Origin of the sequence: Algoriphagus confluentis (genome assembly GCF_036245625.1) — a bacterium.
In the GTDB taxonomy this organism is placed as follows: Bacteria; Bacteroidota; Bacteroidia; order Cytophagales; family Cyclobacteriaceae; genus Algoriphagus; species Algoriphagus confluentis.
Genome location: NZ_BTPD01000006.1, coordinates 288,358 through 346,028 on the forward strand (window position 1 = coordinate 288,358; position 57,671 = coordinate 346,028).

Genomic DNA, 57,671 nt, shown 5'->3' on the forward strand with positions numbered 1-57,671 from the left:
TAAACTTCCCAACTGCCGGAGTCATGACGCTTGAAGGGACTGCCTCTGCCATTGAAAGCTTTTTGAATGCCCCATCTTCCATTCAGTACACCAATGCTCCCGGAGTAACAGGAAATAATGCGGCAACATTAAGCATATCTGCCAATGACAATGGCAATACAGGTATCGGTGGCGGAGTTCCTGTTTCCTTCGGAACGATCAGGATTGATGTGGTGCCAGTACCTGTCCTTACTTCGGTCTTCGTGCCTGCCAATGGAATTTATGGGGCAGGGCAGAATTTGGATTTTACAGTTAACATCTCAGAGGCAGTGGTTGTCAATACTTTAGGTGGAATTCCTAGCCTCAGTTTGACCATTGGAAGTACGGGTAGAGCAGCCAATTACCTTTCGGGTTCAGGTTCTTCTGCACTTGTTTTCAGATACACGGTACAGCCGGGAGACTTGGATTTGGATGGTATTGAGATAGGAACTCTCGCCTCAAATGGTGGAAGTATCCAAAGTGTCTCAGGGGTAGATGCGAATTTGACATTAAACGGCGTGGGATCCACTGCCGGGGTTTTGGTTAACGCAATAGCGCCTTCAGGATATAGTGTATCCATCGATCAAGATCCTATCAACAACACCAATGCCGCAAATGTGAGCTTTACTTTTGCTGGAGCAATTCTCGGGGCAACCTATACGTATGAGTTTGAGAGCTCTGGAGGAGGGGCTCCTGTTTCCGGTTCGGGTACTATCGCCTCGGCAAACGACCAAATTACCGGTATAAGTCTGCTTGGTTTGGAAGACGGAACAATCACCCTTACAGTTAATTTGGTAGATCAAGTTGGAAATGTAGGGGCTGATGTTTCAGATTCGAAAATAAAGGATACCACCGCGCCTGTGCTGGATCTGGCCAATCTGCAGAATAGTATTGCTCAGTGTAGCGTGAGCAGCCTGACTCCTCCTACAGCTACCGATAATATAGTTGGAACGGTCATTGGGACCACTTCTGTAAACTTGCCTTTAACCACTCAAGGAACTATAGTGGTTACCTGGATTTTTGACGACGGGAATGGGAATACGAGTACGCAAGTCCAGAACGTAACCATTGACGATACGACTCCGCCGGTTCCTGATGTATTGAGCTTGCCAAATATTACAGCCCAATGTGAAGTGACATCCTTGACTCCTCCTACAGCTACCGATAATTGTGGGGGTCCTATCCTGATTACAAATAATGCAACTCTTCCAATTACAACCCAAGGCACCACGGTAATAACCTGGTCCTATGACGATGGTAATGGAAATATTACGTTCCAGAATCAGAATGTGATTATTGATGACATCACTGCGCCGACTCCTGTTTTGGTGTCATTGCCTGATATCACGGCCCAATGTGAGGTGACGACTCTCACTCCACCGACGGCTACGGATAATTGCGGAGGTCCTGTGACAATTACAAATAATGCCACTTTACCTATTACGTCTCAAGGCACTACTGTGGTTACCTGGTCCTATGATGATGGCAATGGAAACATTACTTTCCAAAACCAAAATATTGTCATCCAAGACAATACGAACCCAATAATTCGGGCTAAAGCCGGGATAACCCTCAAGGTAGATGCATTTGGTACGGTGGAATTGACACCTGCCATGATTGATGAAGGGTCGACGGACAATTGTGGGATTTTATCACAGACATTCAATAAAACATCATTTACCAAAGCCGATGAAGGGTTGAATTTTGTGATCTATACTGTGACAGACGTGAATGGCAATTCTTCTCAGGTCGGTATTACTGTGATCGTTGAGGTGGTGCCGAAAATTCTCACCATTACAGTGAATCCTGGACAGACCAAGGTCTATGGTACTTCTGATCCGGTATTTAGATACACCGCAAGCGGCTTTGAGGCAGGGGATAACGAATCCATATTGACCGGTGCTTTGGCAAGAGTAGCTGGTTCGGGAGTAGGCACCTATGCCATCAATCTGGGCACACTGGATGCAGGGCCTAATTATACCATCAATTTTGTGGGTGCGGACTTTGAAATTACTCCTGCCACTTTAAATGTCACCGTCCCGGGGGGACTGGTAAAAAGATATGGCGATCCTGACCGATTTTTAAGCTTTTTTGTATCTGGTTTTACAAATGGGGACCCGAGTTCGATTGTTACAGGGTCTTTAAGCAGAGCTCCTGGGGAAGATGTTGGATTCTATCCAATCAACCTTGGCACTGTAAGTGCAGGACCTAATTATATCATCAACTTCAGAGGGGAGGATTTCGAGATTATTCCTGCTCCATTGAGTATCACAGCCAATCCAGGACAATCCAAAGTTTATGGCGAGGCAGAACCTACATTCACCTATACTGTATCAGGCTTAAAAAATGCTGACACGGAATCGGTAGTTACAGGAAGCTTGACTCGAGTGGCAGGTGAGGACGTTGGCTTATATGGAATCCAATTGGGCACCATCGCAGCGGGCAAAAACTATACGATAAACTTCACAGGGGCGAACTTTGCGATAACCGAGAAGACCTTAGATATCACGGTGGATGCCGGTCAGAGTAAACTGTTTGGTGCGGCTGATCCCATATTTACTTATCAAGCGAGTGGCTTTGAAAACGGCGATGATGAAGGTATCCTAACCGGAGCATTGTCAAGAGATCCCGGTGAAAATACAGGAACTTATGCCATCAATCTAGGTGACTTAAGTGCAGGACCAAACTATACCATCAATTTTATTCCTGCTGATTTTGAAATCAAAAAAAGCATTCTTCAGATCACTGGATCATTTAGCGCCAATAGTAAAGTTTATGATGGCACAAGGTCTGCATCATTTATCATAGCCAGTTTGAATTTGGTTGGTATAGATGCATCCGCACCTAATGTTTTTATAAATGATATAACCACTGAATTTGTGGATAAAAATGTTGGCGTTGGAAAAGAGGTCAGAATCACTTCTGTCAACCTGGGGGGTGCAAATGCATCATCTTATGAAATTGATTATTCCGGTTCGCCTACTTCCACAGCTTCCATTTCACCTAGGGATCTTGTGGTTACTGGATTATCTGCAAACGATAAAGTGTATGATGGGACAACTCAGGCTACTTTATCGGGTACTCCTACAGTTATAGCTATTGGCTCTGATGACGTATCAGTGATCGGTACACCTGTAGCCAATTTTACACAGGATAATGTAGGCTTGGCAATTCCAGTAACTGTTACTGGGCTAGCCTTGGATGGTGATGATAAGGATAATTATGAGATCGTACTACCTGCAGGCTTGGAGGCAGATATCACTCAGGCAACTCTCTCAATTACCGCAAACCCGAATCAAAGTAAGGTGTTTGGATCCCCTGATCCAGTGTTTAGTTATACTGCATCCGGGTTTATTGGCGCTGAAGACGAAACAATCCTAACTGGTGCCTTAACTCGGGTACCTGGAGAAAACATAGGTACTTATCCGATCACTATTGGAACCTTAAGTGCGGGATCGAACTACACGATCAACTTCACCGGGGCAGATTTCACGATTGCCGAGAAGACGTTGACCATCACGGTTGATGCCGGTCAAAGTAAAATCTATGGCGAAGCCGATCCGATCTTCACCTATCAGGCAAGTGGTTTTGAAAACGGAGACGATGAAAGTATAATTACTGGAGCTTTGGAAAGAACTCCCGGAGAGAATGTGGGCACCTATGCCATCAATCTGGGTAGCTTGGATGCTGGACCTAACTACACGATCAACTTTATCGGAGCAGACTTTGCGATTACCGCGAAGACGTTGACTATTTCGGTTGATGCCGGTCAAAGTAAAATCTATGGCGAAGCTGATCCAGTATTCAATTATCAGGCAAGTGGCTTTGAAAATGGGGATGATGAGGGCATTCTGACCGGAGCTTTGACAAGAACTGCCGGAGAGAATGTAGGTACTTATTCCATCAATCCGGGTACCCTTTCCGCAGGACCGAATTATACCATCAACTTCACGGGAGCGAATTTTGAGATTACTCCTAGAACATTGAATGTCTCAGCCAATCCTAATCAGGCTAAGGAATTTGGACAGATGGATCCCGTATTCCTTTACACTGCATCCAATTTTGGTAATGGAGATAATGAATCCATATTCACAGGAGCATTGAGCAGAGTTCCAGGCGAAAATGTGGGTACGTACCCGATTACCCTTGGTTCGCTTTCAGCAGGCTCGAATTACCTGATCAATTTCACTTCAGCCAATTTTGAAATTGCAGAGAAGGTCCTGACCATTACTGCAAATGCAGGCCAAAGTAAAGTCTTTGGTCAAGCCGATCCAGTGTTCACCTTTGCGGCTTCCGGTTTTGCTGGAGGAGATGATGAAAGTATTCTAACAGGTGCACTTACAAGAGGTGCAGGAGAAAATGTTGGGTCTTATCCAATTCAATTGGGAAGCCTAAGCGCAGGATCTAATTATTCCATCAATTTTATCCCTGCAAACTTTGCGATCACCCCGGCTACGATCACGGGAATCACCTTTGCGGACGGAACCTTTGTCTTCGACGGCACGGCTAAGTCCTTGGCGATCAAGGGAATCCTTCCTGCAGGAACAAGTGTAGCTTATACCAACAACAGCCGAACCAATGTGGGCACCCAGGAAGTGACGGCTACGATCACGGGCAGCAATTATACTACACTGGTCTTGACTGCTGATCTGTCGATCACCCCGGCTACGATCACGGGAATCACCTTTGCCGACGGCAGCTTTGTCTTCGACGGCACGGCCAAGTCCTTGGCGATCACGGGAACCCTTCCAACAGGAACTTCGGTGGCATATACCAACAACAGCCGAACCAATGTGGGCACCCAGGAAGTGACGGCTACGATCACGGGCAGCAATTACACGACTCTCGTCTTGACTGCTGATCTGACGATCACCCCGGCCACGATCACGGGAATCACCTTTGCAGACGGCAGCTTTGTCTTCGACGGTACAGCCAAGTCCTTGGCGATCACGGGTACTCTTCCAACAGGAACTTCGGTGGCGTATACGAACAACAGCCGAACCAATGTGGGCACCCAGGAAGTGACAGCTACGATCACGGGCAGCAATTATACTACACTGGTCTTGACTGCTGATCTGACGATCACCCCGGCTACGATCACGGGAATCACCTTTGCGGATGGAGCCTTTGTCTTCGACGGTACGGCCAAGTCCTTGGCGATAACGGGTACTCTTCCAACAGGAACTTCGGTGGCGTATACGAATAACAGCCGGACCAATGTGGGCACCCAGGAAGTGACGGCCACGATCACGGGCAGCAATTACACGACTCTCGTCTTGACTGCTGATCTGACGGTCACCCCGGCCACGATCACGGGAATCACCTTTGCAGACGGCAGCTTTGTCTTCGACGGTACGGCCAAGTCCTTGGCGATCACGGGTACTCTTCCAACAGGAACTTCGGTAGCGTATACGAACAACAGCCGGACCAATGTAGGCACCCAGGAAGTGACGGCCACGATCACGGGCAGCAATTACACGACTCTCGTCTTGACTGCTGATCTGACGGTCACCCCGGCCACGATCACGGGAATCACCTTTGCAGACGGCAGCTTTGTCTTCGACGGTACGGCCAAGTCCTTGGCGATAACGGGTACTCTTCCAACAGGAACTTCGGTGGCGTATACGAACAACAGCCGGACCAATGTGGGCACCCAGGAAGTGACGGCTACGATCACGGGCAGCAATTACACGACTCTCGTCTTGACTGCTGATCTGACGATCACCCCGGCCACGATCACGGGAATCACCTTTGCAGACGGCAGCTTTGTCTTCGACGGCACAGCCAAGTCCTTGGCGATAACGGGTACTCTTCCAACAGGAACTTCGGTGGCGTATACGAACAACAGCCGAACCAATGTAGGCACCCATGAAGTGACGGCCACGATCACGGGCAGCAATTATATTACACTGGTCTTGACTGCTGATTTGACAGTTACCCCAAGAACCCTCGAGGTGATTGCAGATTCAGGGCAGAGCAAGGACTTCGGGGATTTGGATCCGGTATTGACCTTTACAGCTTCCAACTTCGGTGAAGGAGATGATGAGAGTCTACTTACAGGAACCCTGAACAGGGCGCCGGGTCAAGCGGTAGGCATCTATCCGATTACCCTGGGCAGCCTAAGTGCAGGAGCAAACTACACAATCAATTTCACTTCGGCAGACTTTGAAATCGTCCGGGTGGACCGGGACGGCGACGGAGTTCCGGATGATGTGGAATTGGAAGAGGGAACCAATCCGGCAGATAAGGATGACTTCCTGGACAGCGATGGGGATGGAGTTCCGGATTTTGTGGAAAATGAGCAAGGAACAGATCCCAACGATCCGGATGATCAGCAAGACGGGGATGGCGACGGAGTACCTGACTTTGTGGAAAACCAACAAGGAACTGATCCAAATGATCCTGCTGACTTCCTGGATACTGACGGAGACGGAATTCCGGACTATCTGGCTGAACGTGCGATTGTGAGCTTCATTGATCAAAGTACAGAAGTGGCTTGGGGAACACCGATAGCCTCGATAGCACTTCCTGCAGAAGTGGTGGCCATCACCGGAAAAGGCGCATTGGTCAATGTAGACGTCACCTGGAATACAAACAACTACAATCCTATCCAATCAGCCACCTACATCCTGTCGGGTACTGTTTCGGAACTTCCTTCTGGACTGAACAATGTCTTTGGTCAGGTTCCACTGTTCAGCATTCAGGTATTGCCCAAGCCGGCTCCTTTGGATATCACACTGAGCAATGATCAGTTTGCGGGAAGTCCCACGGAGTTCTTTATTGAAGTTGGAGCCTTCACGGTGATTGATCCTAGTGACGATGTGCACGAGATCAGGCTGGTACCGGGAGTGGCAGACAATGGGTTCTTTGAAATCATTGATGGAATCCTGTTCTGGAGCAGTGCAGAAGAAGCTGCCGGTGAGACTTCATTCACTGTCCGGGTGGAAGCCATGGACCGGGCCGGAAATGTAATCACCAGGGACTTTGAGATCACCCGAACCCGCAGATCCCTGGAACAGATCGAGGTGCCCAATACCTTCACCCCTAATGGAGATGGGGTCAATGACACCTGGGGTGTTCCAGATCTTCGCTACTTCAGAGGAGCACGGGTTCAGGTATTTGACAGGGGCGGACAGCGGATGTTCTACACCGAAGATCCGGACCAGAAATGGGATGGTACCTTTAATGGAAAAGAAGTGGGCGTAGGCACCTACTTCTGGGTCATTGAAGTAGAGGAAACCGGAGAACTGAGACGCGGAGTACTCAACCTGTTAAGACAATAGCCATGATAAAGGAGATCCTGTTCATTGGGATCTCCTGATTTTTCCATCAAATAAAGACATCAAATATGAATCGCTACATACACAACATCTCAATCGGACTTTTTGTGATCCTGGTAATCAATTCGGCTTCGGTTCAGGCCCAATCCCGAAAGTTTGTCAGCCAGTTTTCCCATTTTCAGGGGTACTTCAATCCAGCGCTCACCGGCTATGAGGGCAGTATGTTCAGAGGGTTTGTCCGCAATCAGTGGGGAGGAATCGAGGGAGCACCGAAGACCTATTTTCTTTCGGCCGAACTGGACTTTGGGGAACTTGCGGGAGAGGAGGATCCGGCTTTGCTGGGCAAGAATGCCTTGTCGGTGAATTTGATGCAGGACAACTTTGGGGCATTCAGGGAAAACGAAGTCACAGTTAATTATGCAGCCAGGGTTCGCCTGACAGAGAACCACAACCTGCGATTGGGGACGGGGGTGAGCTATCAGAGTATCCGGCTGGACGGGAACGCGTTGACTACCGAGGAGCTGAACGATCCGACGATCAGTCAGTATGTCGGTACGTTCAGCAACACCAATGTGATTGATTTAAATATCGGGTTGGCTCTGACTCATGCCAACTATTACGTCTCCTACGGGATTCACCGGGTGAATGGAGGGAATATCCAAAATGGAGATGAGTTCATAGATGGGTATCCTGCCGAGCAGATGATTCAGGCAGGATTTCGGGAGGCACTTACAGAGAATCTGGCAGTGATTGCCAATGGTTTTTTCCGATCAAGAAAGGATCTTCCGGATGTGATGGAGTTGAATCTCAAAGTTTTGATGATGGACAGGCTTTGGGTAGGAGTGGGCCACAGGTTTGACTATGCGACCAATGCACAGGTGGGCTTTTTGGCTGGGAAATTACGGTTGGGCTATGTGTATGAGTTTCCGGTGGCTACGAGCTATCTGTTGCCCGGTGGAGTTCATGAGTTTATGGTCACCTTGAATCTGTTCAGGAACTTTGAAAGGAGAAGGAGTGATGAGGTGATTATGTGGTAGGGCTTTTCATCCTTGAATCGTAAGCATTTAGATCCGGAGGATCTACCGTATCCAACTCCTCTCCGCCGCGGCGGAGGGCTAGGGAGGGGTAAAAAACTGCTATCTAGAATTCGAGATCCCAAACTTGATCCTTGTTTATTGAATCGGTTCCATCTTGCTGGCATTGACCTATGGTTTCCAAATTGAGATTCTGCGCCAACGCTGAGGGAAATGGTTGACCTTTTTACCCCGGGTTGTGGTTCGGCAAGCTCACCAACCTACCCCGGGTTATTAATGGTTTGACCCTTACAGGGTCATTCCCCTTTAAAAACTATACCTCGCCGATAGCAACACAATTCTCGTCTCCTGCTTGGAGCGGAATTCCTGGGAAAAGGTATTGGTTAAGGCATTTCCTGCAAAAACCCGGGTGTCGAACACATCCCTGACACTAAGCGTAAGGTTGCCTTTATCCTTCAAAAAACCTTTTTGCAAACTCATGTCCACAAAATATTGGGATAAATCTCTGCCTTGGGCTTCGATTTCAGGAGCTTCGTAGTTGGCGGCTATTTGAAAATTAAATCCTTTGGGCAGCTTGAAGTCCTGAGTCCACTTTACATTCCATGAAAATCCGGAATTGGTAAACTCTTCGGAAATATTGGACCCGTCCACAACGATCCGGAAGAGGGTAAAACTTCCGTTTGTAGAGTACCATTCATTCACTTCTGAGGTCCCGATCAGCTCCAATCCATAAGATTCCGAGGAAAGCAAATTGTCAGGCTGGGAGTAAGAAATTCCGTCTTCCACGATCGTGATGAAGTCCAACTGTCCACTGACATGCCGGTAGAATAGATTGGTAGTGAGGCTGGACTTTTTGAAATTGGCCAAGTGACCAAACTCAAAAGAATTGATCAACTCGGGCTGCAGATCGGGATTTCCTCTGCGGACATTGAGGCTATCTGTAATATCCGGAAAGGGATTGAGCCTCCATGCAGTAGGCCGATCAATTCTTCGGCTATAAGTGAATTTTAGCGCATGGGTTTCATCCAGATTATAAAGGCCCTGTACGGATGGGAAAAGGTTAAAATAATCCTGGACATTTCTCTCCCCGGTGTTTTCGAGATAGGTGTCCACCCGTGTATATTCTCCCCGCAGTCCGAGAGCATATTCCCACTTGTCTTTAGTTTTCGAATAGACTCCGTATCCTGCATGGATCTGATCCTGATAGATAAATCGGTTGCTGATCAGCGGATCTTCCACAAAGTCCTGGGCGCCTTCCTGAAATCTCAGGTAGCGATAGTCGTTGTCAAATTCCCGAATGGTAGATTTAACTCCCATTTCCAGCTTGCCTGAAGGCAAAGGCCGGATATAATCTACCTGTCCTACAGAAATATTTCTTACCTCGTCGGTAAAGGCCCTTTCCCTTCCGGTTTGGTTTTCAGGGCTGGGATCCAAAGTCCCGTTGAAAATGGAGATATTTTGGGTTTTGAATTGATTTCTGTAGGAATGACTGAGGGTAGCCCTAAGCGTATGGCCTTTTTCCCCAAGATTATGATCAAAAATCAAAGCATTGTCAAATCCATCGTCGGATTCTGTTTCATCATTTCTTCTCACATAGTCAAAGCTTTCTCCTTCCAGACCCGGTCTTTCCAATTCTGCAAACAAGGTATTGGTCTGTCGGTCCATACTGGATTGAACTACTCCTTCATAGCTGATTACACTGTTCCCAAAGTAATAATCTGCCCCCAAATTGAAATTATGCCCGGCATTTCTTCTGCTATTGTCGGTGCTTTGCCTGAGAGTTTCCTCTTCCTCGAAAAGTATCCGGGTGGAGGTGCGGGTCCCCACATCTTTCCAGTCCCGATAATTGTACCCTGCAAAGGTATTCCAGCGCACACCCCTCCGATTGATTCTCGCTCCCAGATTGGTACGGCTTCTCGTCCCGTAGGTGGCTTCCAATCCCCCGTGGGTCCCCAGTTCTTCCCCTTTTTTCAGAACAATATCGATTACCCCTGCTTCTGCTTCGGCATCGTACCGGGCATTGGGGTTGTTGATGACTCTAATCTCTTCTACTGCACTTGCGGGAAGTTGATCCAGATTTTGGGTCAGAGAGGAGTTTCGGCCATTGATCAGAATATTGGTACCGCTACTTCCCCGGAGAGAAATCGTGCCATCTTCGGCTACCGAGATAGAGGGTGTATTGCGCAGGATATCCAGTAAAGTACCTCCTGTATTGGCAAGGTTGTTTTCAGGGGTTATTGTTATGCCTTCCATGCTCGTTCTCACGGGCATTTTGCTGGTTTCTACGACTACCTCTTCCAGATTTTGGTTTTCACTTTTCAGCTCCAATTCTCCTAAATCCCGATTGGCTTCAACCCTCAATCCAGGAATTTCAAAATCTGAATAACCGATAAAAAAAGCTCTAAGGGTATATGTGCCCGGTTTGATCCTCAAAGAGAATTTTCCCTCTCCATCCGTATCGGAATAGGTGATAGGTTGGGAGGTGCTATCTGTTTCAAAAAGAGCCACTTGGGCAAATTCAATCGGAGTTTTAGAATTTCCATCCAGGAGCTTCCCGGTAAGGGTAAGTTCTTGGGAGAACAGGCTTTGAGAAAAGAAAAAGGCCAAAACGGCGGTAAAAATACGAGCAGCACAAGTCATCGGTAGGTTTATTAGGTGTAGTTTTCAGAACAAGGCTAAGCAAACTTTCTGAATCAAATTTGAAGTTTAGCCGAAATTCACCACTACGTGATGCACTTCATCCCTAGTGGAATAACTGAACCGAAAGCCATAAGTTTTGCAAATCTGTTGCACAATAGCCAGGCCCAAACCCACGGAATCAGGATGGGAGGATTCTTTTTGAAATCGCTCCAGCAAGTCTTCCGTATTTTTGGATAGGGGATGACCTGAATTGATGATTTCCAGTTGCTGATCTCTGAGAATAACCATCATCCAGCCTTTTTGGTGGTTGTGCTTGATGGCGTTGCTGAGCAGATTGGTGATCATCACCTCAGCGATGTAGGGATGCATGGGCACAGTCAGGCCTGATTTGAGGTCGATTTCCAATCGAATTTCACGAAGCTGGATCAGTTCCTGGAGAAAGTCCAGGTTTTTCTGGGTCAGTTCATCCAGTCTCAAGGGCACAGGGGCTTCAAATTCCTCATTTTCCAGCTTGGCAAGCAGGCTCAGGGATTTGATGATGCGTTGGATTTTTTCATTGCTTTGATAGGCAGAATGAATCAGATGGGCCTGTTCTTCGGTGATTTCCTGATTCATCAAATGTTCCAGCTTGCCTCTCACCACGGCAGCTGGGGTTTGGATTTCGTGGGAAATATTTTCTGAAAACTCTTTGATCTGTCGGTAGTCTTTGAGCAGTTTCAAAGACATTTTTTCCAAAAAGCGATTGAGTAACTCAAACTCTTGAATCTTGCTGGGTTCAAAGGATAAGGGTTGATCCTTTTGAAAGGTAAAGGTTTGGATTTTGGCCAGCGTGTGGTGAAATGGAAGGAGGATTCGGTTAGCGATTCTCCGGTAAAAAAATCCAATGGCCAAAAGTTGGGCCAGCAACACCAATCCCATGATGTAGAGGACAGTTTCGGTGATGTCTTCGGCCTCGATCACGGTATTGAAGTAAGAAAACCGATAATGGTTTCCGTTTATTTTCAGGGATTTACTCGCTTTGAGCTGATTTTGGAGTCGATTGACCGGGGCATGAAAGGCCAGGGTATCTCTGATGCTCAATTCTTCTTCTTCCCAAGCCAATGGGATGGGAAGGATTTCCATTTTTTCATTTTCAAGTGCTTTGGGGTCTACCCCTTGACGAACCCGCTCCGCAATGGCATCAATCTGTTCGTTGAGTTCCATGCCGACTTCAAAATCAATTTCTGATTCCAACTTCCAGTAAATAAAAATTCCTCCAAGAAGTAAGGCTCCCAGGGTAAGCAGCAGGTAGATGAAAGTAAGGATATTGAGTAGTCTCATTGGGCGTATTCGTCAAATTTGTAGCCCAGTCCATACACCGTACTGAGATAGTCTTTTCCTCCGGCGGCAGTGATTTTTTTTCGTAGGTTTTTGATATGCTGATAGACAAAGTCAAAATTGGCCAAATTGTCTGTGTAGTCTCCCCAGAGGTGGTTGGCTATGGATTGTTTGCTAAGCACTTTGTTCTTGTTGACCAGAAGAAAAACCAGCAGGTCAAATTCTTTTTTGGTCAAATCCAGCAACGTTTGGTGGACAAATACCTCAAGACTTTGGATCCGGATCAGGATTTCCCCAAAGACCAGTTCGTCCTTTCCCCCCAGCTTAGCCCTCCGGTAGATGGCTCTGAGCCTTGCCAGAAGTTCAGCTAGATGGAAAGGCTTGGGCAGGTAATCATCTGCCCCCAAGTCCAAACCCCTTAGTCGGTCATCCAATGCATTTTTGGCTGAGATAATTAATACAGGCAAAGGAATAGCGTTGGATTTGAGCCATTCCAGCAGCTGCAGCCCATTGCCGTCCGGAAGCATCAGGTCCAGGAGAAGGCAGTCGTAGGCATAGGCCAGCAAGCGGTCTTCTGCTTCAAACCGGCTGGTGACCGCCTCACAGCGCAGGCCTTGTTGTTCAAGGTATTCTACAATATTTTGAGTGAGTTCGGGATTATCTTCGACCAGGAGAATTTTCATCAGGAAAGGGTTGAAAAATGGAATGCTGACATTGTCGGGATTAAAATCAGGGATAACCCTGAAGCAATTTTGAAGCTAAGACAAGCTTTCCAACGGAGAATAGTGGGGGGAAGGTTTGAATGGAGGGAGGGGGGAACAACCGAGAATTGGGCTCCTCCCATTTCCAGTCCATTTTATCAGGTTTTCCCTCCAAAAAGAGAAGGTTTACTTTTTTGCTACCATCCTACCCGTAAAGAAACTCTACGCGTCAACGGTGGGGATAATCGCCTGCGGAAAACAGTCCCCAGTCCCTGGCATCTCCAGGTGAGATTCTAGCTTTACCTTACTTTTTCATAGGTAGGAAAGCGGATATTCATTGAGTTTTTTCAATTAGGTCTATTCGTTTTCAATGGAAGTAAAAAGCTTAGATATGGGATTTTGTAGATTTTGGCTAGTCTAGAGAAAAGCCCATTTCCTTCCAGAATCAATTAATGGGGAGAGCTTCCGCTTGCAAAATTTTTTATATTTTAGTTAATTTGTTTATGGAAATTAGCCGTTCATTTAGATTTTCAATGAGGGGATTGTCTTATTCCCTTGTAAATTATCTGAAAAATGAAAGTTCCTACCCAAATAGCCAACCTATACTTTGAACAGTCCAAAGATTTGATTTGGATGATCGATCCAGAATTGAAGCTGATCTATGCCAATCAAGCTTATTTGGAATTGATGCAAAAAGTAACTGGAAAAGAGAAAAAGCTGAATGAATCGGTTCTCATTGAAGGCTTTGGTTCAGGATATGTTGAAAAGTGGGCTGCATATTATCATAAGGCTCTTTCAGGTGCTCAATTTGAGCTTGAAGAGCACTTTTTGCATCCGGAAAGTCAGGAGATCAGCTACAATCAGGTGGTTTTCAATCCTGTGCTGGAAGAGAATGGTCAGGTAGTCAGTGTAGCCTGTCTATCCAGAGATATCAGTCGAATCGTCAAGCAAAGGTCTGAAGCTCACCAGTTAATGGATTCATCCTTGGATGTTTTTTGTACAATTGATAGCAGTGGGAGATTTGTATTTGTAAGTGAGGCAGCAAGGTCGCATTGGGGATACGCTCCTGAGGAGTTGGTGGGGACTCCTTATGTCCATTTGATTCTGGAGGAAGATATTTCCAAGACCGAAGAAATAGCAGAAGCTATATTAAAGGGTAAGGAGATCAAGTCATTTTCCAATAGATACAAAAAGAAAAACGGTGAACTTGCCTATAATTTTTGGTCTGCTCGATGGGACACTCAGTCCAGAATGATGTATTGTGTTGCCAGGGATGGCAAAGAAAAGATCGAGCAAGAACATCTTCTCCAACTGAGCGAGCAGAGGTTCAGGGATTTGGTCCAGGAGGGCTCAGACTTGATCGCCATTTTGAGTGAGGAGGGGGAATATCTATATGTAAGTCCTACCAGTTTGACCGTTTTGGGAATTCATCCCGATGAGTTTTTGGGAAGAAGTGCTTTTGAATTTATTCATCCGGATGATGTGGAGAGGACCATGGAAAGACTGGTGCAGATAGGGACCTCGAAAAAGGTTCAGGTAGAACCGTTTCGGTTCAAAACGAAAAATCAAGAGTGGAGATGGATTGAAACAGTATTGACCAATATGATGGATAATCCGGCGGTAAGAGGAATCGTAGCCAATTCCCGGGATATTTCAGAGAAAGTAGAGGAGCAACGGCAACTTCACCTATTCAAAAAAGCCATCAATAGTACGACAGACGCCATCATCATGACGGAAGGCGAGCCATTGGATGAGCCGGGTCCAAAAATCATCTATGTCAATCAGGCCTTTACCAAGGTAACCGGATATACTTCCGAAGAAATACTGGGCAAAAACCCAAGAATTCTTCAGGGTCCGGATTCCAATCCCGAGCAGATCAAAGAAATGGGAGAGAAGCTCAGGAATTGGGAGTCTACCGAAGTGACCATGGTCAACTACACCAAGGAAGGTAAGCCGTTTTGGGTCAATTTTGCCATTAGCCCGGTGGGCACAGAGAAGGGCAAACCCAGCCACTGGATATCTGTACAGCGTGACGTCACAGAGCAGAAAATAAAAGATAGAGAACGAGAACTCCTGGCAGAAATCAGCTTGAATTTTCACAATGAAGTAGATTTTGGCATGGCATGCAAAAACCTGTGCAACACCATAGGAAGTTTCGGAAATTTTGATTGGGTGGAATTATGGACAGTAAATCTTGACCGAAGTAAAATATTGTATTTGAGTCATTTTTTTCAATCTGCCGATGACGAGGTGTTCTACCAGATCAGCAATGAAAACCCCCAATTCGCTTTGGGAAAAGGCTTGCCTGGAAAAGTATGGGAGTCCAAGGGGCAGCTATTGTGGGATGCTGTTGTAGTAAAGAATGATTTTATCCGAAAAGAAGCCGCCGAAAAAATCAACCTGCAAACAGTTTTGGGAATTCCATTGATCAACAAGGGAGAGGTAATTGGGGCTTTATTGATTGGAACTAAAGAAAATCACGGCAAACTGGAACAGTACAAGACTCTTTTTTCTCACTTCCATAATTTCATCGGTTCGGAAATCAACCGGAAGCAGCTCGAAAACAACCTCACTCACCTCTATGAATCCGTGCCGGATATGATCTGCATTCTTGATTTTCAGGGTAAATTTTTATGGGTAAATAAGGAAAGCGCTGAGCTATTGGAATATCCCGAGGAAGAGATTCTCTATCATTCCTTCGAAGATTTTGTCTTACCCTCAGAAAGGGAGGAATCCTCCCGGATTTTTTCCTCCTTGGAAAAAGGGAGGGATTCCCTTGCTTTTCAAAATCGCTTTCTGACTAAAAGTAAGGAAATAAGATGGTTGAGCTGGACAGCGAAAGCCAATATGCAGGAGGGGTTAATTTATGCCACTGCGAGAAACATGACCACTGAGAAAAAGCTGCAGGAGCTCAACCGGATTACTTCCCAAATGGCAAGTATTGGAAGTTGGGAAGTGGACTTGCTCAAAGAAAAAATTTTCTGGAGTGAAATGGTTCATCAGCTTCACGAAACTGACCCGGAAACATTCAAGCCTAAGCTTACCGGCAGTATTGATTTTTACCGGGAAGATTTTCGTGCCATGGTGGCTGATTCAGTAAATCTTTGTATAGAAAAAGGGGAGCCTTTTGATTTTGAAGCGGTTCTTGTCAGTGCCAAAAAAAATGAGCGTTGGGTCCGAGCAATTGGCAGTGCTGAATTTATTGAGGGGGAATGTGTGCGGATATTTGGGAGCTTTCAGGATATCCACGAGCGAAAACAGGCAGAATTGCGCCTTCAGTCTCTGGCAGACAATCTTCCAGGTGTGGTATTTCAATATTATGTCTTCCCGGACGGAACGGATGCGCTGAGAAATGTTTCCAAAGGAGCACACAAAGTGTGGGGATACCGTCCTCAGGAGGTGATGGAAGATATCCAACTGGTATGGAATCAGACCAAAGCCGGAGGAGAATACGAAGAGGTTCAAAAAAGTATTTCCGATTCTCTAAATCAAAAAACGACCTGGATTTGTCGCTATAAGAGCATTTCTCCAAGCGGAGAGATGAAGACCTTACTGGGAACAGGAACTCCCAGCTTCCTTACAGATGGTACCGTGGTGTACAATTCGGTGGTGCTGGATATTACCCAAGAGGCAAAAAATGAAGATATGCTCACCCAAGCCACTCTTTTGGCAAAAATAGGTAGCTGGGAAATGAACTTGCTGAATCCAAAAGGGGAAGAACTCATGTACTGGTCTCCCATGACTTACCATATTTTTCAATTGGATCTATCTTTCATTCCTACCTTCAGTAGAGCTATCAACCTCTGTGTAGGAGAAAGCCGAAGAAGGATTCAGGAAAAAATGAACCTCCTGATTGTCAAAGGAATTCCCTTTGATGAAGAGGTGCTGACTTGCAATCCGGATGGAAAACAAAAATGGGTACGCGTAATTGGCGAGTGTGAAAAAATCCGCGACAAACCGGTAAGGGTCTTTGGCAGTTTTCAGGATATTCACAATTCCAAATCATTGGAATTGCAAATTCGTGAAATCCTGGGAAGCATTTCAGATGCCTTTTATGCTCTGGATGCTGAGTGGAGATTTACCTATTTCAACAAAGAAGCAGAACGCCTCCTTAATCAGAAGGAATCCCGGGTATTGGGTCAAATAATCTGGGAACTCTTCCCCGCGGCCAAAGCAACCCAATTAGAAACGGTCTATCAGGAAGTAGTAGCCACCGGCCAATCCCAGTCCTTCGAATACTTCTTCCCGGGAGACGAATGCTGGTATGAAGTAAATGCCTATCCATCCAAAGGAGGCGTGTCGGTTTATTTCAAAAATATCGATGAAAGAAAGCAGGCAGCCGAACAGCTTAAGAAAGCCTATGAGGAAAAAAAGCAGATTTTGGAAAGTATAGGTGACGCCTTCTTTAGCGTAAACAAGGAATGGGTAGTCACCTACTGGAACAAGGAAGCTGAAATACTTTTGGGCAAAAAGCGGGAAGAAATCTTGGGGAAAAACTTGTGGGAGGAATACCCGGACGCCGTCGACAGTGAATTTTATCAGCAATATCAGCTGGCCGTAGCCACAGGCAATACGGTCACCTTTGAGGCCAATTATCCTAAGCTGGGAAAGTGGTTTGAGGTCTCTGCCTATCCCTATGCCAAATCCCTTTCGGTTTATTTCAAAGATGTTACGCTTAGAAAAGAAGCAGATTTGAGGCTATTGAAAGCCAATGAACGATTTGAAAAGGTAACTGAGGCTACCAATGATGCCATATGGGATTGGGATATAGAAGCTGGAACTTATTTCAGGTCAAGTGCCATTGAAAAGTTTTTTGGAAAAGGCACCTTAAAGCATATGGAGGAAAGTGAATTTTGGATGGACAGATTTCATCCTGAAGATCTAAAACCGATTCAGGACAGCATCAATTTCGCCCTCGCGGATCCCGAATGCAACCGCTGGGAAATGGAATACCGGATCCAAAATGAAGATAAGCAGCTGATCTATGTGATTGATCGGGGAGTAATTATCCGTAATGAAGCGGGAAAGCCCGTACGGATGGTTGGAGCTATGACGGACATTACCGAAAGAAAAAAATTTGAACAGCAACTGGTTCTCCTAAACCAGTCACTAAACGAACAAGCTTTGGATTTAAAACGCTCGAATGAAGAGTTGGAGCAATTTGCCTTTGTGGCCTCTCATGACTTGCAGGAACCACTACGGATGATTTCCAGCTTTATGGATCAGCTCCAAAGGAAGTATGGAAACCAAATGGATGAAAAAGCTCTCATGTACATAGGCTTTGCCACGGACGGTGCCAGAAGAATGAAGCAAATTATTTTGGATCTATTGGAGTTTTCAAGAGCAAATCGACCCACGGATGAACTTGAGGAGGTGGATCTCAATGAATTTCTGAAGGAATATCAACTGCTGCGCAGGAAAATAATAAGTGAAACAAATACAAGTATTCAAGCAGATTCTCTACCCACTTTAAAGACACACAAAACCCTGATGGTCCAGATTTTTCATAATCTTCTGGACAACTCCATCAAGTACAAAAAAGAAGGAGTCTCACCGGAAATTAGAATTTCATTCGAGTCGGGGCATTCTGAATGGCAGTTTTCCGTTCAGGATAATGGAATTGGAATTCCTCATCAGTTTCATGAGAAGATTTTCAATATTTTCCAGCGTCTGCATAATCGTGATCAATATCCGGGAAGCGGAATAGGACTCTCTATTGCCAAGCGATGCATCGAATATTTGGGAGGAAGGATTTGGTTGGAATCTCAGCCCGGTGAAGGAACTACATTTTTCTTCACTATTTCAAAAAACATCGTTTAAATGAAAAGAAAATTGGCAAGCCAAGGTTTAGGGCAATTCGATCCTTTGTTTTGCAGGAGGTAGGGGCTTGAATATTTCCTCCTAGGATTGAGGGATGCTTTGCAGCCTTTGTAAATTACAAACACTATGAAAATAGCGCACATTTTATTGGTCGAAGATAACGAAGGAGATATCTTCCTTACCAGGGAGGCCTTTGAAGAAAGCAAAATAAAGACAGAATTAAGCATAGCAAGAAATGGACAGGAAGCTTTGGATTTTCTTTTCCGTCGTGAACCTTTTCAGCAGGCTAGGAGACCTGACCTCATCTTGTTGGATATCAATATTCCTATGTTTAATGGGCATGAGGTGTTGAGAGAAATCAAATTGGATGAGGAGCTAAAGAAGATCCCTGTGATCATGCTGACCACGTCAGGCAATCCTTACGACATCGACAAAGCCTACAGACAACATTGTAACAGCTATGTCACCAAGCCTTTGGATATGGGGGATTTCCTGAGATCCATTCTCAAAATTGAAGAATTCTGGCTTCAGCTTTCCACTTTGCCCAAATAGCCTAAGGGAACCTTTGACCGCTGCCCCTTTCTTTGTTCAAGGCCCATTGAATAGGCTTCTTTTTCCCCTTTGCTTGCTCGGTTTCAAGGATTCATCCCGTTCTGCTGGAATCCGGACAGGTCCATGCTTTTTCCCTGTACTGGTTTCGGGCTCTCGTTTCCAAACGGAGAGGGATGAATAGCGGTGGTGCTTTTGGGGATGCACCTAGCTCAAGAATTAATCCAAGGGGTTAAATTGGACACCTCTCCGGGGATGCCTAGGGATGGGATAGCACAAGCTCTCTAGTCGGGATTCCCTTCCCCATTGGCTTAGGACTTGTTTGGTGAGGATAAAGAATCACGGACTATGGATTTTCCTTTTATTCACAATTCTGGATTTTCAATGCAGAAGGATTGTTGATTGAAAATTGAACCATTGAAAATTGCGCCTTGCCCTGCTTTTAGTAGGTTTGTATGCTTGATCTAGTTGAATTGTCTTCCAAAATCAAAATACTTCACCTCATTAAATCCCTGGGAAGGGGAGGGGCCGAGAAATTAATTCCTGAAACGGCTCTTGTGCATGATCAAGAACGGTTTGAGTTTCATTGTCTTTACTTTTTTTACCAAAAGCAAAACATCGTAGATGAATTGGAGGCAGCCGGCATCCAGGTGCATCTGATTCCTTCTGGCAATTTGGGCTTGTTTTTTCAGGTACAGAAGGTTCGGAAATTTATTCAGGATCAAAAGTTTGACCTCATTCATGCCCACCTTCCCTGGGCAGGTATCTTGGCTCGTTCTGTTGGAAAAAGAATCAGCATCCCTATCGTTTACACAGAGCATAATACCTGGGATCGATACAATAAGGTCTCTTTTTGGGGAAACCGTCTGACCTTCAAAAATCAGGATGTAGCAGTGGCTGTTTCCAACGAAGTGGCGCTATCCATGCAACTGAATTCCATTTGGGATCCATACAAAAGAGGTGGACGCCTCAAGGTAAGGGTGGTTCAAAACGGAGTAAACACCGATACCTTCCAGCGATTTTTTTCCTCCACTGAGGAAGGTGCTTTCTCTTTTGCTCATTGGGAATCAGAAAAGAGACTAGTACAACGATCCAACCCTGACCAGAGACCTTCTGCGGGGTCTGAAAATGCAAGTAGTATTTTCCCTGAGGAAAAGCTATTCCATCTCCGGGCAGAGTTGAAGATACCCAAAGGGGCTCCGATTATCGGCAAAGTGGCCGTCTTTCGATCCCAGAAAAGACTTTGGCTATGGGTGGATTTGGCTATTCGGATTTTAAGAAAATACCCCTCCGCCCACTTTTTACTCGTAGGAGATGGAGAGTGGAGAGGCAGGATTGAGGATCAAATCAAGGAATCCGGACTTCAGAGCAATTTTCACCTGGTCGGAGTTAAAAAAGAGGTGATTCCTTTTCTCAATTTGATGGATATCTATTTAAGCACATCAGAATTTGAAGGCTTACCCATCGCTATGCTGGAAGCTATGGCCTGTGAGGTGCCCGTTGTTGCCACACGAGCAGGAGGAATCGGTGAGGTGATCCAGCATGGTAAACAAGGGTTTTTGACAGAAGTGGACGAGTGGGAACACCTGGAAAAGTACGTGATTCGGCTTTTGGAAGATCCAAAGCTGCATCGTGAGATGGCACAAAATGCAAGAGTACAGGTGATTGACCAATTCAGCATGAAACGGATGGTGGCTCAATTGGAAGAAATCTACGTGCAGGTATTGAAAAATAACACAAAATAAGCGAGGGCTGATTCTGACTTCAATGGATTCCAGAGGATCCTTCTTTTATCTTACCTCACCTGCTAGCCCTGAATTGGAAATCCTCCGGATGTTTTCAGAACTTTCCGGAAATCAGGCAGGAATCAGCCTGTTTTTGACTCTTTTTCCCAATTCCTCCATGCTGAGCGATTCCATGCCATATTTTTCCTGGAGGGTCAAAAAATGAAATAGTAGCTTTTTCAGTTCCAGCATACTCTGTTTGGGGTCATGGCCGAAATTGTGTGGATGCCACCACAAGTGGTATACTTCTCCGTTTTTGGCTGCGTATTCCATTTCTGCGAGAATCCGACTTAGCCGAATGTGGTTGAAAAGCCTGTTTCCCTTGGAAAGCGGACGTAGAATTCTTGAAGCGGGTAGAATTAGGGGTTCTCCAGTAAACTCTTTGATTTCATGTTCAGCATAGGAGGATCTGGATCCTAAGGGAAAAAAGCAGTCAGCCGATCGAAATAGCTTTTTGCTGAAACTCTCATGCTGGGTTTCCTGCCAGAACCAGTTTTTGGGGTTGCCACGGACAAATTCGTAGCCCTCTTCAAGGCAAATCCCCAGATAGAGCTCGTTGATGTGATTTCTTGGAAAAACCAGCGACTTGAGGCTGACGCCAAACTTTTCCCTGGCGATTTTCTGGGTCGCTTGAAGGTCCTGCCGAAATTGCTCCGGGCTTTGTCCTCTCATCAAGGTATAGTAGTGGGCATAGGTGTGAGAGCCCAAATCCTGACCGGGTGTTTGCAGAATCTGATGGATTAATTCAGGAGCAAAATGCACCTCAGGCCTCAAACCGTAGGCCTTCGCCCATGCATATGCAGATAACTTTTTGTCCCGATAGGAGGGAAGAAATTCCGGAGAATAGGATTTCCATTCCTCTTCGTTATCTGCAAAAAGCATCCCTACGGTAGCCCACGTGACGGATATGCCCATTTTTCCGTACAAGTCCAGCATCTCAGGGATGACTTTTCGGGTATTGGAAAAGTATTCTGGATGGTATCGGGTGCCTACTTTGTCAAAAATCCCCCAAAGGAGTTCAAAATCAAGACTGATCGTAAAAGTTCCGGTCATGTAGGTGATGAAATGGTCGCCAAAAGGTAAATAAAGAATCCTTTTTGTTCAAATCATAGGTTGCCTCAACCCCCTGAGTAGGAAGAGTACGTCTCTTCTTGAAGAAAGTCTCTCAAGGGCGCAAATCTTCAGGCAGGGGACGGTCTCATACTTCGTTTCCCTGGCAGCCTGACCCTTCGATTTCGAGATTCTGGTCACCCAAGTGGTCAAGATAACCAGAATCCCACGCAAAGGATAATGACCGGTCGAGTCCTTTTTGTATGTCCGAAGAATAGCTAAGACTCAAGATTGCAAACTCTACTTTTGAGACAGCCTCCAGTGCCTGAGCAATGCTTACAAGGTTTTGCCGGGACCAACTCCCACTCGACACGGGTCAGGGGAGATGAATCCTCTACCCTTGCTCTTTGACTTTGAAACTTGACTTTTGAGAATTCCTTTCTTTCTTCTTGTTGGCAAAAGCTACCATTTTCAGCTCAAGGTTCCGGGGCAGCGCAGGTGTTTTGCCCTAGGTGATTGATGTGTTGCTTCTATTGGGGTCTTCCCTTCCCTCCCTAGCTTTGCTGCTTGGGTCCTGATGGTTACCCTGGGTAAGGGGTTTTCGATCCGGAGCTTTTTGCACAGTTTGCCCCAATTTGCAATTTGACTTATTTAGGTTAGCTACACTTATGGCTGTCCGTATTCAAGTCCTATTCTTTGAACATAGGAGATTGAATTTGCCTCCTATCCATTCCATCCTTCCCATCCACCCCAATGGCCATGCTTTGAATAGGCTAAAAATCCCCTTTCTATGGATGGGTACAAGGGACCAGATACTATGGGCTATAGCCCATTGCCTATCCACCGTCAAAACAACTCCAGATCTCCAAGACTCCAAGCCCAAGGTAGGGAAGCGGGTTGAATTTCGGCCTTCATTTCCCTGAGGGTGACCCAAGGCCCTATGGGAAGAGTAGCCGAGAGCCTTAGGTTTAGGTTGTTTTTTAACAATCCTGACTGGCTTATCCATTTTGCTCCGCTGTGAATTATTGCGGATTTAAGGGCTTGTTTAGCATTTACCAAGACTGCCGCAGAGCTGTCTTCTGAGATAAAAAAATCACAAATCCGGAATTCTTTTCCCCAAGCATTTTCTTTGATGCGGTAGATAAGTAAGTAATTTTTTTCATCTGACACCACTTGGTATTGGAAAATAGGGCAATCTCTGTATCTCCAAAAAATATATCCTTTCCTTGCATGGGTTTTGATTGCTTGGCCGGATTCCTTTTGACTTTCAAATTGCCTGACCAAAAGCTCCACACTGGTCCAGTCGGAGGGGAGGGCTTGTTTCTTGACAGATAAAAAAGAATCGAAACAAAAACCCATCTCCACAGGCAGCCTGTTCCATTTCTCCCAACCCATTTTTAAATACCCCGGGGTACTTTTGGAGTTAGGCGTATTGAAAATCAGATCTATTCCTTCTTTTTTCATCTGCTCAATCAGCTGTCGGGTGAGTTGGGTGAATATCCCTTTGCCTTGAAATTCAGGATGAACCGCCGTATCTACAGCCCGACAGGCTTGAAGGGTTTTTCCTTTCCAGACAAATTCCCAGCGTAAAAAAGCCCGTATACCGATCAGTTGATTTTCATTTTCTGCAAGGAGAATGGGAGATTTTCCAAAGGGATTTTCCACATGCTTCCAAGTCCAAAGCTGGAGGGATTTTGGGATGAAGCTTTCTCCCAAACTTACCCTGAGTAAGTCAATGATTTGGGGAAGATCCTCTTGTGTACCCTTTCGGATTTGCATAGGGCTAATATACTTTTATTGGGCAATTTCTCGAGAGCTATTCGGGATTAAGGAAGAAAAACCTTTTGGATTTTGGAAATAAAAGGACGTCTGGGATCGATGAAAATGAAATGAAAAACCTGAATTCCCAAGTGGAAAAAATCCCAGGCAGGAAATGCCTTCTGCTTTTGATAATTTGCTTATCCTTACCCTTGTGGATTATCAGATTTACATATCTTTGACCGATTGATCAGTCCTATTTCATGAAGCATCTTTCTTTTTTGATTCTCCTTGCCGCCTTGGTGAGTTCCTGTATCAGCAACAAACGCATTACCTATTTACAAAACCTCTCAGACAGCACTGCTATTGACTTGGATGAATTCATTCCTTTCGCAGAAGTAGACTACGAGTATATATTACAACCTTTCGATATAGTACAGATTGATTTTGCAAGTTCAGACCCCACCTTGGTGGAAGGTTTTAGCTTTCAGAACAGTGGTGGGAATATGGGTGGAATGCGAATGGGAGGAGCTGGAGGAGGTCAGGGAAGTGATCCATTATACATGACCGGGTACTCCATAGACAAAGAGGGCATGGTGGATATTCCACGGTTGGGAAAAGTGAAAATTGCAGGAATGAACGAGGAGGACGCGAAAGAAGTGGTACAAATGGCGATCAATGCCTATTTCAAAGATGATGTCTATGTCCGCTTGAGAATTGCAGGGATCCGATATACCACACTGGGAGAATTCAACAGCGTGGGAGTTCAGATTATCTTTAAAAACAGAGCTACTTTGTTTGACGCTTTGGCCAATGCTGGAGAGACTACCCTTTTGGGAAAAAAGAACAAACTTTTTTTGATCCGACAATACGATGGTGGCACCAAAATCCATCAAATCAATCTCAATGACCGGGCCTTGCTAGGAAGTCCCTGGTATTTTATTCAGCCCAATGACATCTTGTATTTGGAACCGATGAAAATCAGGCAAATTGGAACAGCCGACAACCTAACAGCTTCATTGGCATTATTTGGAGGTATATTGGCATCTGTACTTTTAATTTTAAATTTGGTGACGGGGAACCTCTAAGCGATGGAAAAGCTCGACCTGAGTCAGTTGGATAATGAAGAGAAAGCACTGGAGATCCGGTATGTGGTCGCCAAATACATTCGCTTTTGGCCTTGGTATGTGCTTTTTGTTTTCCTTTTTGTCACTGCCACCTATATATTTCATCGCTACACGGTGGATGAGTTTGAAGTTACTGGTTCACTGGTGATTAAAAACAACAGCACACCTGAGGCAAGAATTCTGGACCGGTCAAATATTTTCAATTCAGGAATCAATCTGGAAAATGATATTCTCCGTCTTCGATCCAAAAACTTGGCCAAGGAAGCCTTAAAAAAACTTCATTTTGATGTAGAATATTTCGCCAAAACCAATATCAAGGATATCGAGCTGTACGATCGATCACCTATAAGGGTAGAGGTGGACTGGGATCATCTGCAAGTGACAGATGCTCCCGTGGAGCTGGAAATCCTTTCCGATGAAACTTTCCGGCTCAGACAGGTCTTGGGGGGATTTATGGATTTCAATCGGGTTCAGGCTGCCGGAGATGAATCGGTCTTTGACAAAACGTACACGTTTGGAGAAACCATCGAGACTGCCCGGTCCAAATTCAGAGTGCTTCTGGTCAATCCGGGAAGAATTGGTGATCAGGTAATTTTCCGTTTGGTCAATCCATCTGCCTTGGAGGATCAACTAGCCAAATCCATTCAGGTTAGTACTGTAAATGAATATTCATCGGTATTGAGAATCAGCACCACCACCAAGGTGGTTGAAAAAGGAAGAGATTACATCAATGCCCTGATGCAGGCCTACATCGAATACGATCTCAACGAGAAAAATAAAATTCAGGAAAACTCCATCGACTTTATCGATGAGCAGTTGGGGTATTTGGAAGACTCCATGAAGTCCAAGCAAAGGGAACTCCTCCGGTTTAAGGTGGAGAACAAGCTATTGGATGTATCAGCTGAGTTTTCGAGCATCTTGGGAAAAATCAATGACTTGGATGAGCGAAGTGCCCAGCTGGATTATCAATTGAAGTATTTTGAGGAGATTCGCGACTACATGGAGGCAAAAAGCCGAGATTATGCCGACGTCATTGCGCCATCTGTGATCGGTGTACCTGATCCCTTACTCAATGGGCTTATTCAGAGTTTGGTGACACTTTCTCAAGACAGAAGGAAACTTCTGGCTACGGTAAATGAAAATCATCCCGAGGTCCTGAAGATTGATGTGCAAATGGAAAAAGTCCAGGATGCCCTCTTCGAGAATGTGGTCAATCTTATTGAAAACACCAAAAAGCAGAGAAATTCGCTGATGGCAGAAATCCGGACCTATGATTCCCAATTTGCCACTCTTCCCGAGTCGGAATCAGAATACACTGATATATTCCGGGAGTATCAGTTGAGAGAGAATATTTTTACCTATCTGCTGGAGAAAAGAGTAGAAGCAGGAATTGCCCGGGCAGCCAATGTTTCGGACAATGCAATTTTGGATTTGGCAAAGCAAGGCACTTTGGTTTTTCCTAAAAAGACCCAAAACTATGGTTTGGCAGTTGCATTGGGTTTCTTGTTGCCCTTTGGGTTTATTGTTTTAAGGGAAATGTTTGATGACAGCATTAAGGATCAGCGAGATCTGAAAAAACATTTCATGATACCCCAGCTGGGTGTAATTGGCTACAGCACCAAAGATACCAACAAGGTCGTGCTTGAGCATCCCAAATCAGCCGTTGCAGAATCTTTCCGATCCCTTAGGTCGGCAATAGCCTATTTGGCCTCCGGGAAAAACACCAAAAAAATATTGGTTACCTCCTCTGTGTCCGGGGAGGGAAAGACGTTTACTTCCCTCAATTTGGCCTCAGCCATGGCTTTAGGTTCTAAAAAAACAGTAGTGGTAGGAGCAGACTTAAGAAGACCCAAATTGGCCTCCTATTTTAACCATACCGAAAAGGTAGGTCTTTCTACCTACCTCATAGGCAAAGTAGCTGCAGAGGATATTATTTTTCCTTCTCAGCATCACAACCTCTACTTTGTTCCTTCCGGTGTGATTCCTCCCAATCCTGCCGAATTGCTCCAAACTCCCAAACTCAAAGAGTTTTTGAATTACCTGGAAGAGAGATTTGATATTGTGGTATTTGATACTCCTCCCATGGGATTGGTATCTGAGACCATCGACCTGATGCGCTTGTTTGACATCAACCTTTATGTGGTTCGGCAAAACTATACAGTCAAAGATCACCTGGTCATGATCAATGACCTTTTCAATAACAAGCAGGTGACCAGTGTATATGGTGTATTTAATGGTATCCTTAACTCCGGATATCATTACGAAGGGTATAATTACGGGTATGGTAACACCTACCTCTATTCCCAAAACAACAAGTACATGTACAATTATTACGGAGATGACTTGGAGACCAAACGGAAGAAGATCAAAAAGTCCAAGAAATTTGAGCCACTAAAAGCCATTAAAAAGGCCTTTAGAATTCGATAAAGTATTTCGTGTGAAGTCCAGTAGGTACTAATCACGACTATATCCTGCGGAACATATGAAAACTGCTGTCCTTATCCCTGCCCGTTATTCTTCTACACGCCTTCCTGCCAAATTGGTCCAGGATTTAGGAGGTATTTCGGTGATTCAACGAACCTACCTCAGTACTTTGGCTACTGAAGTGTGCGATGAAGTATGGGTGGTCACGGACCATGAACAGATTAGAGATCAGATTTTGGAACTCGGAGGGAAAGTGTATTTCAGCTTCAAAAAGCATGAAAGTGGTTCGGACCGAATCGCTGAAGCGCTCGAAGTAGTCGATGCCGACCTCTTGCTGAATGTGCAGGGAGACGAACCCTTTCAGGATGGAGAGTCTCTTAAAAACCTCGTCAATGCGTTTGAAAGACCAAAAGTAAAAATGGCAAGTCTGATGTGCAGAATTTCGGAAGACGAATCCTACAACCCCAATACCGTAAAAGTAGTGGTGGACGAAGAGAGCAATGCCATCTATTTTTCCCGTTCTCCTATCCCTTTCAACCGGGAGAAAAAGGAGGATCTGATCTACTGGAAGCACATCGGAGTCTATGCCTATACCCGAGAACTTTTGCAGGAGTTCACTTCCTGGCCTAAAGGACAGTTGGAACAAATAGAGATGCTCGAACAGCTCAGACTGGTGGAGAGAGGGGTCAAAATCAAAATGGTGGAGACCAACCACCAATCCATATCCATCGACACCCAGGAGGATTTGAATCGGGCCAGAAATTTTATCAAAAGTATTTTTTGAAGACAATGAAAAAAAAGGTTACCGGAATAGGAGGGATTTTTTTTAAGGTCAAAGACCCGGATGCGACCAAATCCTGGTATCAAAAGCATTTGGGACTCCATACGGACCGGTATGGTACGGCTTTCGAGTGGAGGTCATCCGATAGTCCACAACAAAAAGGCTTTACCCAATGGTCTCCCATGAATGAGGATACCCAATATTTCAACCCATCTGAAAAAGATTTTATGATCAATTACCGGGTTGAAAACCTGGAAGAACTTCTCCTTGAGCTTAAAAAGGCCGGGGTTAAGATTTTGGATGAAATAGAAGAGTTTGAGTACGGGAAATTTGTCCATATCCTGGACCCGGATGGTCATGCCATAGAATTGTGGGAACCCAATGACCAGATTTACGATGGACTGGTGGAGGGGAGAACCCAAAGCTGATTCAGACTGTTGAAGTGGTCTAAATCACCCAGTCTAACTTTTAATATTTATCAAAAATGGAAATCAAGCACCAATCAGAAGGCAGAAGAGGGAGTTTTTTTCTCCAAATGGAAGGACAGAAAAAAGCAGAAATGGTCTATGTCATGGCAGGACCAAACAAGATGATCATCGAGCACACTGAAGTAGATGAGGATCTTCAAGGGCAGGGAGTAGGTCTTCAATTGTTAAAGCAATTGGTCGACTGGGTAAGGAAGGAGGAGATCAAAGTGATTCCTCTGTGTCCATTTGCCAAAGCTACCTTTGCCCGACATGCAGAGCTCCGAGATGTCCTTAATTGAAGAACATCAAAACCAGTAAAAACAGAAGCGAGAAAAAAGCGAGGAGCGAGCTAATCCAAATTTGGGTTTTCCGCCTTTTTTGTCGAAGGGATTGGAGGTAAGCGATGGATTCGGACAGGGAAGATTCCTCTCCCGCGGTTCTTTTCAAAAAAGTACCTGATGCGATGGATTTGGTCCTGATTTTTCCCAATTTATGGTTGTCTTCAAATGACTGCTTGGCCTGTCGGCTAAATCCAATTCCTCCTGTCATGTTTCCAAACTAATAAATTTTTATGATAAATATACAGCTTGAGCCTACTTTTTCTCTCGAAGACTATCAATGGATTCTGCAAGATTCCGGTTTGGGAAAAAGGAGACCTATGGAAGATTCCAATCATCTTGAGCGAATGCTGAGAGGATCCAATCTGATTGTCACTGCAAGAAGGGATGGAGACTTGGTTGGATTTCTTCGTGGACTCACCGACCATTGCTACCGTTGTTTTATTGCAGATTTGGCAATAGCCAAAGCGTATCAAAGACAGGGTGTTGGCCAAAAACTGCTTGTTTTTACCAGAGATTTAGCTCCTGAGGCCCGCTTGATCCTATTTTCGGCAGAGGATGCGGTTCCATTTTATGAAAAATTGGGGTTCCACCTCCATGAGCGATGCTATCAATTGAAGGCAGGGGAGGAGTTTGAAAGGTAAGAAGGGGGTAAAGTTAAGCTTCACAAATGGCGGGGACCCATAAAACCATCCCATACCTAAAACCCGGAAAAAGTCCGGGAATTCCCGGCATAGCGCCTGTCGGCCGTGAAGGGAGGAGCTATTTGGGTAGTAATTCGTCACGATGCTTTGGAAGCGACAAAGCTATCTTGATTAAAGCCTGGAGAAAGTGATTGGAAGTTTAGGCATCTCATGTCTTGTATTTTGAGTCTTGTGCCTTAAGTCTAATTTCTTGTTTTGGGATTGTTCATGAAACTGAATTAACTTGACTTTTACTTTGACAAAGAAAATAAATCTAATGGCCATGCAAATCCGATTTCTAGCACTTTTCTTATTGATCTCATTTGGAACCTGGGCTCAGGAGGGTGCTTCCGAACCCGCTTCAGGGATACCTAATGCTCAGGTGTTTGAATCCAAGCAATCCGTCACCATTGATGGAAAAGTAGTCAACCTGAATGCAAAAGCCGGGACGATGGAGTTGAGAGATGAAAACAACGAACCGATCGCTCTTTTTGGATTTACCGCTTATTTCAAAGAAAATGGAGGCAAAGACAGACCCATCGTTTTTGCGTACAACGGCGGACCGGGATCCTCTTCCTATTGGCTGCATATGGGGATCATGGGGCCCAAGCGGATTGTCGTAGACGATCCCAAGTACAATCAGGGAGCCCCTTATTCTCTGGTCAATAACGAATTTTCGATTTTGGATGTAGCCGATGTAGTCATGATGGATCCGGTGGGTACGGGTCTTAGTGTGCCCATTGGTAAAGCCTCTGGGAAAGATTTCTGGGGTGTGGATCAAGATATCCGATCGATCAGCCTCTTTATTATGCAGTTTCTCAAGGCCCATGATCGGCTCAATTCTCCCAAATACATTCTTGGAGAAAGCTACGGAACCTTCCGAAATGCCGGGGTGATGAATGATTTATTGGGCAAAGGATATGCACTCAACGGTGTAATTATGGTTTCGGCCGTGTTTGATTTGAGAACTTTATTCTTTGCACCCAATGAAGATCTTCCCTATATCGTCTATTTGCCTACGATGGCAGCCACCAGCTGGTATCATAATAAAGTGGCCGAAAAGGGGACTGACTTGCCATCTTTTGTTCAAAAGGTGAGGGAATTTACCGAAATGGAATATGCCCCGGCCTTATTCAAAGGAAACAGGATATCGGCCTCGGAGAAGTCTGCAATAGCCTCCAAACTACAAGGACTTACAGGAATCAGTGCTGAGGTATGGGAAAGAGCCAATCTCAAAATCACTGCCGATGAATACTATCAGGAATTACTTCGTAAAGAAGGACAGACTGTAGGCCGCTTGGATTCCCGCTATAAGGGGATCAACATCGACCCCATGGCCATGTCCGCATTTACCGACCCTCAGAGTGATGCCATTTCCCCAGCCTATACGATGGGATTTTTGGATTATTTCCATGGTAGCTTAGGTGTGAGCAAGGAGTTGTTGTATGCTACTTCAGCCTATTCCAAGGAAGGCTTCCGGTGGGATTGGAAGCATCAGGGGAATAACTTCTGGGGTGCCGACGCAGCGGTGACTACCCTGCCTGATATGGCAGAAGCGCTGAGCAAAGATCCCTATGTTCAGGTGTTGGTTATGAATGGGTATTACGATCTGGCTACGGTCTTTCATGGGGTGGAGCATTCCATTTCCCGGTTGGAGTTGCCTCAGAGTGCCTTGGACCGGATTGTGATGACTTATTATGAAGCTGGTCATATGATGTACACTCATTTGCCTTCCGCGAAGCTTTTCCGCGAAGATTTGAAAAAATTTATTGAAAATACCCTGAGAAAATAAGGATGAGAAGTTTCCCCAATTCCACATTTTGTTTTGCCCAAGCCCTCCTTTTTGGATGGGCTCTTTTTTATTCTTTCGGTGTCGATGCCCAAAAAAACAGAACTCAATCTGCCAAGGTCCTATACTTTCCTCCCAAAGAGTCTTCCCTTTGGGAAAATCAAGCTCCCGAGGAATTGGGCTGGGATAGAACTGCTTTGAATGAGTTTTTGGACTGGTTGCCTACTCAGGAGACACGGGCGTTTATTATCCTAAAAGACGGCAAAATAGTTGTGGAGGAATATTGGGGAAGCAAACTGACCGGAACAGGGGGAATGGATCAAAATTCCTATTGGTATTGGGCATCAGCTGGCAAAACCCTGACAGCTGCTCTGGTAGGCATAGCTCAGCAGGAAAAACTGTTGAAAATCGGTGATCGGACTCAAAAGTACCTCGGACAGGGCTGGACTTCCATGAACTCCTCCCAAGAGCGCGCGATCAGGATAGAGCATCACCTGAGCCTCACCACAGGGATCAACGATCAAGTAGCCAATCTAAACAACACTTCCCCAGCTTCCTTTACTTACCTGGCCAAGCCAGGTACCCGATGGAGCTACCATAATGGCACCTATACCTTATTGGAAACGGTCGTGGAGAATGCCTCCGGAAAAACCTTTCAGGCTTATTTTGAAGAGAAATTGGGGAAAAGAATAGGAATGAAAGGCTTTTGGCAGCAGACAGGAGACAATAATGTTTTTTACTCCGATGCCCGTTCTTTTGCCCGTTTTGGATTGTTGCTTTTGGCTAATGGCAATTGGAATGGGGAACAAATCTGGTCCGGTTCGTACTTTGATCAGCTTTCCCAAAGCTCCCAAAATCTAAACTTAAGCTATGGATACCTTACTTGGCTTAATGGGAAGGCCTCTCATCTGCTTCCTGGCTCCCAGACAGTTTTTTCCGGAGCCTTGATTCCCTCCGCCCCTGCAGACATGTACCAAGCGATGGGGAAAAACGGGCAGTTTTTGATGATTGTCCCTTCTCAAAACCTGGTGATTGTCCGAATGGGTGGTGCTCCAGGAGACTTGCCTTTACCCTTCTTTCTCATCCGTCAAATGTGGGATAAATTATCCTTGATCATCCCCGATTGATCATTGGAGAATTAGCTTTTTGGTGTGGATTTCTTTGGCCGAATACAGCATAAGAATATACAAGCCCTTAGGAAGTCCGGATAGATCAAATTCTGCCTGAGAGTTTCTTATTTCGTCGGATTGTAGGACGGATTGCCCGTTTAGATTCAAAATGTCCACCTTCATGCCGTCAAGATTTAAGTTTTGGCTTTCCAGGTAAACCTTGCCTTGGGTAGGATTGGGAAATACCTTGATCTGTAAATTGGGATTGTTTTCCCCAATTACACTCACGGCTACTGTCTGATATATAGTGGACAAACCATCAAAATCTACTTGAATCAATCGATAAAAATTTCTCCCAAATTTGGGGTTGATATCTACAAATCGATAGGAGAGGGGTTCTAAAGAGTCTCCAGAACCAGGGACCAGAGAAAGTGTTTCCCACTTTTTCCCGTCAAAAGAACGCTCAAGAAGAAAGTGGGAATTGTTTTTTTCCGTTGCCGTTTGCCATTCGACCAGGATATCCCGATTTTCTGTTTGTCTGGCGGTAAATGAAAGCAATTCTACAGGTAATACCCGGAAAGAACTGCCGATGGAAAACCATCCCAAATTGGATGTCGTGCCGGCTGTGATGGTGCCCGAACTCGCATTTCCACTCACAGCTCCCATCAAATCAACCCAACTGCTTCCATTCCAATAGATACTAACTAATTCAGTATGGTCTATAATCGGAGAAGTTCTGGAACCATCATAGGACAAAGAGATTCCTCGATTGATGCTGCCGACATTTCTTCGGAGGTCCCAATGTTCTGTCCGGTTCATCAGCCCAATAGTGGCATCACGGGCAGTGGTATCGGTAGGAATATCCACCGGGGCGACTTGTAAATATTGGGCAGTATAGATATCCGTTCCTCCACCACCTCGATTGGCCATGGAAATCGGAGCAAAAAACCCTCCATCCCCTGTAGGAAAGGTAAAGGCTTGGTTCCCGATTTTCCGTACAGGCCCATCTACATGGCTAGCATCGGACATACCGGAGGAGGTGGCTCCATTATCAAAGGTAAGGAGGTTGGAAAGTGAAGTGTTGAGAATTCCATTGGAAAAATCTCCAAATACATTCACCAAAAGAGGCACAGCCAAAGTCAAATTTCCCGGGGTATTCATCCTCAGCCGCCTCACTGTGGGAGAAAAGGCTGCGTCACCTTGCCAAACTTGGGCGGTGTTTCCGGTAATCTCCACCGTGCCATTGTTTGAGCCAAAGGTCAATGCACGACTGGATCCTACTGTTGAAATGTTGCCTGAGAAAGTATTCACATGATTGAATGCCGGTTCGATTAATCCGGTAGAGGTGGAGACAAAACTGGCATCCCGCGTGAAGGAATCTCCACTGGTCACTGCCAATCTAAATCTGGACCCGGAGCTGTTGACAAAATTAACCAGGCCAAAGGTGTTGCCTCCTGCCCAGTCGTTTGACCCACCTCCGGTTTTGGTGAAATTTGCAATGCCTCCTACGGTAGAAAAGTTATTGGCGCCGTTTGCATTAATATTGGGTGCTGTGAAGTCCCCGTTATTGGCAAACGTATTGGAGCCTTGAAAACTGATGACAGAGGTGGCTGTCACTCCGAAATCTCCCTGAAAGGAAGAATTGATGGAGTTAAAAGTCGTGACGCCAAAATTCCCATTGGACGCATTCTGAACCTGAGTGAAATTGTTGAATTCCAATAAGTTTCCAATCATAAAATCACTGGTAAGCACACCCCCGGTCTGAAGGGATGAGGTTCCGCCTCCCTCTCCAAACCTAAGTGTGCCGTTTGGTCCACTGTTATTGAGGGTAATTTGCTCAGCGAAGGTGTTTGTACCCCGAAATGCCACTCCCAGAATCCCATTACCTGTATTGGTAAAGAGCGAGGTGGAAGTGAAGGTATCTCCCGTGTTTTGGCCTAATCTGAGTCGGCTGTTGGTAGTGTTAAAGACTTCTAGTCTACCGAAGGTATTCCCACCATTCCAATCGTTATTGGTACCAGATGTAGTTTTGATAAAGCGTATAGTTCCTCCACTTGTGGCAAAGCTGTTTCCTGCTGCTGTCATTTGGATACTCCCGCCTGAGAAAGTTCCATTTCTTGCGAAAACATTGGCTCCATTGAAATTGATCGTGGTGGCTGTCACTCCAAAATCTCCCTGGAATGAGGAGTTGACGGAAGTAAAGGTTGTCACTTGGAAATTGCCATTGGGGAAATTTTGAGTCTGGGAAAAATTATTGAATTCCAGAAGGTTTCCCGTCGTAAATGAGCTTGTCACTACACCGCCATTGCTCAGGGTGGAGGTGCCACCGCCCTCGCCAAATCGTAGGGTCCCTCCTGCACTGGTATTGTTGATGGTGATTTGCTGGGAAAAAGAATTGGTGCCACGGAAAGCAATGCCCAAAATTCCATTGCCATTGTTAGTAAACACTGAGCTGGAATTAAAGGTATCTCCAAGATTTTGGCCAAGGCGAAGCCGGCTATTGGCATTATTGGTGATTTCCAATGTGCCAAACGTAGTGCCTCCATTCCAGTCATTATTGATTCCCGAGGCATTTTTGATAAATCTGGCCACTCCTCCGCTGCTGGCAAAATTGTTTCCGGCTCCAGTCATTTGGATGCTATTCCCAGTGAAATTTCCATTCCTGGCAAATGTATTGGCACCATTGAAGTTGATAGTAGTGGCATTCACCCCAAAATCACCCTGAAACGAGGAATTTATTGAAGTAAAGGTGGTGGAATTGAAGTTTCCATTCGCCACATTTTGTACCTGGATGAAATTGTTGAATTCGAGGATATTCGCAGCACCAAATAGGCTGGTGACGACAGCCCCCGTGCTCAGTAGGGAGGTGCCTCCTCCTTCTCCAAATCGGACCGAACCGGCAGGATTGCTGTTATTGATTTCAATTTGCTGGCCAAAGGTGGTTGAACCACTGTAGGCAATTCCCAAAAAATTTGTGCCGTTGTTGGAAAATATGGATGTCCTCAAAAAGCTGTCACCCAAAGTATTGGCTAGTCTCAGTCTACTGTTTGAATTATTGGTAAAGCTGACAGTTCCAAAGGTATTTCCCCCTTCCCAATCATCATTTCCATTCCCATTTTTCACAAAAGTTGTGCTGCTTAGGAGAGGAATGCTGAATTGATTTAGTCCGTCTGCATCCAGATTGCCACCCGAAATGAATGAGTTGACTCCATTGAAAATATTGTTTCCTAAAAAGATCAGATCGTCTGCAGTAGTCACCGAAAAATCTCCCAAAAAGACCGAATTGGTCACAAAAAAATCATCAACATCAAACACTCCGTTGGCAGTGACTTGTACTTGGGTGAAATTCCGAATATCTAAATTTCCAACTGAAAAAGACCCATTAATTAATCCTCCTACATTCAGCACGGAAGTTCCTCCACCTAATCCAAAACTCAGGGTATTGTTGTTGTTTAAGCTTTCTAAAGTAATGGTTCCATTGAATTCATTAATACCGTTGAAGGCTATTTGTAAATCTCCTGTGGATCCTTTTATGAATTGGCTTGTCGAATTGAATCTATCTCCCAAAGTATTGGCAAGCCTCCAACGGCTGTTGTTATTGTTTCTTATCGTAGTCGGACCATTGAATACATTGCCTCCCTCGGACGTATTGTTGATTCCTCCTGTTTTTATCAAGGTGATCGTGCCGTTGAAAACCGTGTTTTGAAGTGAGTTTAGATTATTTGCAGCCACTGTGCCATTGGAGATTGTCCCACCTGTAGATTGGAAGTTTCTCGTGACCGTCAATTGAAATCCACCGAGGTTGATATTTCCAGCAGAAATCGAAAAGTCCCTCAGGCTGATATTTCCGGGAAGAATGGGCTGATTCGGTGCGGCAGGATTGGAAATAACTACATCAGAGCCTGCTCCGGGGATTGTTCCGGAGCTCCAATTAGACGCAGTATTCCAGTTGGAGCTTGTAATGCCAGTCCAAGTTTGTCCCAGCACAAGCCGTGTGCTAAGGAGAAAAAATATCAAAAACCAGTATGCTTTTATATCTGAGGGTGAAGATGACTTTCGAAAATAACCATTCTCATAAAAAAAAGTTTTTTTTAAATGGTTTTTTTCAGATTAATCCTGAAAAAAGTCTCTCAGGATTTCCAAGTTCAGAGGTTTTTCAATAAACCCTTCCACAATTGCATACTCTTTGGCTTTTTGCCGGTCCTGGAAATCGATGGAGCTTGAGAGGATCAATATTTTATCTTTTCGATTTGGGAAGACCATTTGGTACTTGTCCAAAAACTCCCAGCCATTCATTACAGGCATGTTGATGTCCAGAAGAATGAGGAGAGTATGCTCAGCGGGCTGCTTTCCTAGGGCGTTCAACGCCTCTTCTCCACTTAAAAACTCTAAAATTCGGTCAGAGATCCCGACTTTTCCTAATAAACGCCTGTTGATCAGATTGTTTATAGGGTCATCATCGACTAAAAAGACCGAGTCAAATAGGGGCATTAAAGTAAATTCAAGCAGTTGGTGTGTAAGTCACTCCAAATTACAATTATTCCGTTGTCTTGGACAAAGGGGATGACTGTTTTTTGTCAAATTTTGTATCAATAAAAAAATGAGGCGCCTAAAAAGCGCCTCATTGGATATGTTAAATAAGAATGGATTACATCATTCCACCCATTCCTCCGCCGCCCATTGGTGGCATAGCAGGAGTATCTTCTTTCACGTCAGCTACCACACACTCAGTAGTCAAAAGCAAGGCTGCAATAGAAGCTGCATTTTCCAAAGCCAGTCGAGTTACCTTGGTAGGGTCAATCACACCCGCTTCAAAAAGATCTTCGTATTGATCCGTTCTTGCATTGTAACCAAAGTTGCCTTTGTTTTCTCTGATTTTGTTGATCACTACAGAAGGTTCACCGCCGGCATTGGCCACGATAGTTCTCAAAGGAGACTCGATGGCAGTTCTTACGATGTTGATACCGGTGTCTTGATCTTCGTTGCTTCCTTTCAGGCTGTCAAGAGCAGAAGCAGCGCGTACCAAAGCAACGCCACCACCTACTACTACACCTTCCTGTACAGCAGCACGGGTAGCATGCAAAGCATCATCTACACGGTCTTTTTTCTCTTTCATTTCTACTTCAGTGGCAGCACCGATGTATAGAATAGCTACACCGCCGGAAAGCTTAGCCAATCTTTCCTGAAGCTTTTCTCTGTCGTAGTCAGAAGTGGTTTTTTCGATCTGAGCTTTGATCTCAGCAATTCTGCCTTTGATAGCAGCAGCATCACCCGCACCGTTTACGATGGTTGTGTTGTCCTTGTCGATATTGATCTTTTCAGCTCTACCCAACATGTCGGTGGTAGCATTTTCCAGCTTGAAACCTCTTTCTTCGGAGATGACAGTTCCTCCGGTCAAGATCGCAATGTCTTCCAACATCGCTTTTCTTCTGTCGCCGAACCCAGGAGCTTTTACAGCAGCTACTTTCAAAGCACCTCTGATTTTGTTCACTACCAAGGTAGCCAAAGCTTCTCCGTCTACATCTTCAGCGATGATCAACAAGGGCTTGCCGGACTGAGCTACAGGCTCCAATACAGGAAGCAATTCCTTCATGGAAGAGATCTTTTTGTCGTAAATCAAGATGAACGGATGATCCAATTCAGCTTCCATTTTCTCAGTATTGGTCACGAAATAAGGAGAAAGATATCCTCTGTCAAACTGCATACCTTCTACAGTTTTAACTTCAGTTTCGGTGCCTTTTGCTTCTTCTACAGTGATGACGCCGTCTTTTCCGACTTTGTCCATCGCGTCGGCGATCATTTTTCCGATTTCCTCATCGTTGTTTGCAGAGACGGTAGCTACTTGAGCAATTTCCTTGGAAGTAGAGATGGCTTTGGAGTTATCTTTCAATTGAGCTACCACAGCAGCTACAGCTTTGTCAATTCCTCTTTTGAGGTCCATTGGGTTGGCACCTGCAGCTACGTTTTTGATTCCTACGTTGAAGATGGACTGAGCCAAAACAGTAGCAGTAGTAGTACCGTCACCTGCATTGTCAGCAGTTTTGGAAGCCACTTCTTTCACAAGTTGAGCGCCCATGTTTTCGATTGGCTCTGCCAATTCGATTTCTTTAGCTACGGATACCCCGTCTTTGGTGATGGTAGGGGCACCGAATTTTTTGTCGATGATGACATTTCGGCCTTTAGGGCCCAAAGTTACTTTTACCGCATCTGCCAATGCGTCTACGCCTTTTTTCAATTGATCTCGGGCGTTGGTATCGAAAAACAGTTGTTTAGCCATAATTCTTGATTTTTTCAGTTAATGGTGAAATAAATTAAAGGATTGCGAAAATGTCAGATTCTCTCATGATTAGGAAGTCCTGACCCTCCACGTTGAGTTCGGTACCGGAATACTTTCCGTACAAAACAGTGTCTCCAACTTTTACAGTCAAGGGTTCATCTTTTTTACCGTTTCCTACAGCCACCACGGTACCCTTCTGAGGCTTTTCTTTCGCAGTGTCCGGGATATATAGTCCGGATGCGGTCTTCTCTTCTGCTGCAGCCGGCTGCACTAGAACTCGGTCTGCAAGAGGTTTGATGTTCACTTTTGACATAGTATGAAATGTTTAAGGTTAGATTAAAATGCTATACCCCTCCCTGCACTTCCTATGCCAAGGGTTTTTTTCGAATAAATGCTGACAAATCGACCGCAAAATACCCCCTTGATATCCTCGACATTTTGGAAGAGCTGTCTTCTTTTCTGCCAAATTTTCTCTGATACCTGAAAAAAATGTCAGAAATCCGTATTTTATGTCAAACCATTTCTACCTATTCCAAACCATGAAGACCTTACCAAAGAATTGGATCACCGAAGGACTGATCGATTTTGAGTACAAAAAGTACCAATTGCTCGCCTATTTACAGGCCAATGAAAAAGAGTTTCAGGCAGTCAAAATCTATCCTGCACTCGGAGATTTGATTGCCCACCACCGCACCCTATCCGAAATCCAATCCGGGAAGACTCTATTGAGCAATCTTTTCCCTAAGGCCCTGATCGGAATTGATTTTCAGAAAGCACAGTTGCAATACGAAAAGAAAATCAATGACGGCAAAGTCATGGAGGAAATTGCTCAGATCACTGAGTTTGCTCTGCCTAAACTCAAAAACCAAATAGAAGAGGGAAAGGCAATTTATGACTTCGTGGAGGAGCAAGTCGAGTTTGAACCGGTGGGTATTCTGCCCATTTATACCCGCGAGGGATATATTTTACTCACTCAAGAACGACAAAATGAGGTCCATGCCTTTCGCTACAAGTCCAACTTTCTACAGTTGGCAGGGGAGAAGTTTAGAAGCATCACGCTTTGGCTGGTAGGTGTTTTCCAAAAATCTCTGGTCAACACGTTGGAAAAGATGAAAATGGAACTTATCCGGGAAATCAAGGAGTTACCTAATCCTGCCACTTGGAGGTTCCATAGTCAAAACTGCCTTCCACTGGAAGAGACCCTTCTTCCGGTCGGCAAGCGGCTTTTGCTTAGAAGTGTATCTGAGTAGCCAAAATTGATTATTTCTCCATGATCAACTCTCGGTCCTTTTCTTGGGTGGAAAGGACATTTTTTTGCTCCATTTCCAGCAGTTCGGCTCTTTCTTTCATCTCCCTGTTTTTGATGATTTCATCCCCAGGTTTTCCAAAAAGAACCTGCCAGGCTTCTTTGAAACTTTTTGATTTGCTGAGATCAGAAAAAATGTCTCTCCATTCGTGAAATACCAAATAGATGGGATTGTAGGAAGTCACCGGCTTGGTGATACCGTAATTGGGTCGCTCCGCCTCAGGCATAAAGGTGCCGAACATCCGATCCCAGATAATCAAGGTGGAGCCGTAATTTTTGTCCAGATAGTGGGCATCACTTGCATGATGCACTCTATGGTGAGATGGGGTGGTGAAAATGTATTCGATCACCGGGTGAAGCTTGGTTATGTACTCGGTGTGGATCCAAAACTGATACAACACGGCAATCTGATGGCAGATAAAAAAGACAAATGGGTCAAAGCCCATCAACATCACCGGGACAAAGAACACGATTTTGATATGCTGAGTCCAGCCCAATCTGAAGGATACGGATAGGTTGTATTTGCTTGAGTTGTGATGGGTGATATGGGTGGCCCACCAAAAGCGCTGTTCATGAGCTACTCGGTGTGCCCAATATCGGGCAAAGTCAATTCCAATAAAACAGAGGAGGTAAGACCACCAGGTTGGGGGAATCTGAAAGGGAGAGATGTTGTAGCAAAAGATAGCTACTCCGAAGGTTAGCATTTTGATTGCTGCACTGATTCCCACATTGACCAAGCCTATGGTGGAGGCGGCAAGGAAATCTTTGGTATTGTATGCGTCCCGTTTTTGATAAAGACTAATTCCCCATTCGATGAAGACCAATAAAAACATAACAGGGGCTGCCCATAAGATGACATTGGGCCAATTTTCCAGCTGAAGATCCTCAAGCCGGATTGGTTTCTCTAGCATAAGATTTAATGATTGGTGATTGCTCTTTTAAAAAATAACACTCACTCCGCCTCTTTCCAATAAAAACCGGAACTCCGTATTATTCTGAAAGTTTAAGGTACGAAAAAAGTCTGCCTTTCGGGGCAGACTTAAGATTTTTTATTCAAATGGATTATTTCAGTTCCCTGAGGTACTGTCCTCCTCTACTGCCGGAGCTGGAAGTACACTTTCAGTCTCTCCGAAGGCAGGTGCCACGACTTGCTGTTTCGCATTCTCAATATTTGGGGAAGAAAATTGGTTTGGCTGGCTGCTGGTATGGAACGCAGAAGAAGCCAAGGAAAGCACTAGGATAGCTATCGCCAACACCCAAGTAGATTTTTCCAAAACGTTGCCCGTACGGGTCACGCCCATGATTTGAGAAGCACTGCCTCCAAATGCAGCACCGACTCCTCCTTTTGAATTTTGACCCAAGATGACCAAAATCAGCAATACGGCTAGGATGATGATGATGCTAATCAATAAAGTGAACATATTTTCAGTCAGATTTTTCTTTCAGATTTTCAATTAAGTCCGCAAAGTAAGCCCTTTTCTCCGGAAACTTCAAACTCATTTTTTCATAAATTTCTATCGCTTTGTCTTTTTTGCCTTGTCTGACCAGAAGCTTTGCAAAAGACTCGGTCATTAGGGTTTCGTCCAACTTGGTGCTGGACTCAGCGAGATTTTCCGTGTTTTGGTTGGCTTCAATCTCCCTGATGGTGGCCAGTTTGATGGATTTTTTACTGAACGCCTTGATCAAATCGATCTGTTCTTTGGCTTTATCTGCTACGATTTCTTTTTTCTCCCTCTTCTTGATGGTTTCGATCAACTCGTCCTTGTAAGCCTTTCTTTTTTTGCCTTTTGGTGTTTCGGCAGAGGCTGTGGGGTTTCCTTTCAGTTGATCTCCCAGTTTTTTCAGTGACTCAGTTCTTTGAACAGGGTTCTTGCCAGCTTTTGGCTCTTCCGGAAGAAGGTCTTCCTGAATCAGATTGGCTTTGGGCTCAGCTTTGGACATGGGCTTATCCAAAAGGCTTTTAAGCCAAACTCGGTCTGGACTGGTCAGCGCCGCCATTCCCAAATGACCGGGAGTCACTTCTGAATTTTTGGACAGCTCATACCTGCAAGCCAATATGTGGCTGATCTGGAAGTAGGGGAAATTCTCCTGGATTTTTCTCAACTGGAGGTAATCGGACTTTTCCAGACGATCTGATTTTTGGATAAGGTCAAGAAACTGACTGGCATTCACAGATTTATCGCTTTTTTAATGATCACTATTTACCAGTTGGCGACAGTGGCTGTAAATATATCCTGGATGATGACTTCGAATATTTCTTCTACCAACTGATTTTCTACGTCCAACAAGGTAACGCTTCTTGGGTCATAATCTTGGAAAAAAGTGAAGGTTCTTTTCAGATTTTCCTCCTCATTGGTCACATTGATGTATTCCACGTCCACATTGATGGTCAATCGCATCTGCCCTGCACGATCAGGAAGGTTCGGGTCACCGCTGGATACCGCGTTTTGTGGGGTGAGGGTGTATCTGCTGATTGCCCCCGAAAACTGCAAATCTCCATTGGAGCGTATCAGTTCAAGCTGGGTGTTCCTCTGATAATATTCCTTCAATGCTTCGGTAAATCGCTGCTCCATATTGGCAGGGCCTCCCCCCGAATCATTGAAGAAATTGTCTACCGAAAAAGTCTTGACCAACTCATAGTTGATATTTGTTCCGGTAAAGCTGTATTTGACAGAGCAGGAGGAAAACAGTACGACTATCCCCGCAATCCAGACCAGACTTTTATTCAATTTCATACTGTTTGATTTTACGGTAAAGAGTCCGTTCGGAAATCCCCAAATCTTGCGCTGCATACTTTCTTTTATTGTTATGCTTTTGCAGGGCCTTGATGATCATTTCTTTTTCCTTTTTCTCCAAAGAAAGAGAATTGTCATCTTCCTCATGCAGAATGTCCTCAATTACGTCATCCTCATATTCCACGTTGTCCAAAGAGGAATTTTTTTGGGTTTCCAACACCAAAGGAACGGAATAGGGAGATGGGCTTTCTGATGTTTCGGCCTTGCTAAGCCCACTTTCCAAATCTTCAAAAAGACCTTGATGCTTCTGCATGATGGAAGAATTCAATCCCCCGTTTTGGAAGGATTCCAGAACCAGCTTTTTGAGCTCATTCATGTCCTTTTTCATGTCAAAAAGTACCTTGTAAAGAATATCTCTTTCTGAAAAGTCTCCACTCTCTGAACCTCCCCCATGATTGGGAAGGGTCATGGGCAATCGGCTTCCCTCCTGGGGAAGGTAACGTGAGAGAGTTTGGGCATCTACTTCTCTTTCCTGCTCAAGCAATGAAATTTGCTCGGCAATATTTTTCAGCTGACGGATATTGCCGGGGAAAGGATAGCGCATCAGCACCTGCTGAGCGGCAGGATCGAGGGAAATGGGCTTTACCCGGTATTTTTCTGAGAAATCTGATGTAAACTTTCTGAAAAGCAGGACCACATCTTCTCCTCTTTCTCTCAAGGGTGGAACAAAAATCGGTACTGTGTTCAAGCGATAATAGAGATCTTCCCGGAACTTTCCTTTTTCCACTGCCTTGAGCAAGTTGACATTGGTAGCGGTGATTACCCTCACATTGGTTTTTTGTACTTTGGAAGAACCCACACGGATAAATTCCCCATTTTCCAAAACCCGCAACAGGCGGGCCTGCGTGCCCAGAGGCATTTCACCGATTTCATCCAAGAAAATGGTGCCTCCATCCGTTACTTCAAAGTAGCCTTTTCTGGCTTCATGAGCTCCTGTAAAGGAGCCTTTTTCATGTCCGAAAAGCTCAGAATCGATCGTGCCTTCCGGGATTGCTCCGCAGTTGATTGCAATGAATTTACCGTGCTTTCTGAGGGAAAGGGAATGGATGATTTTGGAAAAACTTTCCTTTCCGGATCCACTTTCACCCGTGATCAGCACCGTCATATCGGTAGGGGCAGCCTGCATTGCTACCTGAATGGCATGGTTCAGAAGGGGGCTGTTTCCGATGATGCCAAAGCGCTGCTTGACACTGTGGATTTCCTGTGGTGTGATCATGCCAATGCAGGATTAATTTCCAATACTTCTCCAAAGAGAGTAGCAGCTGAGCAATCCTTAATTTTCACTTTGACGTAATCCCCAAGTTTCAAGCCAGCGGATGGGACGATTACCACTTTATTTGCAGAGTTTCGTCCCTTCAATTCTTCGGAGGATTTTTTGGAAGTACCTTCGATCAGGATGAGCTGCTCTTTGCCCAGATCCAATTGATTTCTTTCTAGGGAAAGTTGATTTTGCTTTTCTATGATCTCCGCCAATCTGCGCTTTTTCACTTCCAAAGGAATGTCGTCTTCAAACTTTTTGGCAGCCAGAGTCCCCGGACGCTCAGAATAGAAAAACATATAGGAAAAGTCATACTTCACGATATCCATCAAGCTAAGGGTATCCTGATGCTCCTCTTCGGTCTCGGTACAGAACCCTGCAATCATATCGGAAGAAATGCCGCATTCTTCACCCAAAATTTCCCGGATAGCTTTCACTCGGTCCAGGTACCATTCCCTGTCATAGGTTCGGTTCATCAATTCCAAAACCCGGGAATTGCCGGACTGTACGGGGAGATGAATGTACTTGCAGATGTTGTCGTACTTCTTCATGGTGTGAAGTACCTCATCCGTGATGTCTTTGGGATGGGAAGTGGAAAATCGGACTCTAAGCAAAGGACTGACTTGAGCCACCATTTCCAGGAGATGGGCAAAATTGACCACCTGAGTGACCTCACCTTCCTTCTTGTTGAGTCTGGCCTTGTTGTTTTCCTCTGGAGACCATTTATAGGAGTCTACATTTTGACCCAAAAGGGTGACCTCCCGGTATCCCTTGGAAAACAAATCCTGAGCCTCTGCCACGATGGAGTGAGGGTCGCGGCTTCTTTCCCGACCTCGGGTAAATGGCACCACGCAGAAGGAGCACATATTGTCGCAGCCCCGCATGATGGAGATAAATGCAGTGACTCCGTTGGAATTCAAGCGAACGGGAGCGATGTCTGCATAGGTTTCTTCTCTGGAAAGGAAGGTATTGACACCTTTTCTTCCGTCTTCTGCGGCATTGACCAGGTTGGGAAGGTCTCTATAAGCATCAGGTCCTACGACCACGTCCACGATTTTCTCCTCTTCCAGCAATTTTTCTTTCAATCGCTCCGCCATGCACCCCAAGACTCCGATGGTCAACTCGGGTTTGTGTTTTTTGACGGAATTGAAGTGGTTGAGTCGGTTTCGGACGGTTTGCTCGGCTTTTTCACGGATGGAGCAGGTATTCAAAAAGACCACATCGGCCTGATTGAAGTCAGATGTGGTGTCGAAGCCGTTTTCCTTCATGATCGAAGCGACGATCTCTGAATCGGAGAAGTTCATCTGGCAGCCGTAGCTTTCGATGTAGAGTTTTTTGGTTTTGCCGGTATTTTCGTCAGTGGTGGTTTTGTAGTCCACCGCCTGAGCCTCTTCGCCGGTAAGGATATCGATATCTTTGATCAGATTCATGGGATAGTTTTCGCTTTTTGAGCTCGGTCAGAAGTGATTCCAACCGATTTGGGTTTAATCAAGTTGCGAAATTACGAAAATGCGGACAAAATGGCAGGTTTTACAAATGTTAATTATTTGTACTTTCAAAAATACTTTTGCCGAAATTAGGAGTCAGTTGAAACTCCATCTCAATTAGAAATCGTTATTTTTAAGAAAAAAGTGAGTGCTATGGAAAATTCAGTTTTAAAGGAAAAGCTTCATCAAGTCATTGAAAACGGAGATGAACGGCTTTTGGAATTGCTTTATGAGGTTGTAAAAGATTTTGATAAGCAAGAGATCATTTTTCTAGGCGAGCCTTTTTCATCCTCTCAGTTAATTCAAAGAATTATGTTGGCAAAGGCAAGGGTAGACAAGGGGGAATTCATCTCCATGAAGGAATTAGAAAAAGAATCAGAAAATTGGTAGTGTCAAAAAAATGAAAATCAAATGGGATACCAAGGCCGCAGATTCTCTAAAGACGATTTATGATTTTTATAAAAATACCGCTTCAATTGCTGTGGCAATTAAAGTAAAAACCAAAATATTAAAGGAGGTAAAGGATATGGTACATTTTCCTGAAAAACTCCCCAAAGAACCTAATTTGAAAGAGCTTAACGGGGATTTTAGATTCAAATTGGTATGGAGTTATAAGATAATTTTTGAGCTGAGAGATCAGGAAATTTTAATATTGGATATTTTTCACACAAGTAGAAATCCAAAAGACATTAAATCGGAAGATAGATTTATAAGTCGAAAGGTATCCTCAGCTGCTCCCCAAAGTGAACCTGTTCCTCGGTGATATTGAGGTTGGAAATTCCCAAGCCGAGCAGACGGACGGGTTTGGGGATATCCTCCTGTCGCAGCAGTTCCAATCCTATCTGCCAAATCATTTCTTTTTCCGGGTATTGTTCCAGGGTTTTGCTTCTGGTCTGAAGGGTGAAATCTGAGTATTTGAGCTTGAGGGTGACTGTACGGCCTTTGATTCCGCTTTTTTCGATTCTGCGGATTACTTCTTCGAAAATAGGACGGAGGTTTTCCTCCATTTCTGCCAAGGTAATCAGATCTTTTTCGAAGGTATTTTCGGCACTCAGACTTTTCCTCACCCGATGTGGCTGTACTTCCGAAAGGTGAATACCGCGGACGATATTGAAGTAATGCAATCCGGATTTTCCGAATTTTTTGGTCAAAAACTGTAGGGAATACTCCTTGAGATCTTTTCCGGTATGGATTCCCAGTTTTTGCATTTTCTCTGCGGTGACTTTTCCGATTCCAAAGAATTTTCCGATGGGAAGCTTTTCCAGAAAATCGGCTGCCTCCTCTGGCAGGATGACTGCCTGACCGTTGGGTTTGTTGAGGTCAGAGGCGGTTTTTGCTAGGAATTTGTTGTAAGAAACACCTGCTGAAGCATTTAGGCCGGTTTTTTCTTTGATCTTCTCGCGGATTTGTCTGGCAATAAGGATAGCGGATTTGAGCCCTTTTTTATTTTCGGTCACATCCAGAAAAGCTTCATCCAAGGAAAGTGGCTCCACCAAATCCGTGAATTCAAAAAAGATCTCACGAATCTGATGGGAAATCTCCCGATAGCGGTCAAAACGATGCGGTGCAAAAATAAGATGGGGGCACTTTTTAGCCGCTAGGGCAGAGGACATGGCAGAATGGATTCCATATTTTCTGGCTTCATAGCTGGCTGCTGCTACTACCCCTCTTGCCTCGTTTCCTCCCACCACCAAAGGTTTTCCTCTCCATTCGGGATGATCGAGCTGCTCCACTGAGGCATAGAAAGCATCCATGTCTACATGGATGATTTTTCGTACCGGAAGTTTTTCGGGTTCAGCCATTCCTTGATGAGCAGTTTGGGGAATAGACAAAAAAAAGAGGAATTCCGAAGAATCCCTCTTTTCGAATCATTGAGGTAGTTAAAATTAATTTGCGGTCACATTCAGTTCCAAAGAAACTGTGTTGTAGATGAATTGATCTTTTGCTTTGTCCACAGCAGAAGCTTCGTCGCCGTAGGACAATCCCCAGGCAGTTCTGTCGATGTTGAATCCAGCTACTGCAGTTACTGTTCCGTTAGTGATGGTCACAGCAGCAGGGAATTTGATGTTTTTGGTAGTTCCTCTCATGGTCAAGTTACCGCTGATCCAATGAGTTGGGTTGGCAGGAGATAGTTCTGATTCTGCCTTTGGAGTGTTGTCGGTAGCAAACTGCTCGGTATCTGCAATCACATCACCGGCTGCAAACGGTTCAGCACCTGTAATCTCAAATGTGGCAGTAGGATGATTGGCTGCGTCAAAGAAATCAGCAGACTGCAGGTGCCCCCAGAGTTTGCCATAGTTTTCAGATCCTTCTTCCAAATCTTCGATTTTCAAGCCAGTGATGTCAAACGTAAAAGAACCACCAGTGATTTGATCACCGTTTACTGTAAGGGTGCCTGTGGTTGCTGGGATTTTTCCGAAATGCTGTCCTGCAGGTTTGTAACCTCTCCAAGAGATGGTAGAGGTAGGAGCCAAGGTAAGTGTGGTACCTGTAGCTTCCGCTACTTCTTGAGCTTCAGTGGCTTCGACTGTGTCTGATGGTTTACTGCAGGCGAAAGTGATCATTGCTGCAGCAAGGAAAAGACCGAATTGCTTTGTGATTTTCATAGTTGATTGTGAGAAATTGAGTTGCAAATTTATATGTATATACACGAAACTCAAAATCAAAAAAAAAGTTCAGGTTGGATATAATTTTTTATTTTCCTTCGAAAAAAAAAGATCGATGGCTTTGATAATGGAAGTAAACGGCAAACGGCCGGAAATGGGGAACGAGTGCTGGCTGGCACCCAATGCCACGGTAGTGGGGGATGTAGTCATGGGAGACAGGTGTACAGTTTGGTTTAACGCGGTCATTCGGGGTGATGTCCATGAAATCCGGATAGGAAATGATACGAATATCCAAGATGGAGCAGTCATACATTGCACCTATCAGAAAGCACCAACATATATAGGAGATCAGGTATCTATCGCTCATAATGCCATAGTTCATGGTTGTACTATTCACGATCGTGTTCTTATCGGAATGGGAGCGATTGTGATGGATGGGGCTGTAATTCATTCGGATTCAGTGATTGCTGCAGGTGCTGTGGTCCTAGCTGGTACTGTAGTGGAGTCAGGGTCGATATATGCCGGTACTCCTGCCAAAAAAGTAAAAGAAATCGGAGAAAATATGAGGGAGGTAATTCTCAGGACTGCAAAGAATTATCCCATGTACTCGAAATGGTTTGAGGAAGGAAATAAGTAATTGAGGCGATATTCTATATTAGACAGTTATTTCGGCTACGTTTGGGTTCAGAAACAGGGTTTTCAAATTCTTTTTTTTGTAGGGAATGATTTCTTTTTTGCTTAGTGAATTACTAAGAATAAATTAATATTAATTTATTGGTTCAAAGTGTATTTTTCTTTACTTTTAGTTGTTTAATCCCCAGCAGATGAATTCTTTGATCCAAACCTGTTCTCAAACTAGGTACCTGATTGTTTTTGGTGCTCTCGTGATTTGCTTCAACGTCCTCCTTGCTCGATATATGCCCGAAGAGCATGCTTTGGATTTACAGTTTGCCTATAGTCCCACGCAGGCGTATGATTCTTTGGCTCAAATGGAGGAGTCAGAAAGAAACCAATATAGTTGGGCAGTTACCGTCTTTGATATGCCATATCTGCTTGCATATGGCTTGTTTTTTAGTGGAATTCTTTATCGTTTAAGCAGGAAAAATCAGAGTTGGCTGATTCCATTTGCAGTAGCCTTCTTTGATTTGCTGGAGAATATCTCCATTCTTCTTTTACTCCGTGCTTTTCCGGAAAAAAGTACCTGGGTAGCCTTGCTCGCATCCTTCTCCAGTACTTCCAAGTGGATTTTTGTCTTAATTCTTTTTTCTATGATAGGACTTGGGCTGTTTAATCGGCTATTTAAAAGGCAAAAACCGATGGGCAAGGCCATAAAAGCCAAAATATAATTTTATTGGCTTCAAGCTTCGCTTTATTCTCTTTTCTTTATCCCAATTTTTGATTAGTATTTCAATTCGGTTTAGGGACAGGCCAAATCGATTAGTTTGATGATTTTATGAAAGAAGAATATTTTAAATGGTACTCTCCCTATGTCAACCGTGATGTGGAGATGCTGGTATTTGGACATGCGGGCTATCCCATCGTCTTGTTTCCCACATCCATGGGTACCTTCCACGAAAACAGGGATATGGGCCTCATTGGGGCAGCTCATTGGTTTATTGAGCAGGGACTAGTTCAGATTTACTGTCCGGACAGCAACGACAAACAGAGTTTTTATAACAAAGGAATCCACCCCCATCAACGGATACAAAATCATGTGGGATATGACAAAATGATTTGTCATGAACTGGTCGAACGGATTCGCCTCAATACTTCTGTGGCCAAAGTGGCGGTAGCAGGATGCAGTTTTGGGGGCTATCATGCTGCCAATTTTGCTTTCAGACATCCCGGCTATGTCAGTCACATGTTCAGCATGAGCGGAGCGTTTGATATCCGAAGTTTTATGGATGGATATCATCACGATGACATCTTCTACAATAGTCCGCTCGAGTACCTCCCAGGTCTGCAGGACCACGAGCTTTGGAATATGGGCATCATCCTGGGTACGTCCAACTGGGACATTTGCTTTGATGCCAATCTTAAGCTGCATGAAGCCCTTAAGCAAAAAAATGTCAACCATTGGCTGGATGTGAGGCAGGACAGGCATCACGATTGGCCGATTTGGAAGGAAATGTTTCCTCACTACTTATCCACTATCAAATTTGATTAACAAAATTATTCTTTACCACTACTAACCAAGCGAAAACATGAAGAAAATCGGGATACTTTTCGGGATGGAAGACACCTTTCCACAGGCATTTGTGCAGCGGGTCAATGAAAAAGCAGAAAAGGGGATAATAGCCGAACCGGTTCGAATCGATAAGGTCGTTCAAAACGAGCTTACCGATTATGCGGTAATCATTGACCGGATTTCACAGGATGTCCCCTTCTACCGAGCCTACCTGAAAAACGCAGCCCTTACCGGTACTGCAGTCATCAACAATCCCTTTTGGTGGAGCGCGGATGATAAGTTTTTCAACAACTGTCTCGCCGATCAATTGGGAGTACCCTTGCCCAAAACCGTGATTCTGCCTTCCGCAGAACACCCTACGGATACCACGAGTAAGTCTTTCCGAAATCTAGCCGCTCCCTTGGATTGGGAGGGGATTTTCAGCTATATCGGATTCCCGGCCTATATGAAGCCCTACGCAGGAGGAGGTTGGAAAAACGTGTACCGACTGGAAAACAAGGAAGAGTTTTTCAGAAAGCATCCTGAGACTGGGCAGCTTGTTATGCTCCTTCAGGAGGAGATCGTCTTTGATGAATATTTTCGGGTCTATTGTTTGGGAGGAAAGGCCGTCCGAATAATGGAATATGAACCGCGAAACCCACATCATCTGCGCTATGTAGTCGACAAAGCTCCTGCTTCAAAAAAACTATTGAGTACCGTGAAGGATTACACCATTCGACTTTGTCAGGGGTTGGGTTATGACTTCAATACGGTGGAGTTTGCTGTTCGGGATGGAATTCCTTATGCGATAGATTTTGGAAATCCCGCTCCGGATGCAGATGTCAACTCGGTGGGTCAGGCCAATTTTGACTGGGTGGTGGAAGAAGCAGCCAAAATGGCTATTGCCTACGCCAAAGCTCAGAAGCCTGGGAAAATGAACCTGACTTGGGGTACTTTTATGAAAAATTCGGTGGAATCGGCCAAGAGATTTTAATTCCTGCAAGCTATGGCAACTTCAATCAAAAAGCTACCCAAGTTTACCTTGGGAGTCGAAGAAGAATACATGATCTTGGACCCCAAAACCCGGGATCTCCGCTCTCACATGTCCAAAATCGTAGATGGAGGTAAAATCACTCTCAGAGAGCAGGTAAAAGCAGAGATGCATCAGTCCGTAGTGGAAGTAGGTACCAATATTTGTCAAAATGTGCAGGAAGCCCGAAAGGAGGTTGCTTTCCTTCGCAACAAGATATCCGAACTTGCTACTGCGCAGGGATTGGTGGTGGGTGCTTCGAGCACCCATCCCTTTGCCAAATGGCAAGATCAGGAGATTACCGATGACCCCCGATATCATAACATTGTTAATGAACTCAAGGATATTGCCCGGTCCAATCTGATCTTTGGACTTCATGTGCATGTAGGCATAGAGAGCAGAGATACTGCCTTGCAGCTGATGAATCAAGCCTGCTATTTTCTTCCCCACATCTATGCGCTCACTACCAACTCTCCTTTTTGGGAAGGCAGAAATACTGGTTTTAAGGCCTTTAGGGCAAAGGTTTTTGCGAAATTTCCAAGAACAGGCCTTCCGGAATATTTTGATTCCGTTCAGGCCTACGACAATTTTTTGGAGATTCTAGTCAAGACCAACTGCATCGACAACCCCAAAAAAATCTGGTGGGATCTTCGCATGCATCCCTTCTTCAGCACGATAGAGTTTAGAATCTGCGACATGTGCCTCACCGTGGATGAGACTATCTGCGTGGTGGCGATCATTCAGGCAGTAGTAGCGAAGCTTTATAAGCTACTGATGAGCAATACCTCTTTTAATATTTATCGGATCGCCTTGATTCGGGAAAATAAATTCCGGGCAGCAAGAAATGGAATTGAAGGTCTGTTGATTGATTTTGGAAAAAAAACCGAGGTGCCCACCCAGGAGCTGATTATGGAGCTGCTGGACTTCATTGATGATGTGGTGGATGAGCTGGGTAGCCGGGAAGAGGTCAATTATGTCCATAAAATCCTGGAAAAGGGTACCGGTGCCGATCAGCAGCTTGCTGTCTTTGAAAAAACGGGAAGTTTGGAAGCGGTAGTGGATTTTATTACCTCCAAGTTTACAGAAGGGATTTAAGGGATTGCGTACCTTTGGGCAGAAACTAATCCAATCAACGTGGGAAAGAGAAAAGTACAGCTGGCCATTCTGGATATGTATGACGGAGAGCCCAATCAGGGAATGCGCTGTATCCATGATATCTTGTCCAGGTTTTCGGAACAGATAGCCTGGAAGGAGTTTGATGTAAGAGGGAAGGCCCAACTTCCAGAAATTCAGGATTTTGACCTGTATATTTCCACAGGAGGCCCAGGAAATCCCCTGGAAGGGAATGGGGACTGGGATTTGAAATACTATGATTTTCTGGACCAAATCTGGATTTGGAATCAGAATCATTCCCGCAAAAAACATCTTCTGCTTATTTGCCATTCTTTTCAGATGGCTTGCAAACACTTTGGCTTAGGAGAAGTCACCAAAAGAAAATCCACCTCCTTTGGGGTGATGACAGTCCACAAGACCCTCGAGGGGCTCAAGGATCCGATTTTTCAAAATCTTCCCAATCCTTTCTGGGCGGTGGACTCCAGAGATTACCAAGTAGTGCAGCCTGATTCCAAAAAGTTTAAAACCCTCGGAGCCAAAATCATCGCTCTGGAGAAAATCAGAAATCATGTGGAATACGAGCGGGCAATCATGTCCATTCGGTTTACAGATGAGATAGTGGGTACTCAGTTTCACCCTGAGGCGGATGCCTTGAGCTTCATGGAGCATTTGAAAAAGCCGATTGTGCGGGAAAAAATCATTGAGCTCAAAGGCAAGGCTAAATTCCGAACCATGCTCGAGGATTTGGTAGATGAAAACAAAATCTACAAAACCAACGAAACCCTAATCCCCAATTTTCTTGAGCAATCCCTCCAAAAGATCAAACTCACCAAAACCCCCTCTTTAACCTGAGTATGGAAGAATCCATCCGAAAAAAGTTCAATGCTGAGTTTACTCAGGACAAGTATCAGGCCTTTCTGAACGATATTGCCTCCGACTTTGCATATATGCCAACTTTTCGGATTGCAGAGACTCCCTTTTTTATTTCCGACTCCCTCAAAAATCAACTTAAAGAAGCCAGTGAAGCGGTCATTGATTTTATCAAAAGGCCGGACTTCAAGGAATTGACCCAGCGATCCATTGAGTTGAATACCGCAGTGCCCAATGAGGATGCCCATACCCAATTTTTGGCAGTGGACTTTGGTATTTGTGAGGAAGAAGGGCAGCTTATTCCCAAACTCATCGAAGTACAGGGTTTTCCATCCATCTTCAATTTCCAGTTTAATCTGTTCCGGAAAATCCAAAAATATTACCCCTTTTTGAGTGATTACTCCCCGTATCCGGATGGAATGGATGAGGAGAAGTATATGGAAAAATTGAAGGAGGTGGTTTTGGGTAGCCACAGTGCTCGGGAAGTAGTGCTGCTTGAAATAGAGCCAGAAAAGCAAAACACCAAGATTGACTTCTACTACGCCAAACGGGATTTATGCATTCCGGTGGTTTGTGTGACTGAGGTTATCAAAGAGGGGAAAAGGCTTTTTTACATGGATTCTGAAGGCAAGAAAATTCGCATCAAAAGAATCTATAACCGGGTTATTTTTGATGAGTTGGAATTGCGCAGAGATCTTCCTCTTGACTTTGAATTTACCGAGGACTTGGATGTAGAATGGGCAGGGCACCCCAATTGGTACACCCGGATTTCCAAATTCATTTTACCCTATTTAAACGGACCTTATTTCATCGAAACCAAGCTGCTCAGCGAACTGGAAAGCATTCCTGAGGATTTGGAAAATTACGTCCTAAAGCCTTTATTCTCCTTCTCCGGCTCAGGGGTCATTTTTCATGTCAAAAAAGAGGATGTGGAAGCAGTCAGGGAAAAAGACCTTTATATTCTTCAAAAGAAAGTCCATTATCTTCCAATCGTTCAATCTCCCGATGGGAAAGTCAAAGTGGAGGTCCGCTTGCTGTTTCTTTGGCCGGAGAAAGAGGAGAGTCCTACTTGGGTAGGCAATTTGGTTCGCCTAAGCAGAGGAGAGATGATCGGGGTGAAATTCAACAAGGACAAGGATTGGGTAGGTGGTTCGATTGGCTTATTCGAAAAAGCAAAAAGCTGAGATTTTGGTCTCAGCTTTTTGCTTTTATTGCATCCAAGTTCCTGGATTTTTTCTCCACTCACTTAGCGAATGAAGGACCTCTTCATCAATGTATTTTCGGTGAACTGCACGGGGCAGAAGTGCGTCGTAATGACTGAGGCAGATCAGCTTTACTCCGGCAGCTTCGAAATTCTTATCGGCCACATCAAAGCCATAACTGAAGATGGCCACCATTCCCAAAACTTCAAATCCTGCATCTCTGAGGTCCTGAACGGCCTTTAATGAGCTCCCGCCGGTAGATACCAAATCTTCTACGACCACTACTTTTTGGCCGGGGACCACCTTGCCTTCGATCATATTTTCCATGCCGTGTCCTTTGGGCTTTGAGCGTACATAGATAAAAGGTAGATCCAGCTCATTGGCGATCAGCGCCCCCTGAGGAATTCCCGCGGTGGCTACGCCGGCAATAGCTTCTGTCATTGGAAAAAAATGACTGACACTTTTTACCAATTGATCGCGGATAAGGCAGCGTACTTCAGGAAAGGATAAGGATAGCCTATTGTCGCAGTAAATGGGGGATTTCCAGCCCGATGCCCAAGTGAATGGCTTTTTGGGTTGAAGGCGGATGGCTTGAATCTCCAATAGTTTGTCAGCTACTTCAGCGGCGGTGGCTTGGTCTAAAATTTCCATAAAGCCAAAATTAATAGAATACAAACCGATAAGATTGTACCACCTGAATTTTTTGTGCATTTTTGATTCCAACACCTAGCCCAACCTTAGCTTTTTGCATGAGAATTTTTGTAAATGACAAGCCCCTCGAGCTGATTAGTTATGAAGAACTGGATTCGGAAAAGTTTTACGAGCACGTCTACAGGCAATCTGATGAAATACCTGCGGATGTAGAGTGGGAGGATGATGTGATTTTTCACGAACCTTCCCATGATTTGATTATCCGGCTGCTCTACCTTTTGCGCACTCGAAAAATGAAAAATCTGGACTCGGTCACCTTGGTCAGCGAAGATAAGGGTACTTTGAAAACCTTTGTAAAAAGCCGTTTTCTGATCGTAAAGGCTGCAGGAGGAATTGTTTCCAAGAAGGAAAAAGTCCTGATGATTTATCGCTTGGGCAAGTGGGATTTCCCAAAAGGAAAAATGGATAGAGGAGAGACTCCGGAGCAGTGTGCCAAACGGGAGGTAGAAGAAGAGTGCAATATCGTGGTCAAGCTGCGGACGCCGATAGTAAAAACCTGGCACACTTATACCCAAAACAGGAAAAGTATACTCAAGAAAACCTATTGGTATGCCATGGAATCACTCAATGATGCGACGATGAAGCCCCAGGCAGAAGAAGGAATAGAAGACATTCAGTGGATGTCAGAGGCAGATGCCAAGACAGCTTTGATCAATTCCTATCCCTCAATGAGGTACTTATTCAAGCATTACCTAAAGATGCAGCTCAAGCCTCACAAAGCATAAGGCAAATAGTCCGTGACATTGCCACCATATCGGTGGACTTCCCGGATTACCGTGGAGCTGATCGCGGCAAATTCCGGAGAAGTAATCAAAAACACTGTCTCCAGATCCTCATTGAGGTATCGGTTCATTTGACTGATCGTATTCTCGTATTCAAAATCGGTGGTATTTCTGAGACCTCTTACCAGAAATCCGGCTTCCAGCCTCTTGGCCAAGGTAGAAGTCAATTCATTGTAAACCACTACTTTGACTTCAGGAGTATGGAGGTACACCTCTTCAATTTTTGACACCATCAGATCGATGTCGAAATACCTGTTTTTTTTGGTGGAATTGTATCCAATTCCGATTACTACTTCATCAAAAAGCTTTAGGCTCCGCATCACAATGTCGTGATGCCCACGGGTGAAAGGATCAAATGATCCAGGGAAAATGGCGATTTTTTTCATGATTTAGTCCATTTGCCACCTTGCTTCAAAAAGATGCTCGGATTTTAGGTTTTTAAATCCATTACCATAATTCTGATTTGCGTGGGGTTTAATCAACCGCACGTGGTAGAAGTAATCTTCCAGCCATTCCTTGGATATTCCATTTGCTTCGTCGAGTCCAAAAAAGCTGATTCTTGCATGATTCTTGTCAAAAGCCAATTCCTCCATGGCAATGAAAATGTACTTCAACAAGTCCTCCTTTGCTTCTACCTCAAACATATTGAACAGATTGAGCTCCTGATCCTTGAATGCGGCCAAATAGAAATGACTGTCCATGTAGTGGATTAGGATTTCTTGACCGATGAGGTTGAAGCGCTCCTTGAAAAGGTAGGAAAGAAAAGAACACGCCCCATGGACAAAGGTCAGTTCCGAAAATCTAGCTTCAAGGGATTTCTTCAATCCACGGGGAAAAGAGGAGATCATTTGAAGATTGTTGCTGTCCAAGGCACAGGAAAAATAGTGCTGCTCTCCATTGGACTCGGCTGCAAAACTTAAATATTGCTGCTCCTGACCATTTTGGAACAAAAGACCGGGTACCAAAGAAAAAACGGGCGTGTGAATGAAAACCCTGGCAGGTACATCTTGCTTGAGCAGAGGGTCCACGGCGGTGATTTTCTCCAAATCCCCCCAGCCGATGTTCGGGTAATGATTTATAGCTATGTTTGCTCCATTTTTATCTTTTGCAAAAATAAAAGTGAAGGAAGGGTATAAAAAAAGCGATAGGCCCGCTGTGTCTTCCACATCAAACCTATCACTTTTATAAACTTTTAAATCCGGTTTCAAAAGGGGTTGGGTTATTTCCAGTTACCTTCTGTAGAAGCGTCCGTTCTGGATCCGACTCTCAAGGCTTTTTCGTTGTTGTTTACTCTTCTTTTTGGATTGATTGGCGCGGGGTCTCTGATTTCAAATACGTTAACCAAATATCCACCAGTCTTTTCTACTTTGTCCGCGAAGAATTCAAATTGCTTTCCGC

General features: G+C 44.8%; 45 protein-coding genes (2 of these 45 only partly in view). 24 read left to right on the forward strand and 21 right to left on the reverse strand.

Annotated elements, in window-relative coordinates; translation table 11 throughout:
- Together AAA943_RS11070 and AAA943_RS11075 are read left to right on the forward strand one after the other, a co-directional pair.
- On the forward strand, window positions 1-7,301 hold the 3' portion of the coding sequence (locus AAA943_RS11070; protein WP_338224309.1) for an MBG domain-containing protein. Its footprint begins 5,449 nt before the window's first position; only the last 7,301 of its 12,750 coding nucleotides appear in the window; the start codon falls outside the window, past its left edge; the stop codon is at window positions 7,299-7,301.
- Between the two features lie 65 nt (window positions 7,302-7,366).
- Complete coding sequence (locus AAA943_RS11075; RefSeq protein WP_338224310.1) at window positions 7,367-8,335, forward strand: PorP/SprF family type IX secretion system membrane protein; 969 nt, start codon at window positions 7,367-7,369, stop codon at window positions 8,333-8,335.
- Between the two features lie 303 nt (window positions 8,336-8,638).
- On the opposite strand, the gene AAA943_RS11080 is transcribed toward AAA943_RS11075, so the two are convergent.
- From AAA943_RS11080 to AAA943_RS11090, 3 genes are all read right to left on the reverse strand, one after another.
- A complete protein-coding gene (locus AAA943_RS11080; protein WP_338224311.1) occupies window positions 8,639-10,972 on the reverse strand; it encodes a TonB-dependent receptor in 2,334 nt (777 codons plus the stop codon).
- Between the two features lie 66 nt (window positions 10,973-11,038).
- Window positions 11,039-12,292: a sensor histidine kinase gene (locus AAA943_RS11085; RefSeq protein ID WP_338224312.1), complete on the reverse strand. Its 1,254-nt coding sequence runs from the start codon at window positions 12,290-12,292 to the stop codon at window positions 11,039-11,041.
- On the reverse strand, window positions 12,289-12,972 hold the full coding sequence (locus AAA943_RS11090; RefSeq protein WP_338224313.1) for a response regulator transcription factor: 684 nt from the start codon (window positions 12,970-12,972) through the stop codon (window positions 12,289-12,291). Before AAA943_RS11090 ends, AAA943_RS11085 begins: the two co-directional genes overlap by 4 nt.
- 591 nt (window positions 12,973-13,563) lie before the next feature.
- Here AAA943_RS11090 and AAA943_RS11095 point away from each other — a divergent pair.
- The 3 genes from AAA943_RS11095 to AAA943_RS11105 all read left to right on the forward strand — a co-directional run bounded on the left by AAA943_RS11095 (window position 13,564) and on the right by AAA943_RS11105 (window position 21,104).
- On the forward strand, window positions 13,564-18,810 hold the full coding sequence (locus AAA943_RS11095; protein WP_338224314.1) for a PAS domain S-box protein: 5,247 nt from the start codon (window positions 13,564-13,566) through the stop codon (window positions 18,808-18,810).
- Between the two features lie 126 nt (window positions 18,811-18,936).
- Entirely contained in the window at window positions 18,937-19,362 is a 426-nt protein-coding gene (locus AAA943_RS11100) for a response regulator (protein WP_338224315.1), read from the forward strand.
- 452 nt (window positions 19,363-19,814) lie between these two features.
- On the forward strand, window positions 19,815-21,104 hold the full coding sequence (locus AAA943_RS11105) for a glycosyltransferase (protein WP_338224316.1): 1,290 nt from the start codon (window positions 19,815-19,817) through the stop codon (window positions 21,102-21,104).
- A gap of 111 nt (window positions 21,105-21,215) precedes the next feature.
- Here the strand turns inward: AAA943_RS11105 and AAA943_RS11110 are convergent, their stop codons facing one another.
- Window positions 21,216-22,196, reverse strand: coding sequence for a polysaccharide deacetylase family protein (locus AAA943_RS11110; protein ID WP_338224317.1), 981 nt, complete (start codon window positions 22,194-22,196; stop codon window positions 21,216-21,218).
- An 843-nt stretch (window positions 22,197-23,039) separates the two neighbouring features.
- Window positions 23,040-23,972: a GNAT family N-acetyltransferase gene (locus AAA943_RS11115; protein ID WP_338224318.1), complete on the reverse strand. Its 933-nt coding sequence runs from the start codon at window positions 23,970-23,972 to the stop codon at window positions 23,040-23,042.
- 242 nt (window positions 23,973-24,214) lie between these two features.
- Here AAA943_RS11115 and AAA943_RS11120 point away from each other — a divergent pair, with 242 nt between their 5' ends.
- The 8 genes from AAA943_RS11120 (at window position 24,215) to AAA943_RS11155 (ending at window position 32,687) form a co-directional block, all read left to right on the forward strand.
- On the forward strand, window positions 24,215-25,039 hold the full coding sequence (locus tag AAA943_RS11120) for a polysaccharide biosynthesis/export family protein (RefSeq protein WP_338224319.1): 825 nt from the start codon (window positions 24,215-24,217) through the stop codon (window positions 25,037-25,039).
- Window positions 25,040-25,042: 3 nt separating this feature from the next.
- The gene (locus AAA943_RS11125; RefSeq protein ID WP_338224320.1) at window positions 25,043-27,505 is read left to right on the forward strand and encodes a GumC family protein; all 2,463 of its coding nucleotides are present in this window, start codon (window positions 25,043-25,045) and stop codon (window positions 27,503-27,505) included.
- Between the two features lie 55 nt (window positions 27,506-27,560).
- Window positions 27,561-28,286 (forward strand): 3-deoxy-manno-octulosonate cytidylyltransferase, encoded by a 726-nt coding sequence (gene kdsB, locus AAA943_RS11130; protein WP_338224321.1) that lies wholly within the window; start codon window positions 27,561-27,563, stop codon window positions 28,284-28,286.
- 5 nt (window positions 28,287-28,291) lie between these two features.
- Window positions 28,292-28,711, forward strand: coding sequence for a VOC family protein (locus AAA943_RS11135; protein WP_338224322.1), 420 nt, complete (start codon window positions 28,292-28,294; stop codon window positions 28,709-28,711).
- A gap of 56 nt (window positions 28,712-28,767) precedes the next feature.
- Window positions 28,768-29,049, forward strand: coding sequence for a GNAT family N-acetyltransferase (locus AAA943_RS11140; RefSeq protein ID WP_338224323.1), 282 nt, complete (start codon window positions 28,768-28,770; stop codon window positions 29,047-29,049).
- A gap of 272 nt (window positions 29,050-29,321) precedes the next feature.
- Window positions 29,322-29,732, forward strand: a complete 411-nt coding sequence (locus AAA943_RS11145; RefSeq protein WP_338224324.1) for a GNAT family N-acetyltransferase — start codon at window positions 29,322-29,324, stop codon at window positions 29,730-29,732.
- Between the two features lie 322 nt (window positions 29,733-30,054).
- Window positions 30,055-31,563: a S10 family peptidase gene (locus AAA943_RS11150; RefSeq protein WP_338224325.1), complete on the forward strand. Its 1,509-nt coding sequence runs from the start codon at window positions 30,055-30,057 to the stop codon at window positions 31,561-31,563.
- Between the two features lie 2 nt (window positions 31,564-31,565).
- Window positions 31,566-32,687 carry a serine hydrolase domain-containing protein gene (locus tag AAA943_RS11155; protein ID WP_338224326.1) on the forward strand — a complete coding sequence of 374 codons (1,122 nt, stop codon included), beginning with the start codon at window positions 31,566-31,568 and terminating at the stop codon, window positions 32,685-32,687.
- Here the strand turns inward: AAA943_RS11155 and AAA943_RS11160 are convergent, their stop codons facing one another.
- The 4 genes from AAA943_RS11160 to AAA943_RS11175 form a co-directional block, all read right to left on the reverse strand.
- Entirely contained in the window at window positions 32,688-36,686 is a 3,999-nt protein-coding gene (locus AAA943_RS11160; RefSeq protein WP_338224327.1) for a T9SS type A sorting domain-containing protein, read from the reverse strand. It lies immediately after the preceding gene.
- 93 nt (window positions 36,687-36,779) lie between these two features.
- Window positions 36,780-37,160, reverse strand: coding sequence for a response regulator (locus tag AAA943_RS11165; RefSeq protein ID WP_338224328.1), 381 nt, complete (start codon window positions 37,158-37,160; stop codon window positions 36,780-36,782).
- A gap of 157 nt (window positions 37,161-37,317) precedes the next feature.
- Window positions 37,318-38,946, reverse strand: a complete 1,629-nt coding sequence (gene groL, locus AAA943_RS11170) for a chaperonin GroEL (RefSeq protein WP_338224329.1) — start codon at window positions 38,944-38,946, stop codon at window positions 37,318-37,320.
- 34 nt (window positions 38,947-38,980) lie between these two features.
- On the reverse strand, window positions 38,981-39,259 hold the full coding sequence (locus tag AAA943_RS11175; protein WP_338221379.1) for a co-chaperone GroES: 279 nt from the start codon (window positions 39,257-39,259) through the stop codon (window positions 38,981-38,983).
- 226 nt (window positions 39,260-39,485) lie between these two features.
- Here AAA943_RS11175 and AAA943_RS11180 point away from each other — a divergent pair, with 226 nt between their 5' ends.
- Window positions 39,486-40,196: a hypothetical protein gene (locus tag AAA943_RS11180; RefSeq protein ID WP_338224330.1), complete on the forward strand. Its 711-nt coding sequence runs from the start codon at window positions 39,486-39,488 to the stop codon at window positions 40,194-40,196.
- Between the two features lie 10 nt (window positions 40,197-40,206).
- On the opposite strand, the gene AAA943_RS11185 is transcribed toward AAA943_RS11180, so the two are convergent.
- The 6 genes from AAA943_RS11185 to miaB form a co-directional block, all read right to left on the reverse strand.
- Window positions 40,207-41,163 carry a sterol desaturase family protein gene (locus AAA943_RS11185; RefSeq protein ID WP_338224331.1) on the reverse strand — a complete coding sequence of 319 codons (957 nt, stop codon included), beginning with the start codon at window positions 41,161-41,163 and terminating at the stop codon, window positions 40,207-40,209.
- Window positions 41,164-41,319: 156 nt separating this feature from the next.
- Complete coding sequence (gene secG, locus AAA943_RS11190; RefSeq protein WP_338224332.1) at window positions 41,320-41,673, reverse strand: preprotein translocase subunit SecG; 354 nt, start codon at window positions 41,671-41,673, stop codon at window positions 41,320-41,322.
- Window positions 41,674-41,677: 4 nt separating this feature from the next.
- Window positions 41,678-42,424 carry a hypothetical protein gene (locus tag AAA943_RS11195; protein WP_338224333.1) on the reverse strand — a complete coding sequence of 249 codons (747 nt, stop codon included), beginning with the start codon at window positions 42,422-42,424 and terminating at the stop codon, window positions 41,678-41,680.
- Between the two features lie 29 nt (window positions 42,425-42,453).
- Entirely contained in the window at window positions 42,454-42,987 is a 534-nt protein-coding gene (gene lptE, locus AAA943_RS11200) for an LPS assembly lipoprotein LptE (protein WP_338224334.1), read from the reverse strand.
- Window positions 42,974-44,263 carry a sigma-54 interaction domain-containing protein gene (locus AAA943_RS11205; protein WP_338224335.1) on the reverse strand — a complete coding sequence of 430 codons (1,290 nt, stop codon included), beginning with the start codon at window positions 44,261-44,263 and terminating at the stop codon, window positions 42,974-42,976. Before AAA943_RS11205 ends, lptE begins: the two co-directional genes overlap by 14 nt.
- Window positions 44,260-45,735 carry a tRNA (N6-isopentenyl adenosine(37)-C2)-methylthiotransferase MiaB gene (gene miaB, locus AAA943_RS11210; RefSeq protein WP_338224336.1) on the reverse strand — a complete coding sequence of 492 codons (1,476 nt, stop codon included), beginning with the start codon at window positions 45,733-45,735 and terminating at the stop codon, window positions 44,260-44,262. The genes AAA943_RS11205 and miaB overlap by 4 nt, the downstream gene beginning before the upstream one ends.
- A 210-nt stretch (window positions 45,736-45,945) precedes the next feature.
- On the opposite strand from miaB, the gene AAA943_RS11215 reads away from it, so the two are divergent.
- Window positions 45,946-46,182 carry a hypothetical protein gene (locus AAA943_RS11215; RefSeq protein ID WP_338224337.1) on the forward strand — a complete coding sequence of 79 codons (237 nt, stop codon included), beginning with the start codon at window positions 45,946-45,948 and terminating at the stop codon, window positions 46,180-46,182.
- Between the two features lie 10 nt (window positions 46,183-46,192).
- Window positions 46,193-46,555, forward strand: a complete 363-nt coding sequence (locus tag AAA943_RS11220; RefSeq protein ID WP_338224338.1) for a type II toxin-antitoxin system RelE/ParE family toxin — start codon at window positions 46,193-46,195, stop codon at window positions 46,553-46,555.
- Here the strand turns inward: AAA943_RS11220 and dinB are convergent.
- Together dinB and AAA943_RS11230 are read right to left on the reverse strand one after the other, a co-directional pair.
- On the reverse strand, window positions 46,500-47,594 hold the full coding sequence (gene dinB, locus AAA943_RS11225) for a DNA polymerase IV (protein ID WP_338224339.1): 1,095 nt from the start codon (window positions 47,592-47,594) through the stop codon (window positions 46,500-46,502). The two genes, AAA943_RS11220 and dinB, sit on opposite strands and share 56 nt — an antisense overlap.
- 84 nt (window positions 47,595-47,678) lie before the next feature.
- Window positions 47,679-48,398: a YceI family protein gene (locus AAA943_RS11230; RefSeq protein WP_338224340.1), complete on the reverse strand. Its 720-nt coding sequence runs from the start codon at window positions 48,396-48,398 to the stop codon at window positions 47,679-47,681.
- A 115-nt stretch (window positions 48,399-48,513) separates the two neighbouring features.
- Between AAA943_RS11230 and AAA943_RS11235 the strand changes: the two genes are divergently transcribed.
- From AAA943_RS11235 to AAA943_RS11265, 7 genes are all read left to right on the forward strand, one after another.
- Window positions 48,514-49,035 (forward strand): gamma carbonic anhydrase family protein, encoded by a 522-nt coding sequence (locus AAA943_RS11235; RefSeq protein WP_338224341.1) that lies wholly within the window; start codon window positions 48,514-48,516, stop codon window positions 49,033-49,035.
- 187 nt (window positions 49,036-49,222) lie between these two features.
- Entirely contained in the window at window positions 49,223-49,744 is a 522-nt protein-coding gene (locus AAA943_RS11240) for a hypothetical protein (protein WP_338224342.1), read from the forward strand.
- Window positions 49,745-49,851: 107 nt separating this feature from the next.
- Complete coding sequence (locus tag AAA943_RS11245) at window positions 49,852-50,565, forward strand: esterase family protein (protein WP_338224343.1); 714 nt, start codon at window positions 49,852-49,854, stop codon at window positions 50,563-50,565.
- A gap of 37 nt (window positions 50,566-50,602) precedes the next feature.
- Window positions 50,603-51,559: an ATP-grasp domain-containing protein gene (locus AAA943_RS11250; RefSeq protein ID WP_338224344.1), complete on the forward strand. Its 957-nt coding sequence runs from the start codon at window positions 50,603-50,605 to the stop codon at window positions 51,557-51,559.
- A gap of 12 nt (window positions 51,560-51,571) precedes the next feature.
- The gene (locus tag AAA943_RS11255) at window positions 51,572-52,690 is read left to right on the forward strand and encodes a carboxylate-amine ligase (protein ID WP_338224345.1); all 1,119 of its coding nucleotides are present in this window, start codon (window positions 51,572-51,574) and stop codon (window positions 52,688-52,690) included.
- A 39-nt stretch (window positions 52,691-52,729) separates the two neighbouring features.
- Complete coding sequence (locus AAA943_RS11260; RefSeq protein WP_338224346.1) at window positions 52,730-53,560, forward strand: type 1 glutamine amidotransferase; 831 nt, start codon at window positions 52,730-52,732, stop codon at window positions 53,558-53,560.
- A 2-nt stretch (window positions 53,561-53,562) separates the two neighbouring features.
- A complete protein-coding gene (locus AAA943_RS11265; RefSeq protein WP_338224347.1) occupies window positions 53,563-54,762 on the forward strand; it encodes a hypothetical protein in 1,200 nt (399 codons plus the stop codon).
- 24 nt (window positions 54,763-54,786) lie between these two features.
- Here AAA943_RS11265 and pyrE read toward each other — a convergent pair whose 3' ends face one another.
- Window positions 54,787-55,431 (reverse strand): orotate phosphoribosyltransferase, encoded by a 645-nt coding sequence (gene pyrE, locus AAA943_RS11270; protein WP_338224348.1) that lies wholly within the window; start codon window positions 55,429-55,431, stop codon window positions 54,787-54,789.
- Between the two features lie 98 nt (window positions 55,432-55,529).
- Here pyrE and AAA943_RS11275 point away from each other — a divergent pair, with 98 nt between their 5' ends.
- Window positions 55,530-56,216 carry an NUDIX hydrolase gene (locus AAA943_RS11275; protein WP_338224349.1) on the forward strand — a complete coding sequence of 229 codons (687 nt, stop codon included), beginning with the start codon at window positions 55,530-55,532 and terminating at the stop codon, window positions 56,214-56,216.
- Here AAA943_RS11275 and coaD read toward each other — a convergent pair.
- From coaD to AAA943_RS11290, 3 genes are all read right to left on the reverse strand, one after another.
- A complete protein-coding gene (gene coaD, locus AAA943_RS11280) occupies window positions 56,204-56,659 on the reverse strand; it encodes a pantetheine-phosphate adenylyltransferase (protein WP_338224350.1) in 456 nt (151 codons plus the stop codon). The genes AAA943_RS11275 and coaD overlap by 13 nt on opposite strands.
- A gap of 3 nt (window positions 56,660-56,662) precedes the next feature.
- Window positions 56,663-57,319, reverse strand: coding sequence for a DUF3822 family protein (locus AAA943_RS11285; protein WP_338224351.1), 657 nt, complete (start codon window positions 57,317-57,319; stop codon window positions 56,663-56,665).
- Between the two features lie 173 nt (window positions 57,320-57,492).
- Window positions 57,493-57,671, reverse strand: partial view of a hypothetical protein gene (locus AAA943_RS11290; RefSeq protein ID WP_338224352.1) — the 3' end only. The gene runs 406 nt beyond the window's last position; only the last 179 of its 585 coding nucleotides appear in the window; the start codon falls outside the window, past its right edge; its stop codon occupies window positions 57,493-57,495.

Excerpts from the sequence above, each read along its gene's own strand:
- AAA943_RS11075 (WP_338224310.1), top strand. The coding sequence starts at position 7,367 with ATGAATCGCTACATACACAACATCTCAATCGGACTTTTTGTGATCCTG.
- AAA943_RS11080 (WP_338224311.1), bottom strand. The coding sequence starts at position 10,972 with ATGACTTGTGCTGCTCGTATTTTTACCGCCGTTTTGGCCTTTTTCTTT.
- AAA943_RS11085 (WP_338224312.1), bottom strand. The coding sequence starts at position 12,292 with ATGAGACTACTCAATATCCTTACTTTCATCTACCTGCTGCTTACCCTG.
- AAA943_RS11090 (WP_338224313.1), bottom strand. The coding sequence starts at position 12,972 with ATGAAAATTCTCCTGGTCGAAGATAATCCCGAACTCACTCAAAATATT.
- AAA943_RS11095 (WP_338224314.1), top strand. The coding sequence starts at position 13,564 with ATGAAAGTTCCTACCCAAATAGCCAACCTATACTTTGAACAGTCCAAA.
- AAA943_RS11100 (WP_338224315.1), top strand. The coding sequence starts at position 18,937 with ATGAAAATAGCGCACATTTTATTGGTCGAAGATAACGAAGGAGATATC.
- AAA943_RS11105 (WP_338224316.1), top strand. The coding sequence starts at position 19,815 with ATGCTTGATCTAGTTGAATTGTCTTCCAAAATCAAAATACTTCACCTC.
- AAA943_RS11110 (WP_338224317.1), bottom strand. The coding sequence starts at position 22,196 with ATGACCGGAACTTTTACGATCAGTCTTGATTTTGAACTCCTTTGGGGG.
- AAA943_RS11115 (WP_338224318.1), bottom strand. The coding sequence starts at position 23,972 with ATGCAAATCCGAAAGGGTACACAAGAGGATCTTCCCCAAATCATTGAC.
- AAA943_RS11120 (WP_338224319.1), top strand. The coding sequence starts at position 24,215 with ATGAAGCATCTTTCTTTTTTGATTCTCCTTGCCGCCTTGGTGAGTTCC.
- AAA943_RS11125 (WP_338224320.1), top strand. The coding sequence starts at position 25,043 with ATGGAAAAGCTCGACCTGAGTCAGTTGGATAATGAAGAGAAAGCACTG.
- kdsB (WP_338224321.1), top strand. The coding sequence starts at position 27,561 with ATGAAAACTGCTGTCCTTATCCCTGCCCGTTATTCTTCTACACGCCTT.
- AAA943_RS11135 (WP_338224322.1), top strand. The coding sequence starts at position 28,292 with ATGAAAAAAAAGGTTACCGGAATAGGAGGGATTTTTTTTAAGGTCAAA.
- AAA943_RS11140 (WP_338224323.1), top strand. The coding sequence starts at position 28,768 with ATGGAAATCAAGCACCAATCAGAAGGCAGAAGAGGGAGTTTTTTTCTC.
- AAA943_RS11145 (WP_338224324.1), top strand. The coding sequence starts at position 29,322 with ATGATAAATATACAGCTTGAGCCTACTTTTTCTCTCGAAGACTATCAA.
- AAA943_RS11150 (WP_338224325.1), top strand. The coding sequence starts at position 30,055 with ATGCAAATCCGATTTCTAGCACTTTTCTTATTGATCTCATTTGGAACC.
- AAA943_RS11155 (WP_338224326.1), top strand. The coding sequence starts at position 31,566 with ATGAGAAGTTTCCCCAATTCCACATTTTGTTTTGCCCAAGCCCTCCTT.
- AAA943_RS11165 (WP_338224328.1), bottom strand. The coding sequence starts at position 37,160 with ATGCCCCTATTTGACTCGGTCTTTTTAGTCGATGATGACCCTATAAAC.
- groL (WP_338224329.1), bottom strand. The coding sequence starts at position 38,946 with ATGGCTAAACAACTGTTTTTCGATACCAACGCCCGAGATCAATTGAAA.
- AAA943_RS11175 (WP_338221379.1), bottom strand. The coding sequence starts at position 39,259 with ATGTCAAAAGTGAACATCAAACCTCTTGCAGACCGAGTTCTAGTGCAG.
- AAA943_RS11180 (WP_338224330.1), top strand. The coding sequence starts at position 39,486 with ATGAAGACCTTACCAAAGAATTGGATCACCGAAGGACTGATCGATTTT.
- AAA943_RS11185 (WP_338224331.1), bottom strand. The coding sequence starts at position 41,163 with ATGCTAGAGAAACCAATCCGGCTTGAGGATCTTCAGCTGGAAAATTGG.
- secG (WP_338224332.1), bottom strand. The coding sequence starts at position 41,673 with ATGTTCACTTTATTGATTAGCATCATCATCATCCTAGCCGTATTGCTG.
- lptE (WP_338224334.1), bottom strand. The coding sequence starts at position 42,987 with ATGAAATTGAATAAAAGTCTGGTCTGGATTGCGGGGATAGTCGTACTG.
- AAA943_RS11205 (WP_338224335.1), bottom strand. The coding sequence starts at position 44,263 with ATGATCACACCACAGGAAATCCACAGTGTCAAGCAGCGCTTTGGCATC.
- miaB (WP_338224336.1), bottom strand. The coding sequence starts at position 45,735 with ATGAATCTGATCAAAGATATCGATATCCTTACCGGCGAAGAGGCTCAG.
- AAA943_RS11215 (WP_338224337.1), top strand. The coding sequence starts at position 45,946 with ATGGAAAATTCAGTTTTAAAGGAAAAGCTTCATCAAGTCATTGAAAAC.
- AAA943_RS11220 (WP_338224338.1), top strand. The coding sequence starts at position 46,193 with ATGAAAATCAAATGGGATACCAAGGCCGCAGATTCTCTAAAGACGATT.
- dinB (WP_338224339.1), bottom strand. The coding sequence starts at position 47,594 with ATGGCTGAACCCGAAAAACTTCCGGTACGAAAAATCATCCATGTAGAC.
- AAA943_RS11230 (WP_338224340.1), bottom strand. The coding sequence starts at position 48,398 with ATGAAAATCACAAAGCAATTCGGTCTTTTCCTTGCTGCAGCAATGATC.
- AAA943_RS11235 (WP_338224341.1), top strand. The coding sequence starts at position 48,514 with ATGGCTTTGATAATGGAAGTAAACGGCAAACGGCCGGAAATGGGGAAC.
- AAA943_RS11240 (WP_338224342.1), top strand. The coding sequence starts at position 49,223 with ATGAATTCTTTGATCCAAACCTGTTCTCAAACTAGGTACCTGATTGTT.
- AAA943_RS11245 (WP_338224343.1), top strand. The coding sequence starts at position 49,852 with ATGAAAGAAGAATATTTTAAATGGTACTCTCCCTATGTCAACCGTGAT.
- AAA943_RS11250 (WP_338224344.1), top strand. The coding sequence starts at position 50,603 with ATGAAGAAAATCGGGATACTTTTCGGGATGGAAGACACCTTTCCACAG.
- AAA943_RS11255 (WP_338224345.1), top strand. The coding sequence starts at position 51,572 with ATGGCAACTTCAATCAAAAAGCTACCCAAGTTTACCTTGGGAGTCGAA.
- AAA943_RS11265 (WP_338224347.1), top strand. The coding sequence starts at position 53,563 with ATGGAAGAATCCATCCGAAAAAAGTTCAATGCTGAGTTTACTCAGGAC.
- pyrE (WP_338224348.1), bottom strand. The coding sequence starts at position 55,431 with ATGGAAATTTTAGACCAAGCCACCGCCGCTGAAGTAGCTGACAAACTA.
- AAA943_RS11275 (WP_338224349.1), top strand. The coding sequence starts at position 55,530 with ATGAGAATTTTTGTAAATGACAAGCCCCTCGAGCTGATTAGTTATGAA.
- coaD (WP_338224350.1), bottom strand. The coding sequence starts at position 56,659 with ATGAAAAAAATCGCCATTTTCCCTGGATCATTTGATCCTTTCACCCGT.